This window comes from Candidatus Thiodiazotropha sp. AKIB8, from assembly GCF_058244675.1.
The window spans coordinates 115,343-173,013 of the sequence record NZ_JBSYOO010000051.1 but is presented as its reverse complement, the minus strand read 5'-3'; the positions used below and the strand labels follow the sequence as shown (position 1 = coordinate 173,013).

Annotated in this window: 46 protein-coding genes (2 of these 46 running past the window's edge); 20 read left to right on the top strand and 26 right to left on the bottom strand. The window is 46.3% G+C overall.

Annotated features, from left to right (window positions below):
* Both AC4IFB_RS19080 and AC4IFB_RS19075 read left to right on the top strand, forming a co-directional pair.
* Positions 1 to 494, top strand: the final stretch of a protein-coding gene (locus AC4IFB_RS19080) for a YgiQ family radical SAM protein (RefSeq protein WP_490778911.1). 1,633 nt of this gene lie to the left of the window's left edge; only the last 494 of its 2,127 coding nucleotides appear in the window; its start codon lies off the left edge, out of view; it ends in the stop codon at positions 492 to 494.
* A gap of 183 nt (positions 495 to 677) precedes the next feature.
* Positions 678 to 1,121 (top strand): Hsp20/alpha crystallin family protein, encoded by a 444-nt coding sequence (locus tag AC4IFB_RS19075; RefSeq protein ID WP_490778763.1) that lies wholly within the window; start codon positions 678 to 680, stop codon positions 1,119 to 1,121.
* Between the two features lie 58 nt (positions 1,122 to 1,179).
* Here AC4IFB_RS19075 and AC4IFB_RS19070 read toward each other — a convergent pair whose 3' ends face one another.
* Together AC4IFB_RS19070 and rsmI are read right to left on the bottom strand one after the other, a co-directional pair.
* The gene (locus AC4IFB_RS19070; RefSeq protein WP_490778764.1) at positions 1,180 to 1,749 is read right to left on the bottom strand and encodes an outer membrane protein; all 570 of its coding nucleotides are present in this window, start codon (positions 1,747 to 1,749) and stop codon (positions 1,180 to 1,182) included.
* A 114-nt stretch (positions 1,750 to 1,863) separates the two neighbouring features.
* Positions 1,864 to 2,706 carry a 16S rRNA (cytidine(1402)-2'-O)-methyltransferase gene (gene rsmI, locus AC4IFB_RS19065; protein WP_490781007.1) on the bottom strand — a complete coding sequence of 281 codons (843 nt, stop codon included), beginning with the start codon at positions 2,704 to 2,706 and terminating at the stop codon, positions 1,864 to 1,866.
* A gap of 200 nt (positions 2,707 to 2,906) precedes the next feature.
* On the opposite strand from rsmI, the gene AC4IFB_RS19060 reads away from it, so the two are divergent.
* The 5 genes from AC4IFB_RS19060 (at position 2,907) to AC4IFB_RS19040 (ending at position 8,032) form a co-directional block, all read left to right on the top strand.
* The gene (locus AC4IFB_RS19060) at positions 2,907 to 4,898 is read left to right on the top strand and encodes a penicillin-binding protein activator (RefSeq protein ID WP_490781006.1); all 1,992 of its coding nucleotides are present in this window, start codon (positions 2,907 to 2,909) and stop codon (positions 4,896 to 4,898) included.
* Entirely contained in the window at positions 4,895 to 5,257 is a 363-nt protein-coding gene (locus AC4IFB_RS19055) for a YraN family protein (RefSeq protein WP_490778767.1), read from the top strand. The genes AC4IFB_RS19060 and AC4IFB_RS19055 overlap by 4 nt, the downstream gene beginning before the upstream one ends.
* A gap of 97 nt (positions 5,258 to 5,354) precedes the next feature.
* Positions 5,355 to 5,942 carry a phosphoheptose isomerase gene (locus AC4IFB_RS19050; RefSeq protein WP_490778768.1) on the top strand — a complete coding sequence of 196 codons (588 nt, stop codon included), beginning with the start codon at positions 5,355 to 5,357 and terminating at the stop codon, positions 5,940 to 5,942.
* A gap of 109 nt (positions 5,943 to 6,051) precedes the next feature.
* Positions 6,052 to 6,633 (top strand): BON domain-containing protein, encoded by a 582-nt coding sequence (locus tag AC4IFB_RS19045; RefSeq protein ID WP_490778769.1) that lies wholly within the window; start codon positions 6,052 to 6,054, stop codon positions 6,631 to 6,633.
* Positions 6,614 to 8,032, top strand: coding sequence for an FAD-binding oxidoreductase (locus AC4IFB_RS19040; protein ID WP_490778770.1), 1,419 nt, complete (start codon positions 6,614 to 6,616; stop codon positions 8,030 to 8,032). The genes AC4IFB_RS19045 and AC4IFB_RS19040 overlap by 20 nt, the downstream gene beginning before the upstream one ends.
* A 707-nt stretch (positions 8,033 to 8,739) precedes the next feature.
* On the opposite strand, the gene AC4IFB_RS19035 is transcribed toward AC4IFB_RS19040, so the two are convergent.
* A complete protein-coding gene (locus tag AC4IFB_RS19035) occupies positions 8,740 to 9,498 on the bottom strand; it encodes a Crp/Fnr family transcriptional regulator (protein WP_490778771.1) in 759 nt (252 codons plus the stop codon).
* A gap of 308 nt (positions 9,499 to 9,806) precedes the next feature.
* On the opposite strand from AC4IFB_RS19035, the gene AC4IFB_RS19030 reads away from it, so the two are divergent.
* The 3 genes from AC4IFB_RS19030 (at position 9,807) to AC4IFB_RS19020 (ending at position 15,889) form a co-directional block, all read left to right on the top strand.
* Positions 9,807 to 11,897, top strand: a complete 2,091-nt coding sequence (locus AC4IFB_RS19030) for a CHASE2 domain-containing protein (protein ID WP_490781005.1) — start codon at positions 9,807 to 9,809, stop codon at positions 11,895 to 11,897.
* A gap of 170 nt (positions 11,898 to 12,067) precedes the next feature.
* A complete protein-coding gene (locus tag AC4IFB_RS19025; RefSeq protein WP_490781004.1) occupies positions 12,068 to 15,412 on the top strand; it encodes a tetratricopeptide repeat protein in 3,345 nt (1,114 codons plus the stop codon).
* A gap of 93 nt (positions 15,413 to 15,505) precedes the next feature.
* Complete coding sequence (locus tag AC4IFB_RS19020) at positions 15,506 to 15,889, top strand: hypothetical protein (RefSeq protein WP_490778774.1); 384 nt, start codon at positions 15,506 to 15,508, stop codon at positions 15,887 to 15,889.
* 228 nt (positions 15,890 to 16,117) lie between these two features.
* Here AC4IFB_RS19020 and AC4IFB_RS19015 read toward each other — a convergent pair whose 3' ends face one another.
* The 3 genes from AC4IFB_RS19015 to AC4IFB_RS19005 all read right to left on the bottom strand — a co-directional run bounded on the left by AC4IFB_RS19015 (position 16,118) and on the right by AC4IFB_RS19005 (position 18,837).
* Positions 16,118 to 16,558: a rhodanese-like domain-containing protein gene (locus AC4IFB_RS19015; protein WP_490778775.1), complete on the bottom strand. Its 441-nt coding sequence runs from the start codon at positions 16,556 to 16,558 to the stop codon at positions 16,118 to 16,120.
* A gap of 573 nt (positions 16,559 to 17,131) precedes the next feature.
* Positions 17,132 to 17,884, bottom strand: a complete 753-nt coding sequence (locus tag AC4IFB_RS19010) for an exopolysaccharide biosynthesis polyprenyl glycosylphosphotransferase (RefSeq protein ID WP_490781003.1) — start codon at positions 17,882 to 17,884, stop codon at positions 17,132 to 17,134.
* 314 nt (positions 17,885 to 18,198) lie between these two features.
* Positions 18,199 to 18,837 carry a hypothetical protein gene (locus tag AC4IFB_RS19005; protein WP_490781002.1) on the bottom strand — a complete coding sequence of 213 codons (639 nt, stop codon included), beginning with the start codon at positions 18,835 to 18,837 and terminating at the stop codon, positions 18,199 to 18,201.
* 359 nt (positions 18,838 to 19,196) lie between these two features.
* Between AC4IFB_RS19005 and nhaD (AC4IFB_RS19000) the strand changes: the two genes are divergently transcribed.
* The 4 genes from nhaD (AC4IFB_RS19000) (at position 19,197) to AC4IFB_RS18985 (ending at position 24,640) form a co-directional block, all read left to right on the top strand.
* Positions 19,197 to 20,678 (top strand): sodium:proton antiporter NhaD, encoded by a 1,482-nt coding sequence (gene nhaD, locus AC4IFB_RS19000; RefSeq protein WP_490778779.1) that lies wholly within the window; start codon positions 19,197 to 19,199, stop codon positions 20,676 to 20,678.
* Between the two features lie 148 nt (positions 20,679 to 20,826).
* Positions 20,827 to 22,272: a sodium:proton antiporter NhaD gene (nhaD, locus tag AC4IFB_RS18995; RefSeq protein WP_490781001.1), complete on the top strand. Its 1,446-nt coding sequence runs from the start codon at positions 20,827 to 20,829 to the stop codon at positions 22,270 to 22,272.
* Positions 22,273 to 22,527: 255 nt separating this feature from the next.
* Positions 22,528 to 23,400, top strand: coding sequence for a phosphoribulokinase (locus AC4IFB_RS18990; RefSeq protein WP_490778781.1), 873 nt, complete (start codon positions 22,528 to 22,530; stop codon positions 23,398 to 23,400).
* Between the two features lie 280 nt (positions 23,401 to 23,680).
* Positions 23,681 to 24,640 (top strand): SLAC1 anion channel family protein, encoded by a 960-nt coding sequence (locus AC4IFB_RS18985; protein ID WP_490781000.1) that lies wholly within the window; start codon positions 23,681 to 23,683, stop codon positions 24,638 to 24,640.
* 370 nt (positions 24,641 to 25,010) lie between these two features.
* Here AC4IFB_RS18985 and AC4IFB_RS18980 read toward each other — a convergent pair whose 3' ends face one another.
* The 4 genes from AC4IFB_RS18980 to AC4IFB_RS18965 form a co-directional block, all read right to left on the bottom strand.
* Positions 25,011 to 26,423, bottom strand: coding sequence for a rhomboid family intramembrane serine protease (locus tag AC4IFB_RS18980; protein WP_490778783.1), 1,413 nt, complete (start codon positions 26,421 to 26,423; stop codon positions 25,011 to 25,013).
* A 145-nt stretch (positions 26,424 to 26,568) separates the two neighbouring features.
* Positions 26,569 to 27,348 (bottom strand): hydroxyacylglutathione hydrolase, encoded by a 780-nt coding sequence (gloB, locus tag AC4IFB_RS18975; RefSeq protein ID WP_490778784.1) that lies wholly within the window; start codon positions 27,346 to 27,348, stop codon positions 26,569 to 26,571.
* 6 nt (positions 27,349 to 27,354) lie between these two features.
* Entirely contained in the window at positions 27,355 to 29,265 is a 1,911-nt protein-coding gene (dxs, locus tag AC4IFB_RS18970) for a 1-deoxy-D-xylulose-5-phosphate synthase (RefSeq protein ID WP_490778785.1), read from the bottom strand.
* Between the two features lie 67 nt (positions 29,266 to 29,332).
* Complete coding sequence (locus AC4IFB_RS18965; protein WP_490780999.1) at positions 29,333 to 30,241, bottom strand: LysR family transcriptional regulator; 909 nt, start codon at positions 30,239 to 30,241, stop codon at positions 29,333 to 29,335.
* A gap of 248 nt (positions 30,242 to 30,489) precedes the next feature.
* On the opposite strand from AC4IFB_RS18965, the gene AC4IFB_RS18960 reads away from it, so the two are divergent.
* From AC4IFB_RS18960 to AC4IFB_RS18945, 4 genes are all read left to right on the top strand, one after another.
* Positions 30,490 to 31,908, top strand: a complete 1,419-nt coding sequence (locus AC4IFB_RS18960) for a form I ribulose bisphosphate carboxylase large subunit (protein WP_490778787.1) — start codon at positions 30,490 to 30,492, stop codon at positions 31,906 to 31,908.
* Between the two features lie 124 nt (positions 31,909 to 32,032).
* Positions 32,033 to 32,389, top strand: coding sequence for a ribulose bisphosphate carboxylase small subunit (locus tag AC4IFB_RS18955; RefSeq protein ID WP_490781038.1), 357 nt, complete (start codon positions 32,033 to 32,035; stop codon positions 32,387 to 32,389).
* A 186-nt stretch (positions 32,390 to 32,575) separates the two neighbouring features.
* Positions 32,576 to 33,382 (top strand): CbbQ/NirQ/NorQ/GpvN family protein, encoded by an 807-nt coding sequence (locus tag AC4IFB_RS18950; RefSeq protein ID WP_490780998.1) that lies wholly within the window; start codon positions 32,576 to 32,578, stop codon positions 33,380 to 33,382.
* A 214-nt stretch (positions 33,383 to 33,596) separates the two neighbouring features.
* The gene (locus tag AC4IFB_RS18945) at positions 33,597 to 35,978 is read left to right on the top strand and encodes a nitric oxide reductase activation protein NorD (protein WP_490778789.1); all 2,382 of its coding nucleotides are present in this window, start codon (positions 33,597 to 33,599) and stop codon (positions 35,976 to 35,978) included.
* A 60-nt stretch (positions 35,979 to 36,038) separates the two neighbouring features.
* Here the strand turns inward: AC4IFB_RS18945 and AC4IFB_RS18940 are convergent, their stop codons facing one another.
* The gene (locus AC4IFB_RS18940; protein ID WP_490778790.1) at positions 36,039 to 36,509 is read right to left on the bottom strand and encodes a hypothetical protein; all 471 of its coding nucleotides are present in this window, start codon (positions 36,507 to 36,509) and stop codon (positions 36,039 to 36,041) included.
* The gene (locus tag AC4IFB_RS18935; RefSeq protein ID WP_490778791.1) at positions 36,502 to 36,804 is read right to left on the bottom strand and encodes a hypothetical protein; all 303 of its coding nucleotides are present in this window, start codon (positions 36,802 to 36,804) and stop codon (positions 36,502 to 36,504) included. Before AC4IFB_RS18935 ends, AC4IFB_RS18940 begins: the two co-directional genes overlap by 8 nt.
* Positions 36,805 to 37,228: 424 nt before the next feature.
* On the opposite strand from AC4IFB_RS18935, the gene AC4IFB_RS18930 reads away from it, so the two are divergent.
* On the top strand, positions 37,229 to 38,299 hold the full coding sequence (locus AC4IFB_RS18930) for a GGDEF domain-containing protein (RefSeq protein ID WP_490778792.1): 1,071 nt from the start codon (positions 37,229 to 37,231) through the stop codon (positions 38,297 to 38,299).
* A gap of 409 nt (positions 38,300 to 38,708) precedes the next feature.
* Here AC4IFB_RS18930 and AC4IFB_RS18925 read toward each other — a convergent pair whose 3' ends face one another.
* Complete coding sequence (locus tag AC4IFB_RS18925; protein WP_490780997.1) at positions 38,709 to 41,198, bottom strand: EAL domain-containing protein; 2,490 nt, start codon at positions 41,196 to 41,198, stop codon at positions 38,709 to 38,711.
* Between the two features lie 89 nt (positions 41,199 to 41,287).
* Entirely contained in the window at positions 41,288 to 42,166 is an 879-nt protein-coding gene (phnD, locus tag AC4IFB_RS18920) for a phosphate/phosphite/phosphonate ABC transporter substrate-binding protein (protein WP_490780996.1), read from the bottom strand.
* Between the two features lie 446 nt (positions 42,167 to 42,612).
* Between phnD and AC4IFB_RS18915 the strand changes: the two genes are divergently transcribed.
* Entirely contained in the window at positions 42,613 to 43,998 is a 1,386-nt protein-coding gene (locus AC4IFB_RS18915) for a ribulose-bisphosphate carboxylase (RefSeq protein WP_490778795.1), read from the top strand.
* Positions 43,999 to 44,088: 90 nt separating this feature from the next.
* Here the strand turns inward: AC4IFB_RS18915 and AC4IFB_RS18910 are convergent, their stop codons facing one another.
* The 12 genes from AC4IFB_RS18910 to AC4IFB_RS18855 all read right to left on the bottom strand — a co-directional run.
* Entirely contained in the window at positions 44,089 to 45,210 is a 1,122-nt protein-coding gene (locus AC4IFB_RS18910) for a glycosyltransferase family 4 protein (protein ID WP_490780995.1), read from the bottom strand.
* 435 nt (positions 45,211 to 45,645) lie between these two features.
* Entirely contained in the window at positions 45,646 to 46,455 is an 810-nt protein-coding gene (locus AC4IFB_RS18905; protein WP_490778797.1) for a hypothetical protein, read from the bottom strand.
* Positions 46,456 to 46,889: 434 nt separating this feature from the next.
* Positions 46,890 to 47,855 (bottom strand): alpha/beta hydrolase family protein, encoded by a 966-nt coding sequence (locus AC4IFB_RS18900; protein ID WP_490778798.1) that lies wholly within the window; start codon positions 47,853 to 47,855, stop codon positions 46,890 to 46,892.
* 2 nt (positions 47,856 to 47,857) lie between these two features.
* Positions 47,858 to 48,673, bottom strand: coding sequence for a serine aminopeptidase domain-containing protein (locus AC4IFB_RS18895; protein ID WP_490778799.1), 816 nt, complete (start codon positions 48,671 to 48,673; stop codon positions 47,858 to 47,860).
* 30 nt (positions 48,674 to 48,703) lie between these two features.
* Positions 48,704 to 50,125 carry an MBOAT family O-acyltransferase gene (locus AC4IFB_RS18890; RefSeq protein WP_490780994.1) on the bottom strand — a complete coding sequence of 474 codons (1,422 nt, stop codon included), beginning with the start codon at positions 50,123 to 50,125 and terminating at the stop codon, positions 48,704 to 48,706.
* Between the two features lie 14 nt (positions 50,126 to 50,139).
* Complete coding sequence (locus AC4IFB_RS18885; RefSeq protein ID WP_490780993.1) at positions 50,140 to 51,048, bottom strand: hypothetical protein; 909 nt, start codon at positions 51,046 to 51,048, stop codon at positions 50,140 to 50,142.
* Positions 51,045 to 51,656 (bottom strand): arsenate reductase/protein-tyrosine-phosphatase family protein, encoded by a 612-nt coding sequence (locus AC4IFB_RS18880; RefSeq protein ID WP_490778802.1) that lies wholly within the window; start codon positions 51,654 to 51,656, stop codon positions 51,045 to 51,047. Before AC4IFB_RS18880 ends, AC4IFB_RS18885 begins: the two co-directional genes overlap by 4 nt.
* Before the next feature lie 16 nt (positions 51,657 to 51,672).
* Entirely contained in the window at positions 51,673 to 52,563 is an 891-nt protein-coding gene (locus AC4IFB_RS18875) for an XrtA system polysaccharide deacetylase (RefSeq protein WP_490778803.1), read from the bottom strand.
* 53 nt (positions 52,564 to 52,616) lie between these two features.
* A complete protein-coding gene (locus tag AC4IFB_RS18870; RefSeq protein WP_490780992.1) occupies positions 52,617 to 54,152 on the bottom strand; it encodes an exosortase C-terminal domain/associated protein EpsI in 1,536 nt (511 codons plus the stop codon).
* 62 nt (positions 54,153 to 54,214) lie between these two features.
* Positions 54,215 to 55,234: a hypothetical protein gene (locus AC4IFB_RS18865; RefSeq protein WP_490780991.1), complete on the bottom strand. Its 1,020-nt coding sequence runs from the start codon at positions 55,232 to 55,234 to the stop codon at positions 54,215 to 54,217.
* 43 nt (positions 55,235 to 55,277) lie between these two features.
* Positions 55,278 to 56,420 carry a threonine synthase gene (gene thrC, locus AC4IFB_RS18860; protein ID WP_490778806.1) on the bottom strand — a complete coding sequence of 381 codons (1,143 nt, stop codon included), beginning with the start codon at positions 56,418 to 56,420 and terminating at the stop codon, positions 55,278 to 55,280.
* A gap of 146 nt (positions 56,421 to 56,566) precedes the next feature.
* Positions 56,567 to 57,671 carry the 3' portion of a homoserine dehydrogenase gene (locus AC4IFB_RS18855; RefSeq protein WP_490778807.1) on the bottom strand. The gene runs 209 nt beyond the window's last position, so 1,105 of the gene's 1,314 nt are visible here — the last part of the coding sequence; its start codon lies off the right edge, out of view; the stop codon is at positions 56,567 to 56,569.

Below are 57,671 nucleotides of genomic sequence, written 5' to 3'. Positions count from 1 at the left end.
AGCAATATCTGATCCCCTATTTCATTGCAGCTCATCCAGGAACCAGTGATCAGGATATGCTTAACCTGGCCCTGTGGCTGAAACAAAATAATTTTCGTCCAGATCAGGTTCAGGCCTTCTTACCTACACCGCTGGCAATCGCGTCTGCGATGTACCATACCGGCAGAAACCCGTTACAGAAGATTGCACCCAACAAGGGCAAAGTGAGTGTTGTCAAAGGCTTGAAGCAACGACGCTTGCATAAAGCCTTTTTGCGTTACCACGACCCTAAAAACTGGCCACTGCTGCGTGATGCTCTGGCCAGCATGGGGCGTAGTGACCTGATCGGAAATGGCAAAAAACATCTGGTTCCCAGCTGGCAACCCTCCCCTGAAGGAAGGGGTGGGAAACAGGCAAAACCGAGTCGTAACCGCGCTGCTGACAGACCATCCAGGCCGATCCAAAAAAAGCGCAAATCAGCACATGGAAGAGGCCGTAAAAGCCCCCTGAAATAGCTCATTTTTTTACATACAATACAGATAGTTACAAAACACCTAAACCGATCGAAAATAAGCCTCTTCCAGGCTTGAAAATCCCCCTCAAAAGAACCATATTCAAATTAGGAGATGGCTAAAATTCTCATCATATTTATGAGATGCCAGCTCCTATGTGAAGCGCGTTTGGAAAGGAGGTAAATCATGAATATCACACGATATGACCCCTGGCGTTCACTTGATGATTGGCGTCAGGATATGGACCGGATGTTCCATCCACTGCATCAACGAGATGAAGAGACCTCCCATGTGGTAGGTGGCGATTGGGCGCCTGCTGTCGATATCAAAGAAGAGACGGATCGCTATCTCATCCGCGCAGATATTCCTGGTGTAAAACCGGAAGATATCGAAATTACCATGGACAATGGTGTGCTGAGCATTCGTGGAGAACGTAAGTTCGAAGAGACTGAAGAGAGGGATGATTTCAGGCGTGTAGAACGTTCACACGGTATCTTCTATCGGCGGTTTTCACTTCCGGAAAATACCGATGCAGAAGCCATTGAGGCAAGCGGGAATGACGGCGTGATCGAGATAACCATTCCGAAGACAGAGGACAAACATCCTAAACGGATCGAAGTCAGGCATTAAACCTCTCTACCGGGGCCTTTCGGCCCCGGTTATTTACGTTGCTGGGTAAACGAGAGGTTCAGAAACGAAAGATCAGACCCAGATTGGTTTCAAACTGAGGAAAGGCATCACCACTGATCTGTAGCTCACACCCCCCGTCACAGAATAGGCTGCTATTGGAATTAACCAGGGTGCTGTAACCACGCAGTTCAAAACGAATACCCAGACGCTCTGTGGGATACCACTTCAAACCACCGCCGACACTCAGGGAAAAGCGGGTCTTGTTCTCGAATCCTGCCTGGTCCGGTTGCATATAGGTCATACCAAGACCTCCGGAGAAATAGGGGGTAAAGCGATTCTGGTAGACATCCACAGTACCCCCCATGTGGAGGTAGTGTACGTCCAGATCGAAGGCGTTGTCCGGATCGGTGCTGTCGGCCAGCGAAGTGCCCTGATGACTGTAGAGAAATTCGTAGCGGGTTGTTTTTGAGGCCGGCTGGCTCAGAGTAAAGCCCCAATCTGACGACTCATCAAAATCCCATGCACGACCTGTTTGGTTATCATCCAAAGTGCCGCCGAAGCGATATCCGACAAATGGCGTGAACTCAACCTCACTCTCTGCTGCCAGGCAGTAAGGACTCAGAACCAAGAGGAGCAAGATTGTGAAATAGTGTGGTGAGCGCATCATGTCAGATAAAAGTAACAGTTATTTAGTCCAATTATCGTCCAAAATCTCACTTTTGACCTGGTAACATTTCACATCTTAGGCATGAGACAACTTAAGCGCTTGATTATATAGTTTATTTTTTTTCTCGCCGGTAATCGCCACTGCCAAGGAAACGGCTTGTTTGAGCGGTAGTTCCGCTAATAATGTGATCAGCATTTGTTCTACATCCACTTCGACCCGTGTCTGGGATGCAACACTCTCTCCAGCAATCAGAATGACAAACTCACCCTTTCTTTGATCCTCATCCTGTTGCAAAGTCTGTAAAATTGAATTCAGACTCCCCCTGATAAAAGTCTCATAAGTCTTCGTCAATTCCCGAGCAATCACAGCTTCCCTCTCTGAACCAAAAACAGACACCATGTCCGCCAGAGAATCAACCACTCGATGACTCGATTCATAAAACACCAGGGTCGATCTTTCACGAACCAGATCCTGAAACCAGTTTTTTCGATGCGACTGGGTTCTAGGGGGAAAACCGGCGAATAGAAAACGATCTGTTGGCAGACCGGCTGCGGAGAGGGCCGATATCATGGCGCTCGCACCCGGTATCGGTACAATAGTGCCCCCTTCAGCAGCATAGGCCCTGACCAGAGGAAAGCCAGGATCACTGATCAACGGCGTACCCGCATCAGAGACCAGAGCAACTGACTCTCCCTCGGACAGTGCATCCAGCAGCGAGGTCAATTTTGCCTGTTCATTGAACTGGTGCAAGGACCGCATCGGGGTATCGATGGCATAGTGACGTAACAGGGGACGAGTATGTCTGGTATCCTCTGCAGCAATGAAATCAACCTGCTTGAGGGTTTCGACCGCCCTTGGGGTCAGGTCATCAAGATTGCCGATTGGTGTTGCGACAACGTAAAGTACGCCCTTTGACACAGATCTTCCCGAGTGTGAGAAACTAGAATATAACCCAGCGAACCATATAGATTAGATTCAAAGGTAACAAGGCAGATGAGCAGGGGGTTACCCTTGCCAATTAGCCAGGTCTTTAGATTTGAGACCGTTCTTGAAGCCCTGAAAGCAATCTATTATGTTGCCGGGTTGATTATACCGAATCCTGCCACAGATACTGAGCTATGCATATCATCCGTCACATTGCCCTTTTACTGATCTTAACCCTACTGTTTCAGATGGGCTGTACCACGGTCACCAAACAGACGATACCTGAATCCCAGCAACTATCTTCTGAGCTGAGGCTGCAAATTGACTCATTTGTAGAATTTGGGGACTACACTGCTGCTGCAATGGCTTTGGAGGCTTATGCTGTTGAAAGTGACTCCCCACTGCGTGAACAGCTGATGCTGGAGGCTGCAGAGTATTGGTTGAGGGCTGGCGAGCAGGAGCGCAGTCTACTGCTTGTAAAGCAGCTTCTCCCATCTGACAGTGATCCGGATTTCAACTTAAAACTGAGAATGGTTCGTACTGAACTGGCGGTTTTACAGGGTGACATCGAACAAGCGCTGGATCTGATGCAACCAGAACCCAGCCCCGATGCACCACTTGCATTACGGCAACACTACCATCGCAATATGGCCGAGATCTTTCGTCTATCCGGTAATCTACTGGAGAGTGCCCGTGAGCTTGATGTGCTCGATAAACTCTTCGAAGATGACCTGGAGCAGCGTCAGGCAGTACAGGAGTTACTGGTTCAGACCCTGTCTACCATGACCGATACCGCACTGACCCTGCTGCAACCTCAACCACCAGCCACCCTGATAGGCTGGATGGAACTGGCAAAAGTCATCAAAGAGCAGACGCCAGATCCGGAAGTACTGAGCAATAGTCTGGCCGGTTGGCGTGAGCGCTTTCCCGAACATCCGGCTCTGCAGACCCTGCTTGCAGGTTACCTGGAGCTACAGGGACTCAGCCCAGACGACCATATCGCCATCATACTGCCGCACAGTGGCCCCTACGCCAAAGTCGCTGCTGCTGTACGGGATGGCTTAATGGCGGCTTGGTATCAGCAGCCATCGGAATATCGCCCGAAGCTGCAATTCTATGACAGCAGTGAACTGCAAAGCACACTCAATATCTATCAACAAGCCATCCTGGGTGGTGCTCAGATGATTGTCGGCCCGCTGAATAAAGATGCGGTGAAGATGCTCTCCAATCTCGAGTTACTGGACATCCCCATACTGGCCCTCAATCAGATTGAGGAGAGCAGCTACGAGATCAACCCCAATCTATTTCAATTCGGCCTCGCACCAGAGGATGAAGCCGATCAGATTGCTGAGAGGGCCTGGCTCGAAGGACATAGGACAGCGCTCATTCTGACCCCGTCAAACAATTGGGGCAGCCGCCTCGAGAACAGCTTCCGTCTGCGCTGGGAAACCCTGGGGGGAGAGATAGTCGAAAGCCAGAGATACGACCCACAGGAAAACGATTTCTCTATACCGATTCGTATGCTGCTCAACATCAATGAAAGCCAAGCCCGTATACGTGCTGTGTCCAATATGCTTGCCAGAAAACTGGAGACAGAACCCCGTACACGAGAGGATGCAGACTTTATCTTTTTAGCCGCTCGTCCGCAGAAAGCCAGACAGATAAGACCACAGCTTAAGTTTTTTCGCGCCGGTAACCTGCCCATTATGGCCACCTCTCATATCTACACCGGCGTTGAACAGCCCGATCTCGATCGCGACCTGGGCAAGATCAGTTTTGTCGATACCCCCTGGCTGCTCGAAGAGAGTCATGGAGGCGCCCTCTCCCGCAAACGTCTTGAACAGTTGATTCCCGGTGTCAGAGGTCGCTATGCCAGACTCTATGCGATGGGTATCGACAGTTACAATCTGCTTTCACAGCTGCAATCCATGCAGCAGCAACCCGGCAAGTTGTTCAATGGTCAAAGCGGCACAATCTATCTGGATAAGAATAACCGTCTTCACCGGCTCTTGGCATGGGCCGATATGGAACAGGGAAAAGCTCGCATCAGTGGCTATGCACCCCGTATTCAGATGCCGATGAATACCATATCATTGGATGATGATATGGACGACCCTGAGCCGATCAACCCTGAACTGCCACCAGTATCAGATCATGATCTGTCTCAACCAGCCCAGGTCAGATGAAAGCTGATCATCTCCAGCAAGGTGACAGGGCTGAACAGCAAGCACTTGACTACTTGAGCCGTCATGGACTCAAGCTGGTAACGCGCAACTTTCGCTGTAAGTCAGGAGAGATTGACCTCATCATGCAGGAACGGGAGACGCTGGTATTTGTAGAAGTACGTTATCGCCAATCGAAAGATTTTGGTTCAGCTTTGGAAAGTGTTACCACAAGCAAGCAACGCAAACTTCTGGCTGCAGCCAACCTCTATTTACAAAAGATGCAAAACGATCAACCCTGCCGATTTGATGTGGTCGCCCTGCACGGTTCCGGCAAACCCCGTTTGACCTGGATTAAAGATGCCATCCAAAGTAGTTGGTGATCTACATTAAAGTTATTCTATATTAGGGCCTGTTAACACTAAATGAAACACGATCAAATCAACTCTTACCAGAACCATCACAAGGCGATGTAATACGATGCAAGACCAAGAACGCATCCAGACCCTTTTTAATCAGAGCATTCAGACTAAGATCGAGGCACTGCCTCTTTTGACTCAACCTATCTCAGATGGAGCAAGGCTGATATTCGACCGACTGCTTGAAGGCAATAAGGTCTTGAGTTGTGGTAATGGCGGCTCAGCCGGAGACGCCCAACACTTCTCATCGGAAATGCTCAACCGCTATGAACGCGAAAGACCTGGATTGCCAGCCATCGCCTTGACCACCGATAGCTCAACTGTGACCTCAATCAGTAATGACTACGATTTTTCTTTGATCTTTTCCCGACAGATCGAAGCGCTGGGACAACCCAATGACCTGCTATTGGCGATCTCTACCAGTGGCAATTCGAGTAATGTCAATCATGCTGTACAATCAGCACACGAACGCGAAATGGCGGTAGTGGCCCTGACCGGTAAAGATGGCGGCGAACTGGCGAAACTCCTGGCACCCGGGGATGTCGAAATTCGGGTTCCAGCGAATGTTACGGCTCGTATTCAGGAGACACACCTGTTGATTATTCACTGTTTGTGCGACCTGGTAGACCAACAACTGCTGGGTAGTTAAACCTAAAAAAATCAGTTGCACACAACTGTCTCGACATTTGATTTAAAAAAAACAGTAATCTTTGGACATATGCCTCACCACACGATCTCGATAACCATCAGAGGAAGCTATGCAGATTAAAATTTCCACCGTTTTCTATCTTTTACTCACCGCAATAACCCTGCAAGGTTGCGCTGCTGTCATTGTTGGAGGCGCTGCGGCCACCGCATCTATCGTGCACGACAGACGCACCACTGGGGCCATTGTTGAAGATCAGAGCATTGAGCTGAAAACCTATGATCTGCTGAAGAAAGACCCTCAGTTCGAAAAGCAGAGCAATATCTCAGTCACCAGCTACAACATGGTAGTGCTACTGACCGGACAGGCAGCAAATGACAACTTGCGCCGCAAGGCCGAACAGATGGCAATGGGTGTGGAAAAAGTGCGCCGAGTGGTCAATGAAATAGAGATTGGCAGTACTTCATCCATTGGCGAAGACAGTCGTGATGTTGCCATTACCTCTGAGGTCAAATTAAAGCTGACTGGCATCGACATTCCGGACTTTGACCCACTCAGAGTCAAGGTGGTGACTGAACGGGGCACAGTATTTTTGCTTGGATTAATCACTAAAAAAGAGGGTGATGCGGTTACCAATGTAGTACGTCATATCAGTGGTGTACGTCGCGTAGTACGTGTCTTCGAGTACATCTGAATTGGCAGGCCATCTTAATCAGGATCTGATCCGCCAGTTCAGGAAGATTGCCGGCAACGAAGGTGTCTTTACCGATCCTGCGGATTGTCTGCCTTATGGTTATGACAACAGCAGACTCCAGGCGACACCTGCTGGTGTGGTGTTTGCGGAACGACATGACCAGGTAGAGGCTGTGGTGCGGCTCTGCTATGAACATAACATCCCGCTGATCAGTCGAGGCAAAGGCACAGGCACAACCGGGGCCACTGTCCCTCAACAGGGAGGCGTGGTGCTCTCCTTGGAGCGTATGAACAAGATCCTCGAGATCGACACAGACAACCGCTTAGTCAGAGTTGAGCCTGGGGTAACAAACAAAGCACTGCAAACAGCAATTAAAGATAAGGGTTTTTTCTGGCCGCCTGACCCTACCAGTGCCGCAGTCTGTACCATTGGTGGAAATCTTGCCTACAACTCTGCTGGCCCCCGCGCCGTCAAATATGGCACTCCCAGAGACAGCACTTTGGGGCTGAAGGCAGTTACCGGTAGTGGTGAGACAATCTATACCGGGGTTAATACAACCAAGGGAGTCGTCGGTTACGACCTCACAAGGTTGCTGATTGGATCAGAAGGCACCCTGGCCGTCATAACCGAAGCTCGACTAAAACTAACGCCACTGGCAGAGACAAAACGTACCCTGCAGGCCAGCTATCGTGACATCCATGCCGCAGCAAGAGCAGTTTCGGCCATCATGGGACAATCGGTGACCCCTTGCGCCCTGGAATTTATGGACAAAGCTGCCTTGGAGATGGTTAGAGAGTTCTCTGATCTGCAACTCGACCCCTCGGTTGGGGCACTGTTGATGATTGAAGTGGATGGTGCAGAACACTGTATTGGTGAAGAGACTGCAGTGGTGGCCAAGGCTGCAAATGTCCCGGGACTGCTCGATATACATACTGCAGAGACCCAGGAGGAGGTCACCCGTCTGTGGAAAACCCGTAAGGCGCTCTCTCCTGCACTACGCAACATTGCCCCTAAAAAGATAAACGAAGATGTCGTGGTGCCTGTCTCCCGCATGCCAGAGTTAATCGAATCCCTGGAAAAGCTATCTCAGGAGACAGGGATTACGATCGTCAATTTCGGCCACGCCGGAAATGGCAACATCCATGTCAACCTGTTACTCGACCCGGATGATCCACAACAGCTGGCAGCTGGTGAGCGCTGTCTGGCAGCACTATTTGAGCTGGTATTGAAACTCGGCGGAACACTATCGGGTGAACATGGTATCGGTGTCGTGAAGCGGCAATTCGTGGATCAAGAGATCAATCCAGTCGAACTCAATCTGATGAGAGCAATCAAGCGTCAGTTTGATCCCCATCAAATCCTCAATCCAGGCATTCTCTTTCCAGACGAATCGAACTGACAGGCCTTCTATTCAACTTCAAGAATCAGCAAAAGCCTGACCTCTCTGTCAAAAAAAAACACCCTCCATCATGGATGGAGAGTGCTACCCAAATGAGAGGTTGAGCAGTAGAAGAAACTGATCGCCTCACAATCTTTTAACTGAAAACAGTGTGGTCTATTGATCACCTAACCAATGATTTCCAACACCACACTAGCCACGCTCGAACCTTATACTTTGATCGACTTGCACCCATGATAGGACCGTCTTAGCCCCTGGCCCATGTGAGAACCGAGTGGTATCCAGGCATAGAGGGGCTGAAAAGATACCGATTAATAAGCCGATTGTGATGACGAAACCTTTTTGCCACATCCTCTGCTCTCCCTTACTGGTATAAGAGGCCGTAAGTTGATGGTTATTAGAATAAGGATTACCGGCTGGCAGCGCAGTGAAATATTCACTATTCAGATATGACTTTTTTCCAAATCCTTTCAAAGCTGGACATGGATTGGAGGGAAATCCCGGTGTGCCGGGCAAGGCATTGTTCGCAGTGAATGGCTATTGCCTGAACAAGAACGACAACGCAGTATGATATGACGAGAACTCGCCTTACTAATAATCGGCAAATGCGGATCTAACGCTTATATGCCCCATTCCCCTATTGCTCATTCGAAGCACAAGTAACGCTCAATAGGCAGGATTGAAAAGAGCATGGTTATAGCAACTATTCAATAACGGGCAGGTAGCTGCTTATTTATCACATATTGATTGTGGCTGGAGCTGATATAGCCGCCTTTGACCAGGTCTTTAAAAATACGACAAACCATTTCTCGAGAAGCACCAATTCGATTCGCCAACTCCTGCTGAGTGACATGCCCTTCTATCACCAACTGGCCATCCCGCTCCTCAGCAAGACTCAACAAGGTTTTACTGAGTCGCCCATATACATCAGAGAGAGCAAGGCTCTTCACCTCATCGGTCAGTGCCCTCACCCTGCCCACCATATCCTTCAGCAGGTGGATACAGATATTGGGATTGCTCTGCAATACCTGGTGAAAGGCCTGTTTAGACATAATGGCCATGGTTGATTTGACGGTTGTCATGATTGATGCAGATCTCTTATAGTCATCAATCAGCGATAATTCGCCGAAATATTCACCCTCATCCTGATAATTGATGATGGCCTCTTTGCCGTTTTCATCGTTGAGATAGACTTTGACCTTGCCACTCAGAATTACATACAAGGAATCGCTGTTATCACCTTCGGAGAGAATAATTGTATTTCGGGGATAGGTTCTTCGGACCATGCGCTGCTCAATTAGCGCAAGATCACTGGGATTCATGCCGGCGAATATGGAGACGTTTTCAATCATGGTGTTAATTACCCTATAAGCGTTAGCCTGTTGCAGAGGATTAATCTCCATAAACCCTCGCCATAAAATCACACAACCTGAATAGGCGGTATCATTCTCCCTTCCCGCCTTCATGTTGTACACTGTGAACAATCAAATTGAAGGAGCGCTAACAACCCGGCACCTTAATAGACCAAGTTCAGGCACTCAAGCCTGTCCTTGATCAACCACTTACCTAAAAACCACCATGTTCATAAACTATATGAGTCTGGTCTTATTTTCAGGCACTTGTTTTAAAACTGTAACAGAAAAATTCACATTCTACAGTGGTGATATTTAACTGTTATGAACAGTAGTGATCCTTTTCTCACTTATCTCGCACGGTCATTGTGGAAAAATATCAGTTCAGATCAGCGCTAATACTGGGATTATCGATTGGAATTTTGGGTGCACTAATCAGTTTGCTACCGATTGGCGCCACTTGGGAGGAAGATTTCGGTCTGGGCTTGCTTTTCAAGTTACGCGGCCAGCGTCCAGCCCCCCAGAATACTGAAATCATCTCCATCAACGGCGAGACAGCCGCACAACTTGGTCTGGGTGAAGAGATACCGGAGTGGCCCCGCACTCTGCATGCAGAGCTGATTAACAAGCTTAATCAGGCAGGGGTAAATCTCATCGTATATGACATCTTCTTCAAGAGACCCAGAGACGCCAAAGCTGATAATCTGCTGGCACGCACGATTCGAGAGAGTGGCAATGTGATGCTCGTCTCCTATATGCAGCAGGAGCAGTTGAAAACCGGTGATGATATTCTCTATGTTGAACGGCTGATTCCCCCGGTAGGGATACTGGCAGATGCAGCCCTCGATCTCGCCCCATTCGTACTCCCCAAGGTACCAGTCAAAGTCAGTCGCTTCTGGATCTTCAGCGGCGAACAGCAATATTTCTCACTGCCAACTGCAGCACTCCTGCATTTAGCTGATCCAGATGGCAGAAGAGTGCAACAGTTGATCACGAACTCTGGTGCTGAATTCCCACCTGGATTGGATAGAGAGGGGATCTCTCAGCTCTTGCGTAATAACCAGGAACTGCTCGATTCAATGCTGGATACATTACAAAATCATTCCAAACAGCGGATGCAAGAAGATCAGTTCCAATACCTGGAGGCTGCCCTCGACTTACACCATGGCTCAATCTATCCCTATCTCAATTTTTATGGGCCTCCCGGTACTATCAAGACCCATCCAATCCAGGAGGTTCTCGCTGCATCTCTTGAATCATTATCCCAGTTTCAAGGTAAGACAATTTTCATCGGTTATGCCGGCGCCTACCAACCAAAACAGAAAGATGGATTCTATACCGTCTTTTCACAGCCCAACGGATTGGACATCAGTGGTGTTGAAATCGCAGCTACCGCTTTTTCCAACCTACTTTATCGGGAAACCCTCTCACCGCTTGCCTATGGATGGGTGATTGTTCTATTGACCGGTTTCGGCATCGCTATCACCCTGCTGTTTCGTCTGCTGCCTGGTCTCGCGGGCATTGTCAGCGGCTTGGTGATAGGTGCGGTTTATTTCACTTCCGTCTATCTGCTATTCAAACAGTTCAACCTGTGGTTACCCTGGTTTATACCTCTGCTACTGCAAATTCCATTTGCTTTGATTATCAGTTTGATTCTGCACTATCAACAGATGCGAACCAGCAGAGAGCAGCTTCGCCATCTGTTCGGTTACTACCTGCCAGGAGACGTCATAGATCGCCTGGCTCGTGACAACAGACAACCGGCAGGCCAGATTGAATCAGCCTATGGCGTCTGCCTTGCCTCTGATGCGCAAAACTACACAGCGATGGCAGAAAAGATGGAGCCGGAGGCGTTGCAAACGTATTTGAATCACTACTTCAAGATCCTCTTCTCGCCAGTCAGATCCCATAATGGAATCGTATCGGATGTGGTCGGTGATGCAATGTTGGCGATCTGGCCGTCAACCCAGGCAAAGCACAACATGCAGCAGATGGCCTGCGAAGCCGCACTTGAGATCGGCGAAGGCATTAAAAATTCCGATCTTGAACCGAAGCTTATTACACGTATCGGATTGCACTCTGGTGAACTTGTAATGAGCCATGTCGGCGCTATCGACCACTTCGAATACAGGGCTGTGGGGGATATGGTCAACACCACTTCACGCATCGAAAACCTCAACAAATTACTCGGTACCCAAGTCGCGGCATCAGAAGACTTTGTAAAAGAGTTACAGGGTATAGAGACCCGGGAGTTAGGCAAATTCACTGTTTCCGGCAAACAGCATCCAATCACACTCTACGAAATTGCAGCCAGATCAGAGGAAGCGAGTGATGAACTGCTCAGACTCCATGAAGAATTCACAGAAGCCCTGGTAGAGTGGCAAGATGGCAGCAGAACCATTGCCTATGAGAAATTTCAACAGCTCGCGAAAGAGTACCCCGATGATGGCCCAACGCACTACTACATAAAGCAGTTTCATGAGCGTCGGAGCACCCACAGGAGCTCACTCTAGACAAAAACAGCAGACAAGTTCAGCCCTCCTTATAAGCAATAACTACTTGTCGATAAAGGATAATTATGCTACTTAGGTGTAATCGAGTGAATAAAAAGCCTAAAATATAAATCACTGTATAAATTAAGGACAAATCATGGATGTTGTCACCACTACCAGGACTAAGGATCATGGTTACCAGATCTAAAATAAAAATCGAACTTGCACCACTTTTCTACATACTGCTTTTGGGATTGGGCTTTAGCAGCGCACTGATGGCCGATGAGTGCCAACCGGTTGTCGCTCGAATGGTTTCAACTCAAGGTCAGGTAGAAGTTCTTCGAACAGAGAGCAAGGAGTGGCAGCAGGTAGAACGTGACAGCAAGTTTTGTCCCGGTGATCAACTGCGCGTCAATGCCAGCAGCCGAGTGGGATTACACCTCAATAATGATACCTTTCTTCGACTTAGCGAAAACAGCAGCATCCGATTTTCTCCTCCCGCCGATCAGCAATCGAGCTGGCTTGATCTCATTCAAGGCATCGCCCATTTTATCAGCCGTATCACCCGCCCCGCACAGGTTGTAACCCCCTATGTCAACGCCTCCATTGAAGGTACGGAGTTTACTGTAGAGGTTAGTGACGAACTGAGCCTCATTTCAGTCTCTGAAGGTAAGGTTCGGGCTCACAATCAGCAAGGGGAATCCTTAATCAGCAGCGGCCAAATGGCTAAAGTTGTCAAAGGAGAAGCCCCAGTCGTCAGTCAAATAGTCAATCCATTGGATGCGGTTCAATGGACACTCTATTACCCACCGATTATCGACTTCAGTGATCAGGATACCTCATCCAATCAAGCACTCCTCCGCTCTTATGCAGCCTACCGTAGTGGCGATATTACTGAGGCCTTTAAAATATTGGATGAGGTACCAGTCACTGAGAATGCCTCTACCCTGGGTTATCGAGCATCACTCAACCTAGCAGTTGGCGATATCAAAACAGCAGAGAGGGAAATCAAGCATCTAATAGCAGTTGACCCTGAAAATGCTGATGCTCTGGCCCTAAGCTCAATCATTGCGACGATTCAGAATCGATCCGATGAGGCCATGAGCTCGGCAAATCAGGCGATAGAGAGCAATCCCGGGTCTGTATCGGCTCACCTGGCACTCTCCTATGCCAAACAGAGTCAATTCGAATTGATAGAAGCACTCGAAGCAGCAAAAGAGGCAACCCGCCTTGATCCTGAGAGTGCGATTGCCATGGCCAGGTTGTCACAACTCCATCTGATGTTCCGTCAGATGAGTGAAGCAACAGAAGCAGCAGAAAAGGCAGTTGCTATCGATCCACAGATCGCCCTAAGTCAAACAACTCTGGGATTTGCACACCTGATACAACTTAACCTGAAGAGTGCCAAACTCGCTTTTGAACAGGCGATAAAACTCGATCAGGCAGACCCAATGCCAAGGCTGGGCCTTGGTCTGGTAACCATTCGCGGAGGCAATCTCAGCCAGGGCCGGGAGCTGTTGGAAACTGCAGTTCACCTTGATCCCGGAAGCGCACTCCTGCGCAGCTACCTGGGCAAGGCATATTATGAAGAGAAACGCAGCGAAGAAGCTGCCACACAGTTTCAATTGGCCAAGCAGAGAGATCCACTAGATCCAACTGCCTGGTTCTATGATGCGATACTCAAGCAGAGTGAGAACAGTCCAGTTGATGCCTTGAATAACATACAACAGGCTAATCAGCTGAATAAGAACAGGGCGATTTACCGTTCACGACTTCTACTTGACGATGACCAAGCCTCAAGAAATATCAGCCAGGCAGAGATCTACACCGATTTGGGCTTCCAGCGACTGGCCCTTAAAGAGAGCTGGAAATCGATCAATTTAGATCCAGGAAATTCATCGGTACATCAGTTCCTATCTGATGCCTACGCTGGGGTTATTCGACACGAAATTGCACAAGTCAGCGAGTTGCTACAAGCACAACTACTACAACCCGAAATTACAACTCCCATCAGCCCAAGTGCTGGCGAAACAAACTTGTTAGCCTTTAATGACAACGGCCCTTCGTTAGCCGGCCTGAATGAGTACAACCCGCTATTCAACCGTCAACGCCTCTCTTTTCAAGCAAGTGGTGTGACAGGCAGTAATAATACCCGTGGCAGTGAAATCATAGCTGGAGCATTTGCAAATCGAGGCATGATCAGCGCAGGTCACTTCCGCGAGAGCAGTGATGGATTTCGTGAAAACAACGATAGCGATCAGACCATTACTAATTTATTCGGACAGTTTCGGATAACATCTGACTTGAGTATTCAGGGTGAAATAAAGCAAAAAGAAGGTGATTTTGGCGACCTGACACTCCGATTTGACCCGGAAAACTTTGATCAGTCATTGCAGAGAAGCATAGACTCCGATAGTTACAGAATTGGATTAAACTACTCTCCAGATATTAAACAGAACTTCATTTTTTCTGCCTCATCACAAAAACTGGAAGACTCCGACTCCCGCACTGGCAGCCTGGTCTCACTGGACAGTGATGGTCAGCAATACGAGGCAAAATATATATACTCTGGTGAACAGTTTGATATAGATGGAGGATTTGGCTTCTTATCTTCCGACAAAACGACCACACTTAATTTTGAGTTTTTCGGATTTATAACTACAGAGCAAGAGAGAGCCAAAGTAAATCAAAAATCGGCTTACCTTTATTTAAACTATCCTTTTACAGCAGGGAATCTTTTAGTTGGCTTTGACTATCTAGATATCGATGACGATCTCAACCTTGATAAACGCAAAATCAATCCTAAAATTGGGGCCCGCATTGATATCTCGAACGACACCAGTTTCAGGGTTGCAGCATTCAAGATAGTTAGCCCTGAAATTATTAATCTCCAAACATCAGCACCCACCTCAGTGATAGGATTTAATCAGTATTTTGATGATTATCTTGGTGCAGAATCCATACGATATGCACTAGCACTTGATCATAGTTTCACTGAGAATCTGCATAGTGGTTTCGAAATCACTCAGCGGGAGATCGAAAACGAGTTTGATGACACATTCCTGAATGATGAGACACATAAAGAGCAAGACCATCGACTCTATGCCTATTACTCGTTAAATCCAAACATTGGCATAACAGGTGAATACTCCTATGAGAAATTTGAGCGTGATTTTGTTGAAGGCATCATTGAAGCTGACAGACCCGCCTCCCTGCTCACCCAAACCACCGCCCTTGGTTTAACCTATGCTCATGCCTCTGGTTTATATTCAAAAATCACAGGTAACTACGTCGATCAGGAGATCGAAAACATACTCCCCATTGACACTAGTACGGATAGCGATCAGTTTTGGGTTGCAGATCTCACAATTGGATTCCGGCTACCCAAAAGAATGGGGAAAATTGAAATATTGACAAAAAATTTATTCGATAAGGAATTCAATTATCAAAGCACTAATCCTGGCACTGGCACACCTCAATCATCAGCATACTATCCTGAGCGGTCTTTTTTGATAAATGCCCAACTGTGGCTTTGATTACAGATAATCCACCCTATTCCATTTATCACAGGAATACCTTATGACCCTGAAAACAACTTACCTTTTCTAGTATATAAAAGGAGCACAAAGATGAATAAAATCATAACCACACTACTAATCCTTGTTCTAGTCTCACTACTAACCTCAGGATGTAATCGCACAAAATACAGTAATGCAAAAGTTCTTACACAAGATGAATCAAAAATTGTTCTGACTGTTAATAAAGACTTCTCTTCCACGATTTTGAATGCCAACACAGGTGAAAGAGTGGAACCCTGCATAGAAGATACATCCAAAGAAGATATGAGCAAAAAGGAAATCATCAAAAAATGCTACCCGGACGGTCATGGCATGAACGGCAAGATTCTCTCAGAATCGCACATGGTGGTAAGAGAAGGTTCAATCTGTGCGACGATAACAGTGGGCAGAAAACTATATGTAATTTGCCAACCACCTCATAACCTCGGTTTCTGATGTCCAATATGGACATCTAGAACCCTTTGGATCATTATTGAGAAACGAAACGGTTTTCAAGTGTTTAGTCGAGCCTCTCAGGACATAATCTAACACTTCATAACGGTATTGAAAATCAAGCTTATCCAGAGGGTTCTATCAACCAAACGCTTTGAAGGCCTCTTAGGTATAGGTGCCTTGACAGATTAGATATTCTATTATATTCACGCCAGCTCATTTCATTTAGCGTCAATGCACTAAGCTTTTAAACTCACTGACATCTGATACCACACCTGCCACCTCCCCTGCAGGGGATGCTTCTCCTTTTTCACCATCTTGGCCAACAGTCTCCTTACTATCCTCATAGCCACTAAATTCCTTTACGATCACTTTGCTATACCCCGCCACATTGAGAATACTTGAGGCTAATAACCCTTTACGTTTTGATCTGGCTACCAAAACAATTGCACTGTCCCGATAAAGATCAAATTCACAGAGCAGGTCAAAAATATCATTAATAAAGCTGTTATTGGCATAGGAACGGTAGCTTTGCAGAAAGACATTCCACTCATCTACCGGGCCACCCAAATAAGGAATGTGAGCATCAACTCCCTTTTTCGAACCATATAGCATCACCTCTGCACTACTGCGAATATCAATATATAGCGCTTTATCATTTGCAATAAACATAAGGGTAACTCCTTCCGGGTCGTTGATTGTTAATTAATGTATTAACTGCAGCATCCTTAACTTTAAGCTTTTTCCATCTGAAAAAGTTATGGTGTGTACTTCTGCCAAGTTCGGTGTGAAAAAGATTCGGTTTTTCCACACTGCCGAGCGAATTGAAACAAATTATTCGTAACTGCCACGATTAGACACTCCTGGCGCCTCAGGTCAGATTGCTAACAGCAAACATCAACAAGAAGCGGCTGCATCTCCGAGGGCAACAAGGATCTTCTCTGGCAACCCATAGCGCCTGGATAAATATAGAGTTACGTCCTTGAGTTCAAGGATGAAATGATGATCCTCTCGAATCGCCGAGTGCATATCCCTGAATTCTGTAAACAAGCTCAGTTCTGTTGTGGTGTACACAATGAGTGCAGCATGATGCAGACCTTCACTTTCTTTAGGGTCAACTGCCGACTCTGAACGATTTAGCAAGGAGAGTATGGGTCATTTCAGATCCTCAAGTTATTTAAATATTTATTCGCTATATATAGTCCAGCATCTACTAATAAACTGTCATCTCATGTCAGATACAAACTATCTGGCCCCATGTCCGGTCAATACCACCGGTATCGTACGAAGCAGTATCATCAGATCAAACACCACACTGTTTTTACGCACATAGGTCAGATCGTAATAGAGTTTGTGTGCTGCATCTTCTACTGATTCACCATAAGGATATTTGACTTGTGCCCATCCGGTGATTCCTGGCTTTACTTGATGTCTGAGAGCATATCCACGAATCTGGCGCTGAAATTTTGAGACGAATTCTGGTCTCTCTGGGCGGGGACCGACCAGACTCATCTCTCCTCTCAAGACATTTAAAATCTGCGGCAGCTCATCGATTCGTGTCTTACGAATGAAACGTCCGATTCGGGTAACTCTGGCATCGTTTTTAGCTGCCATCTGAGCGCCATTCTTTTCAGCATCTGTTCGCATGCTACGGAATTTCCAGACGTAAAACTCACGCCCTTTCCATCCAACTCTCAGCTGACGATATAAGACTGGATCCTTACCCATGGTACTGAGCCAGATCAAAGATGTAGTCAATACAATAATCGGACTGGCCAAAACCAGTATCAGCAGGCCAAAAACAACATCCAGCTGACGCTTACCCAACCCTTCAACACGCTCTTTCCTCGATAAGAGAAGCTGATTGAAGGCAAACGCCCCTGTTAGGGTGCCTGTTGGATTGATTACACCCATTGAATCGGTGGTATCGATTTGATCAAATCCATAAGCTGATTCATTTTGATTGATGAACATCTCGTGATCAGTGTGAACAGTCATCTTCCTATCTCCGGTCTGTTATTTGGTTTGGGCTTCCTTTGCCCGAGTCCGCTATCTTTGTCGGCTTCACCAGACTTGATCTCCCTGGGAAACGTTTTGCTTGCTGCCGTTTCCATCTGGTATGGCTATATGATTTCAAATCTCAGGCCTTGAGGCGTATCGAATGGAACACAGATGAGTTGTGACATATTCACTTGCCAATGAAGATTGACTTGTTACTGCCGATAGAAGGAAGGGAGGTTTTTTACTGCATGAACAGCTTCTGCTACTTCACCCACTGTTCAGTCCTTCATCCAGATTAATGAGTTACCGGATTAGCAACCGTTGGACAGCTCAGTCGATGAATCAAACAGATCACTTCCATCCGGTATATTGAAATTCAGCATTAACTCTTTTTCTGAATCGACTCGTATCTGGGAATCGATTCGGTTGCCAAACACCGGTATAAACTCTGTATCCAGTTCTGGCACCTGATTCCAAGAGAGAACTGCTCGCACTTTAGGAAGGAATCCCTGCATCAATGCATCCCAATACCGCTCAGCATCAAAGCCAAGTGAGACCAGGTGAAAAATTGGATAACCATCCTTCTCCTTGTCCTGCCCGACATCACAGACTTTAAAATGGCTCAAACCCAGCGGGTGGTAGCCTTTCTGATCTCCCCAGTCGACGAAAAACCGTACATACTGAACCGATCCGTGGCGACGAAGTATGCCGCTATAGCCCTCAGCCTGATGCCTGCCGACAATAGCAATCAACTTGCCAGCCTTGGGATTTATGGCAACACACATCAGCTCTTCCCAGAAAGTCACCTCAGAATATCTGCGTACGCAACGTAAAATATCCCCAGGGGGGACCTTACTCGCATACATATGCGCCAGGAGCACACTCCTTGCCAGGATTAGCTCGTGATGCCTCCCCTCCCCTTTTTCTGGAATAATCCTATTATTTTTCATTAGCTTATCCACAAGCCACAAATCTTTACGATCTGCAGTCAGCTTGCATTAAGAAGCCTGTTCCCACCAATGACATGACTCATAACTGATGTGTGACTTATTCACTTGACCCAACCATTTATTTGCAAAACATCTCAACCATCAGACTTTTTCATAGCCAGAAAATGATTCGAACACAGCTACCCTCAAGGGGATCAATGACCGCTGCACCCTATTGCCGCCCATCGCTTCGGATTTTAATAGTGAGTATTGAATACGAGACCCGTCACAAGGGTTCAGTTAAAAAAGTTGACCCGCTTGCTGCCTTCATTGAGAATTGTGCGTTTAAGTGCCGAAGATCTATAAAAAATTGAATTGGGGTGACCTTAGTGAAACATATCGCAAGTCTGCTTTTATTGTTATTTGTGCCTGCAATTGCCTTAGCAAGCAGCGGCAATGGTGATCATCTTGATTTAACGGGGCATTGGGTTGGATTTACCGCCATCGCTATCTTTGCAGTGGCTTATTTGCTGGTGATGGCTGAGGAGTTCACTCATCTGAGAAAATCTAAGCCAGTAATCCTCGCCGCTGGCCTGATATGGGGTCTGATCGCCTGGTATTATCAGACCCACGATATGCCCCATGCAGCGGAAGAGATGGTGCGCCATAATCTGCTCGAATATGCCGAACTGATGCTGTTCCTGCTGGTGGCGATGACCTATATCAACGCCATGGATGAGCGTAACGTATTCGAAAAACTTCGCTCATGGTTAGTCAGTAAGGGTTTTAGCTTCCGTCAACTCTTCTGGATCACCGGCGTACTCGCCTTCTTTATCTCTCCCGTAGCCGACAACCTCACCACTGCCCTGCTGATGTGTGCAGTGGTGCTCGCTGTAGGGGGCACTAACACCAAATTCATTCTACTTGCCTGTATCAATATAGTGGTGGCCGCCAATGCGGGAGGCGCCTTCAGCCCATTTGGTGATATCACCACACTCATGGTCTGGCAGAAAAACATCTCAACCGTTCAGGGTCCTGTTGATTTCTGGGCCTTTTTTGCACTATTTGTCCCCTCACTTGTCAACTGGCTGGTGCCTGCAGCAATCATGATGTTTGCTGTACCCAATGAGAATCCTGATGCTGGGGGTGAAAGTGTTGAGATGAAGCGTGGTGCCAAGCGTATCATTGTCTTCTTTCTTGCCACCATTGTTACTGCAGTGAGTTTCCACAACTTCCTGGGTATGCCTCCAGTTATTGGCATGTTAACCGGCTTGGCTTATCTGCAATTTTTCGGTTTTTACCTCAAGAAGACCTACCATCGTGACCACCCTCAATTGACCAATGGTGACGTTACCGAAATTGAACATGACGGTCAGATGGGCGACATTGTCTCCTTCGACGTGTTCAACAAGGTGGCCCGAGCCGAGTGGGATACCCTACTCTTCTTCTACGGTGTCGTGCTATGTGTCGGAGGCCTGGGTTTTATCGGCTATCTGGCAATGGCGTCTGAAGTGATGTACAACCAGTGGGGTAGCGCCTTAGAGCTAACAGCGGCAATGAATGCAACCCCGGCAAATGTCATGGTTGGGGTTCTTTCCGCGATCGTCGATAACATTCCGGTAATGTTCGCGGTTCTGACCATGATGCCCGACATGTCCATGGGGCAGTGGCTGCTGGTTACCCTGACCGCCGGTGTCGGTGGCTCCATGCTCTCTATCGGTTCCGCTGCTGGTGTAGCATTGATGGGACAAGCACGAGGTAAATATACCTTTTTCGGCCACCTTAAGTGGGCACCAGTAATTGCACTGGGATATCTCGCCAGTATTGCAACCCATATCTGGATCAATGCAGGTGCATTCTAGAACTCGGGCAGTAGCTGCGTCGTGCTTTAACGGCGCAGCTGTTAACCTACCAAAACCTCATCGCCACAACTGTTCAGAAATTCATCAAACAGGCCATGTAGAATGATATGCTTGGATAACTGACACAACACCGAAGTACGATGTAATCATGAACCTCACTAAACGTCTGGCAATCCTCATTTTACTCTGCTTCGCTCCGGATATTCTGCTGGCTGAACACATGTCGGCCGGCGGTTATAGTATGAGTAATCATTGGGTTGGTCTGGTCGGCCTGTCAGTATTTATTCTCGCCCTGGTGGCAGTGAGTGTGGAAGAGTTCATAGAACTCAGAAAATCCAAGCCAATGCTGCTTGCCGCAGGTATCATTTGGGGACTTATAGGCTGGTATTCCCACCAAATCGTGGGAGGACACCACGCTGAACAGGCATTAAGACACAGCCTCTTGCAATATGCAGAACTGATGCTCTTTATCCTGGTGGTGATGACCTATATCAACGCTCTGACAGAGCGTCGGGTATTCCTCTCTCTGCGCACCTGGGTGGCTCATCAGCGCTACAGTTACCGTCGTATGTTCTGGATCACAGGTTTAGCGGCCTTCTTTCTTTCACCATTTCTGGATAATCTCTCAACAGCCCTGCTAATGGGGGCGGTTGTGCTGAATCTGGAACGGGATAACCACCGCTTCGTTGCTTTAGCCTGTGTTAATGTCGTATTAGCCTGCAACGCTGGCGGCGCCTATAGCCCCTTCGGTGACATCACCACTCTGATGGTGTGGCAACAGAACATAGTCAGTACTACCGGTCGTGTTGATTTTTTCTCCTTTTTCAACCTGTTCCTGCCGGCATTGATCAGCTACCTGATACCGGCAGTGATGATGCATTTTGCACTACCCTCGGGCAAACTCAGCCTCCCCCAGGAGCAGGTCAGAATGAGTCGGGGTGCAAAACGAATCATGGGGCTGTTTCTGCTCACCATAGCCACCGCAGTGGTTTTCCAGGGCCAGCTGGGGCTGCCAGCAACCATTGGCATGATGACCGGACTATCCTATCTGCAATTCTTCGGTTACTACCTGAAAAAAACCCATGAACCCAGTAACGAAAGGGTCATCACATCTGAAACAGCCGATTTTTCAGTGGTGGTTGAGAGCCGCCAGCCCTTCGACGTCTTTCTGAGAGTGGCCCGCTCCGAGTGGGATACCTTGCTGTTTCTTGGTGGTGTCATCCTTTGTGTCAGTGGTCTGGGTTATTTGGGTTATCTGACAATAGCTTCCGAGATCCTCTATATTCAGCTTGGCGCGACTGCCGCCAATGTTACTATCGGCATGGCCTCTGCAGTGCTGGAGAACATACCCACCATGTCGGTGGTATTGAATATGGCCCCGCAGATGTCCCTCGGCCAATGGCTGCTGATCACCCTCACCGCTGGAATTGGTGGTAGCCTGCTCTCTATCGGGTCCGCAGCGGGTGTAGCCCTGATGGGACAGTCCAATGGTAAATACACCTTCTTCTCTCACCTGCGCTGGACACCTGCGATCATGTTGGGCTTTTTTATCGGCATACAGACCCATCTGTGGCTCAACAACACACTTTTTTAACGTTTTTATACCTATCAGAGGGCGTCTGATATTGCATCGCAACATCAACGCTATCCATATTGAAATACCTGATTAATTTCTGAAAAGGGTCAATCGTATAAGCTGCCCCTATACCCTAATACGCTGGAAATGGAGAAATGCCGTGTTATAGTTGGCAACCATTTTTTTCTCAAAACCTGGTCCGGAGATAAAAAAACAGCTCCTATCGAGGGCGCCGGACATAACCATTACAATGATTAAATTAGGGAGAAGCACATGTCAAAAAAGCATCCAGTGGTGGCCGTAACTGGCTCATCAGGCGCCGGCACTACTACTGTCAAGCGAGCTTTCGAACACATTTTCTATCGTGATGGCATTAAACCCGCAGTTGTCGAAGGCGACAGTTTCCATCGCTTCACCCGGGTTGAAATGCGCGAAAAAATGTCTGAAGGACTCAGCCATTTCGGCCCCGATGCCAACCATTTCGATAAGATAGCGAGCCTCTTCAAGAACTATGGCGAGACAGGCAGTGGTGACAAGCGCTACTACCTGCACAGCCCTGAAGAAGCTGCTGAACACAACAGTCGCCTGGGCTGTGACCAGAAGCCAGGGGAATTCACCCCTTGGGAGAAGATTGAGGAAGGTACAGACCTGCTGTTCTATGAGGGTCTGCACGGCATGGTGGTCGATGGTGATGTTGACGTCGCCAAAAATGTAGATCTGGGTGTTGGCGTAGTGCCAATTGTCAATCTGGAGTGGATCCAGAAAATTTTCCGCGACAATGCAGAGCGGGGCTACAGTGAAGAAGCGATCGTCGACACCATCATGCGACGTATGCCCGACTACATCAACCATGTCACACCTCAGTTTTCACGGACTGACATTAACTTCCAGCGGGTACCAACAGTGGATACCTCAAACCCTTTCATAGCGCGTGACATTCCTACGCCCGATGAGAGCTTTGTGGTAATTCGTTTCAGCGACCCTAAGAAATTTGATATGGACTTCCCCTATCTGTTGTCGATGATCGATGGCTCATTCATGTCTCGACGTAACTCGATCGTCGTACCTGGCGGCAAGATGGGCTTCTCAATGGAGATCATTCTGCAACCCATCATCGAACGTATGATGGACGCACGCAACGTCTGATTCCTTCCTACGGTAAGGAATATGAAGCCGCCGCGCCTTCAGCGCGGCGGCTTTTTTATACCCGTGGAAACCATCAAGATAAATTTCAGACGGAATAGCGTGCTCACTCCTTTCCCACACACTTCATGAGGCATTTGATATTTTTCAATGTCCACCCAGGCACTTTAACATACTCTTTTAGTCAACATTGAAGGAACCTCTGATTAATTCAGGACGAAGATGCGAGTTCACGAATTGATCAGAGGTTCCTTAAACTGGCAATTGCGCGGATAATTTCAATATGAAAGAAGACTCTCGTCTGGCTCATTTCCCAATCTCATTTTTCGCTATGGTTATGGGATTGGCTGGCCTATGCATTGCCTGGGAAAAGGCCCAAGCAGTCTTTCAACTTCCATTCAGGATTGAAATGGCATTGATTCCATTCACAGTGGCTGTTTTTATAATTCTACTTGTGCTTTACAGCATGAAATTAATGCGCCATCCCGAGCAAGTGGTTAAAGAGTTGAACCATCCAGTCAAACTCAATTTTTTTCCAGCTGTCTCTATCAGCCTTATTCTTCTCTCGATTACACTACTGCAGACACAGCCGGCCATCTCCTATCTGCTTTGGTCAATCGGTAGCGCACTTCATCTTGGCTTTACCTTATATGTCATGAATATCTGGATTCATCATGACAAGTTTGAAATCCACCACATCAATCCTGCCTGGTTCATTCCAGTGGTTGGAAATGTGCTGGTACCCGTCGCAGGAACAACTCATGGGCACTATGAAATTTCCTGGTTCTTTTTCAGTATAGGTATCGTTTTTTGGATGGTGCTTTTCACTATCATCATTTATCGCGTGCTATTCCATAATCCACTACCAGATAAGTTGATGCCCACCTTCTTCATACTTATCGCGCCACCAGCAGTTGGCTTTATCTCTTATGTAAAATTGAATGGCGGTGTGGACAACTTTGCCCACGTCTTATACTACAGCGGTCTCTTTCTGACACTGCTATTGGCAAGTATGGCAATTCGTTTTAGCCGATTGCAATTTTTCCTCTCCTGGTGGGCCTACTCTTTTCCATTGGCTGCGATCACCATCGCATCTCTGCTGATGTATGAGACAACCAATGAGAGAGGCTTTGCAATCATTGGGTGGCTGTTGCTTTCAGTACTTACCCTGGTGGTTACTTTTCTCTTCTATCGAACACTTAAGGCGGTTGGTGAGAACAAAATCTGTATACCTGAAGATTAACTGGAAAGCACATTAACTCACTTCTATTTTGTAGAGTGGGACCATGCCCCAGCTGGAAATCGAAATGAAGTTGTCGCTGTATTTGTAAATAAAGATCTTTGCTGATCATTCTTAAACAGTGGACGCCTGATACCTTTTGGTGGGGCATGGCCCCACCCTACCGTGGATACTCATGACCTCTGCTAGTTTTGTAGGGTGGGGCCATGCCCCACCAGAGAAGCTGGAATTCGAAATGAAGTTGTTGCTGTATTTTAAATAAAGATCTATGCTGATCATTTATATATAGTGGACGTCTGACGGCTTTTGGTGGGGCATGGCCCCACCCTACTTGATACTCATGATCTATGCTGATCAACCACACCTGTAGCAGTTAAACAATACTTTTAAGATACTCAGTACCGTCAACAGTCCGCCCCTGCTCATCAAGTAATTTCGCATATCTATAGGGTAGATTACTCGCAAAGAGACATGCAGCCCTTTTCTTATGCATCAGTGACATGATCCCATCGACTTCATCACACCATTTCCGATCGACAAACAGCTCTGCCAATCTATAGAGTATATTTTCAGTAAATCTCGGTCCAGGCTGGGCAAGCCTGACATAATCGATGTAGGTCGCTCGAATCAAATCAACTGATTTGCTGTCTCTGTCATCCAGACTGAAAATGGCACGGGCAGCCCGATGGAAGTCTTCGCTTTCAGGCAAGGCTCGACTGCACTGATAGTAGAGGGACAAAAATTCGCTGTTGCTAGTCGCTTCCCGATAGAGTCGACGAAGTAGACGTAACGCCTCTTTGTGATTTTCAGACTGGCAAAGATCCTTAGCAGATGCCAATCTGGGTGTTACATCAGATGCCCCCTCAGCCTCATCAGATAACTCAATACCGAAAACCCATTTAGTATGTTTTAACAGTAGTGTTACTGTTGCTGTAATAAGAAAGCAACCAATATGAGTCAAATATTGGATTTGACTCTCGGAATATAGGGCAAGCTGTATTAATTCAATGGCTAACCAGAACGGCAGTATCACAAATAGAGGCAGAGCCAACTGATTGGCATTAATACCGAAAAGTTCGAAGAGTGCTATTTTTCTGCGTCCCAAAATAACAGTCGCCATACCCAAGACTCCGGAAATAGCACCGCCAGCGCCCACCATATGAAGCAAGCCGGCTGGATTGATAGACAATGCGAGAATAGCCGCAACCAATCCCGAAGTAAGATAAATCCCGAGAAATAGAACCCTACCCAGCAGTCTCTCAACCATCAGACCCAATAAACCCAAGACAATAAGATTGCTTAACAGATGTATTACGCCTGCGTGCAGAAACATATGACCGAAGAGTGACAGCCCATTCATCTTTCCAGCAACCAGACCATACTCAATATAAGTAACGTCACTAAAGCGTTTGATCAGCTGTGAATGCTTCTCTTTCCATTGCAAATGGTCTTGATTCTGAGCGCCATCAAAGTTGCCATTCCACAACCAGAATTGAAATGTTGTATCTGACTGAATTCTTACAAACTGTTCCCATTGTGTTGTGTCGTCCAGCTTCGACAGTGCCGCACTTGGAACTGTCATGTACTTTTCCAGGTAGGCCTCATACTGTCTCTTTTCATATTCGTGAAGTCCGGAACTCTGATAGTCGGACAATATCTCAGACAAAGCCGAGTTATCATCCAACTGCCAGATGATGAAAATAGAAAGCGTAGTCAGAATAAGCAGGATGGTTGCAAGAGGTAGATCCTTGCGACCAGATATTTTGGTTATCGTTGTAAAGGACATCTCATCATCCCTGTGTTCACGGTTTGTTGATCCTTAATAAACCAATCGGCAAATTTCCCATCTTGGGCGACCTCTGAAAAAATCCAGGAAGGGTAGATTTTGGCGGTAAAAGCCTCTCCACAACCTGTTCAGAGATTCCTTAATTCTAATCGTATTTACTATCCTTCCATTGGCGTATCACTTTAAAAACCTCAGCTTGGGAGGTTAGTGATTTACCCGATATCTTTTCCGCAGTGGCTATCACACTCTTTATTGTTGTGCGCAAAAATGGATTTGTCTCCAACTCCACTTCCAGACTGGAAGGCAGGGTTGGCTCTCCGTCTTGGCGTTTTCGCTGCTCAGACTCAATACGTTCTATAATGGCCTGACGCTCAGGTTCCACCCAACGGGCGAAGCCTAAATTATCCATAGTATATTCATGGGCACAATATATTTTTGTTTGCTCGGGCAGTTGTGCAATCCGTTGCAGAGAGCCCGCCAGTTGCTCCGCAGTACCATCGAAAACGCGGCCACAACCTGCAGCAAACAGTGTATCACCACAAAACAGCCCACCTTCTCCGAAATAGGCAATATGTCCAGCTGTGTGGCCAGGCACTTCAAGCACCTGAAAATCAGCCTCTAGACCGGGAATTACTGGCCGGTCACCCTCTCTCAAGGTTTCAGTAACCCCCTTGATCGATTCCCCAGCTGGCCCAAATACTTTCAGCTCGGGAAAGGCCTGTTTGAGTTCTGGCACGCCACCAACATGATCATAGTGGTGGTGTGTAATCAAAACAGCACTAAGCGTCATGCCATTCTCATGTAACCAGTTCAATACTGGCGTCTCATCACCGGGATCCACTGCCACAGCCTGTGAGGCCCCTGGATTTCTGAGCATCCAGATATAGTTGTCATCAAAAGCAGAGAGTGGTGTGATCTGTAACATTACGCATCAAGCCAGACGTAATTTACTCTCACGACTGGCACGCTCAATCGCTGCAAGAATTCCGGCATAATCCAAACCAGCTTCTGCAAGCTGTTGCTGATGGCTGGCGTGATCCAGATAGCGATCCGGCAATCCAAGATTAACCATTTTGGTCTGTATACCCTCTGAGACCAGAAACTCATTGACTGCAGAACCGGCACCACCCTGAATTACATTCTCTTCGATTGTCACTAGAATCTCATGCGTTTTGGCAAGATCCCGAACCATGTTCTCATCCAGAGGTTTGATGAATCGCATATTGACCAAAGTCGCGTCGACATGATCTGCCACCTGATGCGCCACTGAAAGCGGACTTCCAAATACCAACAGTGCGGTATGCTTACCACGCCTTCTGACCTCACTCTCCCCAATGGGTATAGGGATGGACTCTGATTCAACATCCACACCTGGTCCTGCACCGCGAGGGTATCTGACTAAAGCTGGACCAGTGTAGTTAAAGCCTGTTTGCAGTAATCGAGCACACTCATTTTCATCCCCAGGCGCCATAATCACCATGTTGGGAATAGCCCGGGCATAACTGAGATCAAAAGAACCGGCGTGAGTGGCCCCATCCGCACCCACCTGCCCTGCCCGATCCACTGCCAGGGTGACATCCAGGTTTTGCAGAGCAACATCATGGATTAATTGATCATAAGCCCGCTGCAGAAAAGTTGAATAGATGGCAACCACCGGCTTCAGACCTTCACAGGCCAGACCTGCAGCGAAGGTCAGAGCATGTTGCTCCGCAATTCCTACATCGAAGTAACGTTGGGAAAAACGCTTTGCATATTCGACCATGCCAGAGCCTTCGCTCATTGCCGGAGTAATCGCAACCAATCTTTCGTCCTGCTCAGCTGCCTGACATAACCAGTCACCAAAGACTTGTGTGTAGCTCTTCTGCCCAGCTCCTTTTTCCATTTTTCCTGTCGCTGGATCAAAGGGGGTAACACCATGATAGACACAGGGGTCCTGCTCAGCAGGCACATAACCTCTGCCCTTCTGGGTCACAACATGCAGCAGGCGTGGGCCCCGCATATGTCGCATGTTGTGCAGTGTGGCGACCAAGGTGTCAAAGTCGTGTCCCTCAATTGGACCGATATAGTTGAATCCCATCTCTTCGAAGAGGGTACCGGGCATCACCATACCCTTCATATGCTCTTCCCATTTACCGACTATGTCGCTGAACTGGTGAGGCAGATGGCTCAAGGCCGATTTTCCACCTTCACGCATACTGGTGTAGACCTTGCCGGAAAGGAGCCTCGCCAAATGGTTGCTAAAGCCACCCACAGGTTTGGAGATCGACATATCATTGTCGTTGAGGATCACCAACAGATCCTGATCCAGTGCGCCGGCCTGATTCAGGGCCTCGAAGGCCATTCCGGCTCCCATTGCCCCATCACCTATGACAGCAACGACTTTTCGGTTTTCCCCCTTCTGCTTTGAGGCAACAGCCATACCCAAAGCTGCACCTATCGAGGTACTGGAGTGTCCTGTACCGAAGGTGTCATATTCACTTTCACTGCGTTTGGGAAAGCCCGAAAGCCCCCCTTTCTTACGTAGTGTCCCCATACGTTCACGCCGTTCGGTGAGAATCTTATGCGGATAGGCCTGATGCCCCACATCCCAGACCAGGCGATCATAGGGGGTATTGAAAACATAGTGCAGGGCAATAGTCAGCTCCACCACACCCAATCCAGCCGCCAAATGGCCACCTGTCTGGGAGACGCTGTCGATCAGAAATCTACGCATTTCTGCAGCCAGAGGTCGGAGTTTGATTGGATCGAGTTGACGTAACTCACCCGGAGAATTGATTTGATTCAGGATTGGATAGTCACCCCTGTTGTGAGAGATGTTATCCGTTGTGCCCTGATCTGACATGATTTGGACGACTCCATGGTGATACTGGCTGAAAAAGGATTATAACCCCTCAGCCGGTTTACTGCATTCAAACTGGCTCATCTTTGATGTGCTGTGCCTCAGACATCACGAAATCGTGAAAGGCCCTAGCGGCAGGTGCCAGACGCTTATTTCTGCGGTAAACAAGATACCAGTGCCTTTTTAGAGGGAAACCTTCAATATCAAGCACCACCAAACGCCCGGTCTCAAGCTCCAGTTCAATGGTGTGGGTCGAGACGACGCCTAACCCCATGCCCGCACGCACCGCCTGCTTTATCGCTTCATTACGTGTCATCCGCATACCGGTTCTGATCTCAATCTGCTGCTCAGCAAAATAGCGCTCCATTGCGAGTCGGGTTCCAGAACCCGCCTCGCGCATGATAAAAACCTCTTCACTCAAACGGCTGGCAGGAACACGCTGCTCACTCTCCAGTGGATGGCCAGGTGGTGCGATTACCACCAGAGGATTATCCATAAATGGTTCAAACTCCAGATCGCTATCTTCTGGGGGGCGGCCCATTAATACCAAATCTGTCTCATTGCTCTGTAATTGAGCCATCAGACGCTGACGATTGGTCACATCCAAGCGTAGATCGATACCAGGAAACTGGCGACTGAACGCAGCCAGAAGACGAGGTGCGAAATAGTTAACTGTACTTGCAACTGAGATATCCAGGTGTCCAGTGTCCAGTCCCTTAAGCGAGGCAATCACCTCCTCCATCTCTTCGATGGTCTGAAATATTGTGCGGCAATACTGAAAGACCTCCCGACCAGCCTCAGTCAATTGAATTTTTTTCCCCGTCTGCTCAAACAGGGGTAACTCGACTGACTCTTCCAACTGCTTGACCTGCATAGAGACTGCAGGCTGACTCAGATGCAGCGTCCGCGCTGCTTGCGTGTAGTTGAGGTGCTCTGCGACGGTCTTGAAAACACGCAGCTGACGTAGTGTGAAATGCATGATTAATCCCTCTTTCCCCATTTGAACAGCTATCAGCTAATCTACCACAAATCGAAAGTGGTATAAGTATTTATTTATACTCTCAATCAAAAGAACTGACTTCCCTTAATCGGCTTCTGCCCTAATAATTCATCCACCTTGAGTAGTGTTATGCACAAAGAGACTGATTATTAGCAACCGCGTGGAATAGAACCTTCCATCGCTGATTTTCAAGGCAACGCAATCCTAAATCTGGAGGAATCGCAAAAATGGCCAAGAAATATGATGCGGGCGTAAAAGAGTACCGCGAAACATACTGGATGCCCGATTACACACCTAAGGACACTGACATACTGGCGTGTTTTAAAGTTACCCCTCAGCCCGGTGTACCACGTGAAGAGGTTGCAGCTGCTGTTGCCGCTGAGTCTTCCACCGGTACCTGGACAACTGTATGGACCGATCTGCTGACCGACCTGGACTACTACAAAGGCCGCGCCTACGCCATCGAAGACGTACCAGGCGACGATACCTGTTTCTATGCTTTCGTTGCCTACCCGATCGATCTGTTCGAAGAGGGCTCAGTAGTTAACGTTATGACCTCACTGGTTGGTAACGTATTTGGCTTCAAAGCCCTGCGTGCTCTGCGTCTGGAAGACATTCGCTTCCCGATCGCTTATGTAATGACCTGTAATGGTCCCCCTCAGGGCATCCAGGTAGAGCGTGACCTGCTGAACAAGTATGGTCGTCCACTGCTGGGCTGTACCATCAAACCGAAGCTGGGTCTGTCTGCCAAGAACTACGGCCGTGCCTGCTATGAAGGTCTGCGTGGTGGTCTCGACTTCACCAAGGACGATGAGAACGTCAACTCTCAGCCATTCATGCGCTGGAGACACCGTTTTGACTTCGTTATGGAAGCGATCCACAAAGCTGAAGCTGAAACCGGTGAGCGAAAAGGTCACTACCTGAACGTTACCGCACCAACTTCTGACGAAATGATGAAGCGTGCCGAGTATGCGAAAGAGATCGGCGCGCCGATCATCATGCACGACTACATCACCGGTGGCTGGTCTGCGAACACCCAGCTGGCACAGTGGTGTCAGGACAACGGCATGCTGCTGCACATTCACCGCGCCATGCACGCTGTACTTGACCGTAACCCACACCACGGTATCCACTTCCGCGTACTGACCAAGATCCTGCGTCTCTCCGGTGGTGATCATCTACATTCAGGTACCGTTGTCGGTAAGCTGGAAGGCGACCGTGACGCGACTCTGGGTTGGATCGACATCATGCGCGACTCCTACGTTAAAGAAGACCGTTCACGAGGTATCTTCTTCGATCAGGACTGGGGCGCAATGCCTGGCGTTCTGCCGGTTGCTTCCGGTGGTATCCACGTATGGCATATGCCTGCACTGGTCAGCATCTTCGGTGACGACTCTGTACTGCAGTTTGGTGGCGGCACTCTGGGTCATCCCTGGGGCAATGCTGCTGGCGCAGCCGCGAACCGTGTTGCGGTTGAGGCTTGTGTTGAAGCGCGTAACCAGGGCCGTGAGCTGGAGAAGGAAGGTAAGGAGATTCTCACTGCTGCCGCCGGCCACAGCCCTGAGCTGAAAGCCGCTATGGAAACCTGGAAAGAGATCAAGTTCGAATTCGACACTGTCGACAAGTTGGACGTTTCTCACAAATAGTGGATCGAGTGGAGCTGCAGGAGTCCGCCAATATAGTGGCATGGAGAAGAGAGCCGGCGCTCTGCCGGCCCCACTCCTGAGCAAGCCAAAGCGAGTCCGAAACTAATTTTTGAGGTATATACAAATGAGTGAAATGCAGGATTATGCTTCCAGTCTGGAAGATACCGACAGCCGCAAGTTCGAGACTTTCTCCTACCTGCCGGCCATGAGCCCTGAACAGATCCGTACCCAGATCGACTTCATCGTTTCCAAGGGTTGGAATCCGTCCATAGAGCACACCGAGCCGCAGAACGCGTCCGGCAGCTACTGGTACATGTGGAAACTACCCATGTTCGGTGAGACCGATGTCGACGCCATCCTGGCCGAGTGTGAGGCCTGCCACCAGGCTCACCCTGACAACCATGTGCGTCTGCTGGGCCTGGACAACTACGCCCAGTGTGCCGGTGCTTCGATGGTTATCTACCGAGGTACACCTGCTTAAGTTCTGATTCACTTCCGACTTAAGCGCTCGTTCCCCGCCCGATCTACAGGGCGGGGAACGACTACCACTGGCCAATGATGCTTGGCTATGTGCACCAGGAATACTGTATATAGCCAAGCACCATTTTCAATCTATTTCTGAACCTGCAGAGCGGGCCTATGCAGATGCCCGACAAGGAATAAGACAATGAGTGATATCAACCGCGACCAGTACCTGATTAGTAATGAGCCCTACTACCGCCCGGTGAAGAACGAGGTGGATATGTACCAGGCAGCTTATGACGCCCGCATGCCGGTTATGCTGAAAGGCCCCACCGGTTGCGGTAAGTCCCGCTTCGTCGAATACATGGCGTGGAAGCTGCAAAAGCCACTGATTACAGTAGCCTGTAACGAAGACATGACCGCCTCCGACCTGGTTGGGCGCTTCCTGCTCGATATCAACGGCACCAAGTGGCAGGACGGCCCTTTGACCGTCGCCGCCCGTATAGGCGCCATCTGCTATCTCGACGAGGTGGTCGAAGCCCGTCAGGATACCACTGTAGTGATCCACCCATTGACCGACCATCGTCGCGAACTGCCATTGGAGAAGAAGGGTGAACTGGTCAAGGCCCACGAGGACTTCCAGATCGTCATCTCCTACAACCCGGGTTATCAATCCCTGATGAAGGACCTCAAACAGTCGACCAAACAGCGTTTTGGCGGTATGGACTTCGATTATCCGGATACCGAAGTCGAGACTGAAATTGTCATTCACGAGGGCAACGTTGACAGTGCAACCGCCGAGAAACTGGTGCAGATTGCACAACGTTCACGCAACCTGAAGGGGCATGGTCTGGACGAAGGTATGTCCACCCGCCTACTGGTCTATGCGGCACAACTGGTCGGCAAGGGCATTAGCCCCATGGATGCCTGTAAAATGGCACTGGTCACTCCGTTGACCGACGATCCGGATATGCGCGATACCCTTAGTGCCGCGGTAAATACCTATTTTTAGGATTTTGTCCGCTAATGAATGCGAATAAACGCAAATGTAGTTTTTCGCATAGTTAACCGCTCTGCATCAATTGCTTATGCATTTCGGAGTGGTTAATCGACAGCCCAGCCTCTTGATGTAGAGGGATCAGTAGGGTGCGGCCCTGCCGCACCAACCCCGGCAGTCGACTTGCAACACTACGGACGGTTATTAAGTAGCCAGCGAGTAATATGTTATGAGTGTCGATTTCACCGAATACGTCACCTGCCTCGATCAAGGTGATCATGAACATGCGGAAGCACTCGAATCTTCGTATCACGAAGCCCAGCGTGTGATGTCCCCGCGAGGCCTGCAAAACTATCTCGAAGGCATGCGCGCCTTCTGTACACTCGGTCGCGGCCAGGATCTGGTACTGACTTACGTGCAGGAGATGCCCGGCGTTGCCAAAGAGGTTGGTGAAGACATCATTCCTGACATCGTTGAAGCGATGATGAAACTGGCCTCCCACACTTCTGGCAGCGTCATTACCCTGATCGTCGCCAATCTGCCTTTGGCCGCAGCCAGGCTGGGTGATGCGGAAGTAATGCGTGGCTTCCTCAAGCTGCTGCACCAGATGACCGGCAAGGCACCACGCGGTTTGCGTCCGATGATGGAAAACCTGGACGAACTGCTCTCCAAACTGACCTTAGGTGGTCTACGTCGCTGGGTAATGTGGGGGGCACAGGCCCACCAACGTGATCTCGACGGTCAATTGGCCTACTTCGGCCTTCAGACCGAATCGTCCCGATCCATTCTGCAGTCCGAACGTCGTGGAACCCTGTTCATCGACAATCAGAGAAAACTTAACTTCTATCTACGTGCATTGTGGGCACGTGCCTTCTTCATGCGACCAACCGCTGGTGATTTCGAATCACGTCAGGGTATTCGTCCTTATATCGAAGATTTTCAGATTCACGTCCCCGATGCCTTCGACCCTTTCCGTGGTATCGATGGCATGGAAGTCTACCGGGCAACCACAGCCCACGCTGCAGCTCATATGGTCTACACCAGACAACCGATCTCTGCAGAGCAATTATCTCAAGCTCAGATGCGTATGATCGAACTCTTTGAGGATGCACGGGTTGAATATCTTGCTTACAACGAATTTCCAGGCCTGCGCAAATTATGGCTGAAATTCTTCACCGCTGAGCCGGGTGAGAACGACGACCAGAGTAAACCACATGAGACCATGGATCTGATGATGCGTACCACCCGCGCCATCATGGACCCAGATTACCGCGACGAGATGGAAACGATAAACCAGATTGCCGATGAGTTCGTTGTCAAACTGAAGCAAGACCCCTATGAGCCTCGTTTAGCCTGGATGGCAGGTATCGATTTCTACAACAAAATGGTTAATATCGCCAAGATCCCCAGTGTGCGTATTCTTTCCGAATGGCCGATACCCTACCGTGATGACAACCGCTATTTCTGGGACTTCTCTGAGAACATGTTCGAATCCAAGGGGATCGACTATCTGCCAACTTCACAAAAGACGGTGCGTCGGTACGTCAGTCTGATGGAGTTCGTCAATGACCTAGACTCTGAGATGACCCACGACAACCCGGATGAGATACTGGTACTCTCCTCGGAGCTGTTCCCCTACGAAGACATGGGGATCAGTTACAACCAGATGGAAGGCGTAGAGCCAGTCTCCGACCCCTACCACTACAACGAGTGGGACTACCATGTACAACTCGCACGCCCTGACTGGGCGACTGTGATCGAACGTAAGCAGGGCTCTGGCGATCCCGAGATCATGGACGAGATCCTGACCAAACATAAACCTATCGCCTCGCGTATCCGCCATCTGATCGATGCGCTGCAACCGCAGGGAATCGTACGTCGTCGTGGTTATGAAGAGGGCGAGGAGCTGGATCTGAACGCGGCTGTAAGGGCGATGATCGACATCCGCCGCGGCGTTATGCCGGATCCAAGAATCAACATCCGTATAACCCGCCATATTCGTGACCTGTCGATTGTTCTGCTGCTCGACCTTTCAGAGTCTACCAACGAAAAGATTGGTGATATAGCTGAAGGTGAAGAGGGTTACGAGAAGCAGGATAGCATTCTCGATCTGACCCGCGAATCAGCTGGCCTGCTCTCCTGGGCCATTGACTCCATAGGTGACAACTTTGCTGTACACGGCTTCGCATCAGACGGTCGGCACGATGTTCAATACTACCGCTTTAAAGATTTCGAACAATCTTATGACGATGTAGCCAAGGCACGGATGGCAGGCATGAAGGGCGGCCTCTCCACCCGTATGGGTGCAGCACTACGCCACGCAGGTTGGCACTTGAGCCAACAAAATGCACAAAAACGTCTTGTCATACTGGTCACTGATGGTGAACCTGCAGATATTGATGAGCGTGATCCACAATATCTTCGACACGATGCGAAGAAAGCAGTTGAGGATCTCGCCATGCAAGGTGTCTACACCTACTGCCTGACACTAGATCCTGATGCAGACCGTTATGTATCAAGAATATTTGGTGAAAATGGTTACTCCATTGTTGACGACGTAGCTCGTCTACCGGAAAGATTGCCCAGCGTATTCGCTGCTCTAACCGGGTAGATCATCACCGATCTCCTAGTGTGCTATCGAGCATCGAGAGTTACTCTCGATTAGCAGAACTTAGTTTTTTTGTCTGTCAAACGGCAAAACCCTTTTTTCTCTAGGTTGGCACCCATCCTCTTTAGCGCGTTGCAACATTAGGTCGAGTGCCTTTTTGAATTCACCTATCAATCTGACATGCAGTTCCCGAGCCGTCTCATCGTAGTAGATCAGGTCTATTTGCGCAGGTTCCGTTAAACTCTCTCTCTCCTTATCTCTGCGAAACTTCCAAGCCAAACGAATCAGCTTGCCACCCTCTCCGTCCCTGACTGCATAGGCAAGGTTGTCGACAAATATAACCTCCTCCATATCAATCACAGCTTGAATTTGCATTGATCGAATTGGTACAAAAATGTGCTCGTTCTGACAACGAGTCAGCATCAGCCTGCATTGGTTATAGAGTGGCGCAGGTATGGTGAGGCGCTCACAAGCCAACTCATCAGGACGAAAAAATATTTCACTAATACCTTCAGCCACAAGGACCTCAATCATCCTCACCCAATTCCGGGTCCCACCCCTTTTCCTTGGCATTTGAAATTGCCTGCTGATAGATACGGCCGTGCCGTTCTGCCAGATCAGGGGGCAGATTTGATACTAAGTGGCCATATTTTTCCCACTCAGTTGTGACCTTATCGTAGAGTGCTTCAATACCCTGCACCGTCCATCCTTCACAGGTCTCAGTTTCCGGGATCAGACCGAATACCCAGGCATCACGAATAATATTACCGGTAGGATTCATCGCTCCTTTTGGATCATTATGTATGCCTTCATATTTTCTAACTGCCATATCGTGTTATCCGCACATATTTGTTGAGACTCACTACATTATTAACCCGGCGACTAAGTATGTTGTCTTCAGCCGAAGTGTGTCTGCCTTTTAAAAATCATATTGTTAGGGATTTCAAGCCTGAAGACCACATACTTAGTCGCCGGGTTAATAGTTACCAAACTCAAAAATGATTCAGTAAACACCTAATAATAAAAGGGTAGCTTTTACAGTGTTAAAGTGTGATCTATTTGATCTATATTGGCAAGTTATTAACCCGGAACCTCAATAGCCATCTTCAGTCGGGTTAATAATACAATTAACCTGGCTAGTATTATATATCCATGATAGCTATATGTATGAATGGAATGGAAGGGAATGAAAGAGTGATTAATTTATCGAATATTCTATATCTTCTAATACTTAAGATAGCAGCGTGACAAACATGCGACGTACCGATACAACCTTGCTGGAACAAATGCATATTACAGATAGTGAAATTAACCAGCGTATGGGGCTATTGAATCTAAGCCCTGAAGCATTGAAACTTCTATCTGGTTATAGATATCTGATAGAAGAGAATATAGATGAAATAGTCAACGAATTTTACGAAAAACAGACAGAAATTGATGAAATTTCTCTTCTGATCGGAGACGCCGATACATTGATACGTCTGCGGAATGCCCAGCGTAAATATGTGATTGACATGTTCTCTGGCGAATATGGCGCCGAATATGTCAATAATAGATTGAGAATCGGCCTGGTTCACAAACACATAGGCGTAGAACCCAAACTCTATCTCTCTGCAGTAAAAAGTTTAAAAGAGTTAATAGAAAGGACTCTACAAAACAATATAGATAATAGTGAGACATTGAAGTCTACTTTAAATATTTTAGAGAGCCTGTTCTATTTTGATACAACACTGGTGTTTGATACTTATATTGCCAGCCTGGTAGAAGAGATTGAAATAGAAAAAAGAAAGACCGAACTATATGCAGAAAGCCTTGAAGGTAAAGTTGCAGAGAGAACAAAACAACTCGAAGAACTGGCAAAACTTGATGCCCTTACAGGCATACACAATCGAAGGGCAATGCAGGACATACTCAATAGAGAGCTATCCGTATCAAGAAGACGGGAATCAAAACTCTCTTTAGTCTATCTTGATATCGACGATTTTAAACAGATCAATGATAAGCAAGGGCATGTAAAAGGCGATGAAATTCTGAAATATACAAGCAAGGTACTCAAATGCTGCGTAAGAGATATTGATGTTGCATGTCGATACGGTGGTGACGAATTTTGTCTGGTTCTGCCAGATTGCAATATTGGTAATGCAAATAATATTTGCAAAAGGATAATCGAAAAGTTTTCCAGCAAATACCCAGAGCACTCATTAAGTATAGGAATAACTGAAATAGTGCCTGGTGAAACCATCGAAATCGACGAATTGATCAGAAGAGCAGACAGGAAGATGTATTTGGCTAAAAAACAGAAAGGTTCAATTATCTGCCTATAGGGCTTTATATTTTAAGAACCACCATATTAATCAATGTCTAATTGACATATATCAAAATAACTGACGACCATGTCAAATAATAACAACTTACTCTATTCATCTATGCAAATATAATGATAAGCTTCTGCACTCTACCTGTCAGCAGTAACTCAGGATCATTAAAATGGATACTTTAACTTGGCTAGGCATTGGTCTGGCAAGCATCGCAGCAATCCTTTCAGCTCTTAGCATCTCCTTCATCCTCTTTCTTGTGATTGGTCAAGCTAGTCGCCAGATGTACCATAAGCTGGTTAACTAAGATTTATTATGCAGTAGCCTGACAATCACAATGAATTTCATCGTGATTGTCTTCTACTTTCGTGGGAATTATTTCCCTTTGCCAGGGTTGGCCTAATATGTAGCCATATAGCTAAAGCCAGATAATATTGTTTTGGTCATGTAACTCTGCAAGATACTCTTCGATTGGTCTGGGCTTTGCGATACTGAATCCCTGACCTAAATCGATACCTATGCGCTGCAGCTCGACCAGAATTGCACTATCTTCAACAAATTCTGCGATTGTTGTCAGTTTCATAGTGTCAGCAACAGTCTTAATCGCTTCCACCATACCCCTGTCTACAGGGTTTGTATGCATATCCTTAACAAACATACCGTCAATTTTTAGATAATCTACCGGTAGGCTCTTAAGGTATGCAAACGATGAGAGGCCCGAGCCAAAGTCATCCAGCGCAAAACGACAACCGATCTCCCGCAAATCATGAATCATTGTCAAAGCACTCGATAAATTCTGAATTGCAGCTGTTTCTGTTACTTCAAAAATCAGTTTTCGTGGATTAATTTCATATTTTTTGAATAGACCCTTAAGAATAAAAGAGAGTTTTTTACGACTTAATGTCGCGCCAGATATATTTATAAAACAATCAGGATACTCTGCTTTTGATTTCATCAAGAGGCGCATAACTTGTTCGATAACCCAATAGTCAATACGATCTATCAAGTCGTAACGCTCAGCTGAAGGAAGGAATGCGCCAGGTGGTATCAATTCACCATCTTGCGATCTCATTCTGACCAGTATCTCTACAGCTTTTGTCTCTAAACCAACACTATGCAGGTCAACTATAGGTTGTACATAAAGCAACAACCTCTCCTCTTCCAATGCACTATTTATCTGCGAAACCCATTGCATTTGCCCTAATAACCGCTTCGAGGAGTCCCTATCTTGCTCATAAACATGGACGCAATTTCTGCCTTCATCTTTAGCGGAATAGCAAGCTGAATCAACTGAACTCATCAATATTGAGGCGCTCTCACTGTATTGATCTATCTGAACTACACCTATACTTATGCTAACTCTGAAACTGTGGCCTTCCCAGGTAAATGTATGCTCATGTACTTCATTACGAAGCCGATCTACACGTTCCAGCGCCATCGCAAGCGGACAATCACTCAGTATAGAACCAAACTCATCTCCACCAATCCTCGCCAACACATCACTTCCACGAAAATGTCTTCGCATAATTGTTGCAATCTGGCGCAATAACTCATCACCCGCCACATGCCCACAGGTATCATTCACAACCTTGAATTGGTCCAAATCCATGAAGCAAAGGATATGTTCATGCCCCCTGCCATGTGCTGACTCAAGCGCCAATTCGAGGTGTGTCTCAAATGCATTTCGATTCATCAGGGCTGTAAGGTTGTCGTGACTGGCTTGGCGATACAACTCCTCTTGTAGACGTTTTTCTCGAGTAACATCCCGTATGACGACCACTACACCTGAGCTTTGACTCTCCCGACTGATAATAGAGGTCGCAGTAACACTTACATTCAGCGTATCCCCATCTGTGAGCGCTAAAATAGCCTGTGTACTGAATACAGTATCTGACTTATTGAGTTGAGCCTGAAGAAGTGAATTAACTATTGGTGTTTTATTATCTTCATCCATTAATATAAATATATTCTCAAATCGCTTACCGATAATTTTATCTGAATCCTGCTTGATAATATTTTCTGCTGACTCATTGAGGTAAACTATTCGACCGCTGGTATCAGTCGTCACAACCGCATCAGCAATGGATGAGAGTGTAGTACGCGCCTGATTTCGCTCATCTATCAATGCCTGCTCTGCCAGTCTCAGGGCCGTAATATCCTGTATATAGACGTAGACCTCTTTCACCAGGTCTATCCATTGATAGTGGAGAAGTAGATGCTTATAGCCTGCATCTACTTCCGCATAGAGTTGATGCTCACCCTGCCCCATTCTTGCAAGTATCTCTCGATGATTCTCAGGTAAAACAACTCCACTGTCATCTGCGTGTAAAAGACCTATTAATCTGGTGAATGCAGGATTACAAAAGATCTCATTTCCATTTAGATCATAAGCAGCAATGGGGTTCGGGTTAGCTCGAGGATAGGCAGCCAAGCGTTTATTTCTGGACTCAGCATCCTGTAACTCATCCACCATATTGCTAAGCAGATCAGCTTCCTGCCTTCGAGAAGCGAATTGAAAAATAAGCAAACCAAAAACAGACGAGATGCTTAACCCTGCAATGACCATCTGAAATATCAAATCATTGGTCATTTTGTATGCGCCTTCAAGGCTGTAGGCCAGCAGCAGGTTTGCTCTTCCTCGATATGAATATGTGATTTCTCTATTCAGAATATAGCGTCGAACAGATGGCTTCAGTGGACCATAGCCCGCTATCATAAAACCGTTTTTCGATACCAGCTCAACTTCATCAATCTCTATATATTGAACAGCCCACTGTTTAAAAAGTAGCGCTAAAGAGTCGTAGTTACCTTTTTGTAACTCCTCTTTTGTGATAAAGGAGATAACTTCCATTTGCCCTTCAGCCAAAGCTTTTGTGATGCCAATATGATGATCATGTTGGTGGCTCACAAAAACACCAATCGCACCAATCAGTAAACACATAAATATTATTGTGGAAATAGTGACAGTGAAAAATGATGATCTACGTCTGGATTCATTTACCATTTAACACCTCGACTCCGAAGTGCATTCAAAATATCCCGTAATCCTTGATAATCTTTCGAGCTAGCATCAACCAGAGCAGTAGCCGTCTGTTTTATCGGTTTCAACACTGAAGATGTAGATGGATTATCTTGATTCAGGCTAAGCATTGCATACTTCAATTTCCTAAGAATCTGGGGATCCAATTTCGTAGATGCGATAAATAAGTGTTCAGATACTTCCGCGGTGTCTCCTATAGCAACAATTCCACGCTCTTTATACTTTTCATAGATAGCCTCTTTTACAGCCCCTGCATCAGCATCACCTGCCAATACAGCCAACGCAACATTGTTGTGGTTGTTGTAAAAATGGTGTCCGGAAAAATCATCAATATCGATGCCTTCATCATGTAACATTTGTCTTGGCACCAAATGACTCATAGTTGACGAAGGGCTGCCAAAAGCGAAACGGTGCTTTTTTAGATCCTCGAGCTTATGAAATCCACTACTCTCCCTAACAATGATCTTTCCTATAAACGTTGGCTTGCCATTAACCTCTAATCTGGCCAACACCGGAATATCTACATGTTCATCGAACACACTAACAAACAGAGAGGGACCAATATAAGCAATATCAACGTCACCATTAATGATGGCATCGTGGTGGGATTGATATGAATCGCCAATACGGACTTCAATCTTCCGCTTGATCTGCTGACTCAGGAAATCAGCCATCGGCTGGAACATCAGTTCAAGTTCACTATGCGGGCGATATGGGTGTACGCCGAGCACCAATACTTCGGAAGTAACTGCAAACGCTGGAGCCAAGGCCGAGATGAGAAGACCCACTCTGGCAAAGCAAAAAAACAACGACACAAACTTATTGGTCTTACTCATGGCACAAACGCCTGCGATTTGCATTGAACCACTATGAAAGAATCAATATCCACCTGTAATATCTGATTCCCTGGAATATATCCGCCTTGAGATGAGATTTTTAATCGTGACAAGCTGAAGACAGTAGTTATTCTATTTATTTCTGCTTCAGGATAGAAACAGGTAACTTGCTTCACTCCTCCCACACATCTTCATCCTTACATAATGAAGACTAGGTTAATCCTGGCTGAAAACAAGCACTCTACCCGCATATCTTTCTTCGGATCTGATATTCAGATAAAAAAGAGATGACCATAAGTATTTACTTATGGTTTCAATCAGCTTATTTTTGTTTACTTATATACCTACAGACTGTAAGGTTTGCAGCCAATTCCCTATATTTAACTGGGATATAGAGTTTAAATCGGAAATATTTCGTTAATAATTCAATTATTTGGAGCAGATTAATGGCATTAGACCAATCATCGCGTTACTCAGACCTGAGTTTGAAGGAAGAGGATTTAATTGCAGGCGGTCAACACATCCTTTGTGCTTATAAAATGAAGCCTAAAAGCGGCTACGGCTTTTTAGAAGTTGCAGCTCACTTCGCAGCAGAATCTTCTACTGGTACTAATGTTGAAGTCTCCACCACTGATGACTTTACCAAAGGCGTCGATGCATTAGTCTATCTAATTGACGAAGCTTCCGAAGAGATGCGTATTGCATACCCCATTGATCTGTTCGATCGCAATATCACAGATGGACGCATGATGCTGGTCTCTTTCCTGACCCTGACCATTGGTAACAACCAAGGCATGGGTGATGTTGAACATGCAAAAATGTATGACTTCTTCATGCCACCTCGTGCCATTCAGCTGTTTGATGGTCCTGCAAAAGACATCTCAGACCTGTGGCGCATCCTGGGTCGCCCTGTTGTTGATGGCGGCTATATTTCCGGAACCATCATCAAACCAAAACTTGGCCTGCGTCCTGAACCATTTGCATCAGCAGCTTACCAGTTCTGGCTGGGTGGCGACTTTATTAAAAATGATGAGCCTCAGGGTAACCAGGTTTTCTGCCCAGCTCGCAAAGTCTACCCATTGGTCTATGACGCAATGAAACGCGCCATGGATGAAACTGGCGAAGCTAAGCTCTTCTCTGCCAACATTACTGCTGATGATCACGCCGAAATGATAGCTCGTGGTGAATTCATCCTCGAAGCATTCGGTGCTGATGCCGACAAAGTTGCCTTCCTCGTTGACGGTTATGTAGGCGGCCCAGGAATGGTTACCACTGCACGTCGTTATTTCCCCAACCAGTATCTCCACTATCATCGTGCTGGCCATGGTGCGGTTACCTCCCCTAGTGCCAAGCGTGGTTACACTGCTTATGTACTGGCTAAAATGTCAAGATTGCAGGGTGCGTCCGGTATCCATGTTGGAACCATGGGCTACGGAAAAATGGAAGGCGATAAGGATGACCGTGCAATTGCTTACATCATTGAGCGTGATGAGTATCAAGGTCCAGCTTATAACCAGAAATGGTATGGCATGAAACCTACCACTCCAATCATCTCCGGTGGCATGAATGCCCTTCGCCTTCCAGGTTTCTTTGAAAACCTCGGACATGGCAATGTAATCAACACTGCTGGCGGCGGCTCTTACGGTCACATTGATAGCCCTGCAGCTGGCGCCACTTCATTGCGTCAGGCGTATGAGTGCTGGAAGGCTGGTGCTGACCCAATCGAATGGGCGAAAGAGCACAAAGAATTTGCTCGTGCTTTCGAGTCCTTCCCTCTTGATGCAGATGCGATTTTCCCAGGCTGGCGCGAAAAGCTGGGCGTGCACAAATAAGCACACCCTAGTGAGTCAACTGGCATTTTCAAGCCCCCGCAAGGGGGCTTTTTTCTTTCTGCATGAATAGAGCAGATTCCTTAATAGATATCACACAAGCATGTCAGAGAACAGACGATCGTAATTCTCTGCCATTTTTTCAACGGTATAATTATCCCCAAACCGCTGCCTGGCGTTCGCACCCAATCTATCCCTTAGCGCCTTATCTTCAAGCACTCGCTCCATAGCATCAGCAAGCTGCCTGGGGTCATTGGGTGGGACAATTAAGGCTGACTTCTCATTTTCCAATACCACATGATTTTCACCCACGTTTGTTGCCACAATTGGTTTACTGGCAGACATCGCCTCTAGAATAACGACTGACATCGCTTCCCACTTTGAACTCTGTACGAATACATCAAAATCTGGAAGCATATTGATGTTTGCATCGCGCACCCAACCTGCGAAAGTGATTACATTATCAAGATTCTTTTCCTTAGAGAGCGCTTTTAATTTATCTTTCAGTTCACCATCTCCCACAATTACCATGGAAAACTTCTCAGGGTGCTTCTCATTAAGCATCTCAACAGCATCGATCAATATCTCTATGCCCTTTTGGGTGGTAAGTGTACTTAGTGAGCCAAATGTAATCTTGTCACCGCTTTCAACACCCTCCGTAGGCTGTTTCGTCTCCGAATAGTCGTGTACACCATTGTAAATAGTCTTGATTCTTTTCTCAGGAATGTTGTAAGTGCGTGATATTTGACTCGCTTGCCGGGTACCCACGGCAATGAGTTGGTCTGGTATTTTGGTGAAGACTTTCTCGAAATAGTACTTATTCTTATCGATATTTGGATAATTTCCAAAGTGAAAAGTGTAGAGCAGCTTAATACTGGGCATGGTCAACTTCATTAATGCGCCATTAACCATAGCATGTATATCGTGAGCATGAACCAGCTCTATATTATGTTCTTTACAATACTTTCTCATCTTGAGAAAACTGAAATAGTCTGTTTTTGACTCGTCACTATCAGTCAGGCGAACAACGTTTACACCATTTGCTGCCAAGGCATCACCACGCTCTCCTCTCTCCTTAAAGTAGCCGCAGTGGATATCAAATTTACTACTATCCAATGTATTGCATAGATGCTCTACGACGTGCTCAGCCCCACCTCCCGTAATTGCTGAAATGGTAATCAGTATGCTTTTTTTTCGGTTTTCTGCACTACACATATCTTCTACACGCTCCACAGACTCAATGAAGCTAAAACCCCGATAAAAATAATATCGACATACTATTAACCCGCTGATGAAACAGTTCGCTTTCAGCCGGGTTAATAAATTATGTTTATAGAGGCTGTAGCCACGACACTATATAACACTCCATTATTACCCCATTCTGGCGAATAGCCAAGAAGCTCCTCTCGAATAGTGATTTGGAGCCTATGCAGAATGGTGTAAAAAACGCTGTGGTGGTTGTATCTAACGACCAAAGATGGGCCTAAAAATTGCGCAAAAGTCTTAAGTTGCGGTTTGTCGTTTAGTTTTGATGAATAGGTTGATATGAGTCGAAGGGTGCTACAGCTGACCCATAATAGAAACAGGTATTTGAAGTGAACTCATGACCGCCAAGCTTAGCCTGGCGATCATGAGAAAGATAAGAAGCAGTTACTGATTGAGAAGCACAGGAGGGGACGGTGGTGCATTTACCGGTGTGCCGGCATCAGGGTCTACCTCACCAAGATAGTAGTCATCCTGATAAAGCGTGCCATTTTCACTCGTCATATCCACATTATTCCAGCTGGACATTATCAGCTTGTTGGGATTGAAATTGGTAGACTCTCTGAGATTTACATTGGTATGCTCTAGCTTAAGTTCACCATTGATCCACATTCTGACGATGCCATCTGAGGCGCCTGGCGTATTGTTCCTGAAATAGACTTTGAGGGTATCCCATTGGCCGGGCCTGACAGGGCTCGCAGCGCCACCAACGTTCTGCGGAAGCAAGAAAAAACGCCAACTGTCAATATAGCTATGCTCAATACCGTACTCACCGAGATAACTGTAGATAATAACCTGATAGCGTCGTTGGTTATCCTGGCCGTTGGTAAAGTTTACCAGTGCTAATTTCTGCTTATTGCTGGGCGTTCCCTGAGCCGCGTATTTAACGCTGAATTTCAACCACAGTTCATTTGCCGCCTCACCCTGAGTATGTGATGAAATGGTTACATGGTCACCAAAATAGTAGTCCATGTAATTATCCCAATTCTCAGTCGCACTATAGTCCATCTGTGCACAGTAGTTTCCATCAAATGCATCGGGGGTATTGATTACAGTGGTGTTCGAGTGATTTCCCCAAAACCAATCACTTAGATCACCACTCTCAAATGAGGTAGTAAAAGGAAGTCCTTGTGCGGAATAGACCGAACTGGAAAGGAGTAGTAACAGAGAAGTTAATATAATGTTTGAGGTTTTCATCTTACGATCTCAATAATCCAATTGTATCGATTAACAGAATCTAAGATTACATAGTCCAGCAGAATTATTATGAGAATTGATCGTCAATTAATAATTGCCGGCGGATATTATAGGAATATTATTCCTACACCGATTCACTCACCCTAAAAACCTACCTTTAAGGATAGGCCGAAAAAACACCCTGAATCCTAAATATACTTAGACCTAATTCAAACATAATTTTAGTTGATTTGGTGAGTATTGTGTGTGAACCAAGTCAGATATCCCGGGGGCAAAACGGACAATAACCCCTATCCCTTTGTTTTATATGATTATTTCAAAGTATAGCGAGAAAATGAAACTGCGACTAAAGAGACACTTTTCGTGGTAAGACCACCTTCATCTGCCACTCACCACTTTAAAGTTACAGTAGTGTTGAAATACCATTTCACAGTTTACGATTTGAGCGGATAGTATTGTTTCATCCAGATCTCGACATGAGCATGCATCTCGTCTTCCCACTCCTTGAGGCCCAGAATATGGTTAGCCTGAGGAATGGTTATGACTTCATATTGCGATGTGTAGGGTTTTAGCTTTTTTGTATAGTGGGATTCGAACTTTTCCTCAAACTCCCACAGTAATCTGTCAGCACCACTGAAAATCAGCAACATTTTTTTTGAAGTTGTCAGCATCTTAAAAAATGCAGGTGCAAACTTTGGATTAACATTACTACCTTCCAGCTCTTTTGGTATTGTCAGCACGGAAGTATCGTCTTTTTCTACACTTTTTTTGATGCTATTGACTATTTTTCTAAAAGGCTTAACTAATATTTTCAGGATTAACCGGTAATCACTTTTAAAGGAGAGTAATCTCTTCCAAGAATCAAAATCTGTCAGTTTTTTGATATACCCCTCTTTTAATGATGAAAGATGACCTTCTGTAACGAATTTACTGAAATTATCTTCACCACCTTCAAATACATTGATCAGGCCAAGTGCAAGCAGTCCTGTGACTCTATCATCGTCGCAGCCAGTAAGAAGCCCTGTTATAGCACCACCGCAGAGGCCGCCGAGTATGAACTGAGACTGGGCCTGCTCTTTTTCCAACCAGTCAATTGCATCGACAGTATCGTTTACAAATCTTCCATCCTGGATACTATTGTAAACATTGACCAAAACAGACTCATCTATATCACCTTCAGAATCACCCAGACCGTAAAAATCAAACCTGAATACATTAACACCAAGATCAACAAGTTTTTTGGAAAGTTTATTATATAGACGGTGCGGCCCGACACGCATCTTTATACCTGGTGACAATAGAAGGACTGTTACGCTGCTTTCTACCGTATCAGGCTTCTCCAGCACTCCAAATAATTTATAACCATCTCGATTTTCAAATATAACTGGCGTCGTTTGCATCTTTATTCTAACCATTCTAATGATCGATTTACGAGATTATCAGCCTTGTTATAAAAGGTTTTGATCTCTTTCCAGAACTGCTCTTCATGTGCTTTATCGATGATTGAATTACCGGAAAATTTTTCAATGTAGGCTTGATACTGTTTATTAAATGGCTGCTTTGGGTTTCTAACAATTTGAAGCAAACAACAGCGCATACGATCAGGATAGTCCAGTTTTACAAGATCAATTGATGAGAGTTCTTCAAAATAGGGGTATCTAAGATAGTAGCCTTCAATGTTAATTGGCTGACCTGACTTCATCTGCTCAATCAGGTCGTCGCGAGTTATCTCGACTTTACCTTTCACAGCCATTTGAGCAGCAAGATTACTTCTTAATATTTCTTGCATATACCTATCGCCACTAAGGACTGGATCCCAAAGGATCAACTCATCAATATCATCTCTTGATTCTGCAGTAATGACAGCGATTGTTCCGCCTAGCCTTAAACCGAGTAAACCGATAGTAGTGGCGGATGGACATATTGATTTAACATGATCTATGACACTATTGAGGTCTGAGATATGCCCCTCTAATGATGAGTCAAGAAATTCGCCATCACTATCTCCATGCCCCCTAAAATCGAAACGCGCTACAAACACCCCCTTATCACAGAAGGCTCTTGCAGTTGAGACATAAACTCTGTGGCTCCAAAGCTTCTCTTCAGCAAATGGGTGTACAAAAATATATGCTCTCTCAGGTTTACTCTCTTGCGGATGGTGTTCTACAGTAAAAATACGTTCTCCATCCTTTTCAAGTAGTGTTAGTTTTTCATTCATAAGGTTGTTCTGGAATCCAGGATAAAGAGATCAAAATTGGAAGTATATGAATACCTGTTTTTGAAGTGGTACAAAAAACAGCAACATAATAGCCATATAGAGATAAGAGATATATTTTATAGCAGGACGTGCTGACACCAGGTAAAGAAGGTCATTTTTTCGTTCTGTTATATATTCAAAGAGCATCAGGGGTGTAGCGAAAAAGAGGATATTGACCAATGCATAAATTGAAAAATCAGTGATGCGATAGTCAGATACCATAAGGTATAGCATATCAGTAACCTGTTGCATTGACTCCGCTCTGAACAGCAGCCAACTGATACAGGTTAAATGGAACATCACAACCACAAAAAATATGTGCTTTGCAAGGCTAGTCTGCTCTGTAAAGTAGCCTTTACCTTTACTTGCCTCAATTGCATGGTAAGCGACTAGAATCGCACCATGAAACAGTCCCCAGAATACAAAAGTCCAGCCTGCACCATGCCAAAGACCACCTAAAAACATGGTCAATACCAGATTTCGAAAAGTCAGAAAATTTCCCAGTCTGCCACCACCTAATGGAATATAGATGTAGTCTCTTATCCATGTAGAGAGGCTGATATGCCAGCGTGACCAGAAATCACTTGGTGAAGTTGAAAAATAGGGATTTCTAAAATTCCACATCAACTCGAAACCCATCCACCTGGCGATACCTTTAGCAATTGATGAATATCCGGAAAAATCCCCATATATCTGAAATGCAAAGGCATAGAGTCCGATCAAGACTTCAAATCCAGTCAATTCCGAGGTTGGCTTAGAGAAGATTGAGTTGACAATTGGCGCCATGTTGTCAGCGATAATAATCTTCTTAAACATACCAGAAGCAACAAGAAACAATCCCTCTGAAAAGGCATTACCCTGAACTTTTCGAACATTGATTACTTGCGGTAAAAGATGACTTGCTCTCTCAATGGGGCCAGCTACCAGTTGAGGAAAGAAAGAGACGTAGAGGGCAAAATCAAGAAATTTATCAGTCGGTTCTACTTTCTTTCTATAGGTATCTATGGTGTAACTAAGTGTCTGAAATGTATAAAAAGAGATACCAACAGGCAATATGATATTAAGGACAGGCAGACTTACATCCATTCCAAACGAGGACAACATGGTTGCGAACTCATTTGAAAAGAAATTGTAATATTTGAAGAAACCTAGAAATCCTAAATTAGTACAAATCGAAAGTAGTAAAAAATGTTTTCGATACTTCGCATCATTGCTACCCGCTATTTTTAAAGCAACAAAATAATCAACGACAGTAGAAATAAATATCAGTGACAAAAACCTGTAGTCCCAATAGCCGTAGAAAATATAACTAGCGACTAATAGCATGCGGTTTTGATATTTATGGGGCAGGCGAAAATATAGTGTGATAACTACTGCAAAAAATGCCCAGAATATATAGCTGTTAAATAACATTCTCTATAATCCGCTCATATATCCTGACTGAAGTATTGCTTAAGTTCAGCGGTAAACAACGCTCTACCCTTACCATTCAGATGCACTCCATCCTTATAGACCCCTTCTGTACCCCTAAAATATTTTCGATAGTCTATATATTTATATGCACGAGAGTTCAACAGATCTGTTAATTCCGATGGCACAGAATAGTCATCTTCAATAGGCATGGATAGTATGATCAGCTTAACACCATCTTCATCAAGACGATCGAGAAGGCTTTTTATAATCTGATACTGATCAGAACCATGCTGTTTTTGTTCAGCGCCATTCGCATCATCCGGTCTACCCGCTTGATTTTGTGCTCTGACAAATTGTTCGTAGTGGGGGACAAGATTGACAAGTACTTTATTTCTTACAGCTTCTCTATTTACAAAAAGTTTTGATAGTGAACCTAACAGGAATTCAGAAAATTGCGCAAAAGAATCCATACCGTACTTTTTAAGCAATATCCCATCACTCAACTCAGAAAAATAACCACCCAAGCGACTCGGGTTTGGTTGGTATTGATCCGATAACAGTCCCCATGCAAAGCCGATAACCAGATAGTCCAGCTTGACCTCAGAGGCGAAAACTTGATTCTTCATAATCATGTTCCAATCCCATAATGAGGTTGCGTCAGGTGTTATCTTATCCACCATATATTGATCAGATAAGCTTTTGCTGAGTTGATTCACGTCCACAGACTCATTTATCAGCGAGTTACCGAGAAAGAGAATTTTCGGTCGTTGATCTTCTTTGTACTGCCCAACTATGTCTGGAATTTCGTTTATATGGTTCAGATTGCCTGATAAATTGTTCTCAAAGATTCGAATGCCAACTTCCAGCAATAGCACGCTTGCAATTATTGCAATAAAGACAACGTGATTACTGTTAATCTTCATGCACTACCACCTACCCTGATGTGACTACTTAAGGATGAGCGCTTTTCAACAATCTTATTGGCTATGTCACCTGCACCTATTTCCAACTGTGAAATGACTTTTTCAGTTGCCTCCACCCCTAAGCCATACGGGTCTACGACCTCTACAGACATATTGTTGGTAAAACCACCCACCCAAATGATTTTTTGTATTGCTGATTGATCCATCTGTTTCATCAAATCCCAGTTTTTGCGGTCCATGATGACGATCACATCAGCCCATTCTATATCATCATGGGTTACTCTAGATGACCGGTGGGCAGTCAAGTCGTAACCTCGTTTAGAGAGCAAACCCAGATACTCTTCTACACAGCTCCTACCATCTTTTTCATGAAAACCGGCAGATTTTAACTCAACTTTTTCACCGGCTAACTGTCGTCTCAACAGGTATTCAACCAATGGACTTCTATAGATATTCCCGTAACAAAGCACAAGCACCCTATCCAGCTGCTTAACAGACGATATTGCGGCACTGCTGCTACGTCTTGCAAAAAACAGGATTCGCTGATGACGAATCCTTCTCTGAATAGCTTGCCATATCCGAATTATGATTGGCTTTGTTTCGCTCATATCAGCCAAATCTCATCTAGACAATAAAATCGAGACGTTGCAGAACATCTGAGACGGTTGAAAATTCAAAGTCATCAATTAATTTAAGCAGCCTCGTTTCAAACTTATCAATATTGTTATAGTGCCTGAACTCAGAAAGCATGCTGGATTTAATTTTTGGCTGCCCCTCATCTATCTCCCACGGATGCATATAGAAAATAAAGGGTACATTGTCATGTTTGTTGACCCGCCGCAGACCAGCCTTAGAGAGCCAATAGGGAAATAATCTGAAGTACCCCCCTCCGCTGACAGGAAACCTGCGATTGAGAACACCTACGGTTGACAATGGAAATTCTACAATTTTATTCCCTTTATCGGTTTGGCTGATGTGTGGCTTGGTATCAGCCCCTGGTATCCCATAACGGTCGTGCATGATCGGGAAAATACTCGAATCGTAGGTAAACCCACATTCAGCCAGTATATCCAAGGCCCATAGGGATTTTGATGTTATCGAGTAGCTCGCTGCTCGATAGCCATTTACGCTTGTACCAATAATATCTTCAAGAATCTTTTTTGATTTGCTGGTCTCTTCTAAAAACTGTTCCGGTGTTTGCTTGTAAACCAGATCGTGGCTGTATCCGTGACATGCAACTTCATGACCAAGATCATGAATCTCTCTAATCAGTTTCTGATTTCGCTCAGCAACCCAGCCAAGCACAAAAAAAGTCCCTTTGATTTTCTTATCATCAAAAATTTTCAGTATTCGGTGAGTATTGTTAAAAACGCGCGACTCAAAACTCTCCCACTGCTCTTTTTGAACTTGCTTATTAAATGCGGATACCTGGTAGTAGTCCTCTACATCCACGGTGATCGCATTAATCAATTTATCTCCTATAGCCATACTATTTTCTATAGCTTTTCGCGTCATTGTTTTTCATAATTCCCAACCGATGCTCTTATGTAAGAAAACCATCTTTACTTTCACTGCTCAGAATAGTGATTTTCTATCTCGTTAATAGTTTGATTGATAAATTCCTGCATAGCAGCCCGTTCTGCAACACCATCCCCTTCTCTCTTCGTCGACAGGACAATCACTGCGGCATTACTTTTACCTTTCAATCCTGCGAGAATACCATGCCACTTACTTTGCAGCTTACTTGAAGAGACATAGCCACCAATGTAATACCAGCTCCAGACTATCCTTTCATTACCTTTTATGTCGGTAATCACCTCTTCCAAGACTATCAGTTTGCGGTGATTATCAAAATTTATCTCTCTATCCAAGCGATGTTTCGCTTGCCATATCTCACTATTATAGGCCCGATTGAGATCATTAACCGCCTCTTTCCCTTGCTCTTGATAGGCGTAGTAGGCAGAGTAAAAATCGATACCTTTTCCCTGAATACTATAACTGGCGCGGGTTTCAGAATCGGCATTTACCCATGCTGGACTCCATTTACCAGTCTCATCAATCGGATTATGCGTCAATCCTTTGAAATTCAATATTACCTTATTCGTGAGCTGTGGCTGTAGGCTCTTTTCTGTAATAGCACTATATAGCGGACCGATACTCGCACATAGTAGCAATGCACTTGAAATCACTAAAATTTTACTGTAGGAAGCTGAGCCCGTTCGAACCCCCACGTCAGTCTGCTTGCCAGGCTCATCTTCAGTCTCAGGCAACACCCTTTTTTCAACTAAAACTGTGGCGTACATAAAACTGGCGTAGCAGATTACAAATACAACCCAACCCAGCCAAATATGGTCTTCCAGTAAACTGTGCGTCATATTGGTGTAGTGACCAGAGAGTACGACAATAAAAATTCTAATGCTATTCGATATAAAAGCAATCAGCGATGCCATCAAGACATACAGTAAACTGATAGCTAATGAATATTGGGAAAAGAATGCATATATAAGAGCCAGGGTTATTGCTGCAATCTGGTAACGCAATCCACTGCAGGTATCCCCTACTTCAAATATCCCCTCCGGGATAGTAATGAAGTACGATTCCTGAAATGAGGTATATCCCGTCAAATGTAGTAACTGATTGACCAATATGGCAGTGGGTTGTTGAAGCGGCTGCGAGAGAACCGACCACACCGATGTTGCACTTAGTAGTATGAGAATGGGAAATGCCAGTGTTTTCGATTCACGAATACCGAACAGGGCAAAAACAGTGATGCACAATACCAATATCAGTAGAATTTGAGATGCCACTTGTACCTGAGCAATCTCAGACATCAACCAAATCACAGAGAGAATCAGCAGCGCAATAAGAAAAAGGGGTCTGAAGCGAATTTCCAGAGTTTGACGTCGCGAATACCACTCACTAAACAGCAGGTAGGATGATAGTGGTAATAACAAAAGACCATGGGACTGCAGACTGTTTTCAGCTGTCCAGGTCAGGTAAAGACTGACTGCAGTCTGATGGTAAACCAGTGTCAATATAACCAGACAGGAAAACAGAACTATTCCTGTTAGAATATGATCACCGGCCATCTCTCGTGTCGTCATATTTTTTGACATCTCTAGTTAATACTTCAACATCCACTGTGAAGCTTGCAATTCATCGATGACTATTCATTCACTAACTGAAATAGACTCTTGTCCCTTTTAAACAGATCCATGAGTGGATATCTCTTCCGAACAGAATAGCTCTGCCCCTGACAACTGAATATCGTGACTCGATCTTTACCGATATCAACCATTTCAAAAAGCCTGGAAAGACGCGTATCAATTGTAGTCAATGCCTCTTCCCAGCCAAGTAAATCAGCATCAAGCTCCGCCTCAAGTAATTCTGATATCAAAATGGCGGTAGGCCCATCCTGACGCAGGATTTCTGAAAGATCCCCTGGTAAACCGTAGTTTGGTATCTGACCCAGCTTTGCAAAACCGGCTAGTAGTGAGTGTGAACCATACAAAGCTGTGTAGTTAGATACCACTGTTGGGCAACTTCCAATGCCAGAGACCCAGACTGCATTAACATAAGGTTCACCGGAGAGCATTTTTTGCTGGCTCATTTCATCTTGAAAAAAGAGCATCTGTGTCTCATTTAGAAACTTCCGCCAAACTGCAGCATCTCCACCGGCTGGCAGGTAAGCTTCGATATGGCGACCTGCCACTGATTCCATACTTGATGTCGATATATCCGGCGTTCTGGATAGTTTCATACACCACTGACTTGGTGTGACCTGGCTCAAGAGCATGCCATCACCCTTGAAATGGGCATTAAATTGGGCGATCAAATGCTCTGCATAATCATCTTGAATGGATTGCGAAGCCAGTCGAATCAATATCAACCTATCTCTATCCGCCAGCAGATGAACAGGGGTTGCCAGTGCCCAGCAACCATCATCAGACGCCGCCTGCCCTCCATGGAGGGTCACTGCTCCTGCCGGTAAATCATGGCCCTCTTCAGCTGTTATGCCAAACAGCTGAAAAAGGGTATCAGTCAGATCCAGGCCAGGAAAAGGTGATAACCCTGCCTTACTAAGTGCACGCTCAATATTTTTCGGCCGATAGTCCCGATCTTTGAGTTGCCTGATCGCTGTATCCCAGAACAAACCTGGTATCAACAGGTCTATTTGTCTGCCCATTTTATGGCATTCGCCCGGAGCTGGCACCTCGTTCTAACTAAGCTCAGACCATGTTATCAAATATCGAATGCTTGACTGCATCAAGATCAGCATCAATGGTTATGACAGGAGAGGTTGACTGCTCAATCGCAGTATCAGGATCCTTCAGACCATTGCCGGTAAGGGTACAGACAATACTGGAGCCTTCGGGTATCTTGCCCGATTTTACATCACGCATAGCACCTGCCAGGGATGTCGCAGACGCAGGTTCGCAAAAAACCCCTTCATTCTCTGCCAGCAGTTTTTGAGCTGCGAGTATCTCTTCATCAGAGCACTCATCAAACCATCCACCTGACTCATCCTGTACCTTCCAGGCCTGTTCCCACGACTGAGGATTACCGATACGAATTGCAGTGGCTACAGTCTCCGGATCCTTCACCGGCCCACCCCGCATAAATGGTGCAGAACCTGCTGCCTGATAGCCAACCATTTTAGGTCGCTTCCCGGTAATGGCACCGCCTGCAAATTTACATTGACCGCCACAATATGCACAGGCATCCGTGACCTTTTCCCCGCTGGTACAGCTATATTCGCAATAACCGATCCAGTGCGCTGTTATATTGCCGGCATTACCGACTGGAAGACAATGAAAGTCAGGCGCATGACCCAGCTCTTCAACAATTTCGAAAGCTGCTGTTTTCTGACCCTGCAGCCGGTAGGGATTGATCGAGTTGACGATAGTAACCGGCGCATGCTCTGCAACATCTTTAACAAGCTGCATTCCATCGTCGAAGTTACCCCTGATCTGAATTGTAATGGCGCCATACATCATAGCCTGGGCCATTTTACCCATGGCAATTTTGCCGTCGGGGATCAACACAAAGGCTGTGATGCCTGCCCTGGCGGCGTAAGCAGCTGCAGCTGCAGAGGTGTTTCCTGTTGAGGCACAGATAATCGCCTTACTGCCCTCTTCCACCGCTTTGGTGACCGCCATGGTCATCCCTCTATCCTTGAAGGAACCCGTTGGATTCAGTCCTTCATACTTAACATAGATCTCCACATCCTTACCCAACTGATCAGGAATATTATGCAGGCGTATGAGTGGTGTGTTGCCCTCACCCAGACTGATGATCCGAGTGTCATCATGCACAGGCAGTCGGTCACGGTAGCGGTCGATCAATCCAGTGTATCTGGGACGGAATGGCATGATATTTAACCTCAAAAATCTTTTTTCTAAATGTCACGGAGCCAGAATCTTTGAAATCCTGCTCCCCTGCTGGTCAGAAACTATAATTCTATGCTACGCCTGATTCTCAGAGCTCAGATTCGAGCATCCAATATCAGACAGGCTACTTAGCCATCAAGACGTTCGATCCTGATCCGCATGATCTGTCCCGATACGCTACCCAATTGCTCGATAGCCGCCAACGCTTCATTCAGTCGCTTTTCGACGACTCGCTGGGTCATCATCACCAAAGGCACAGTACTGTCACCTTCAGCAGGTTCTTTCTGATGAATCGCCTCGATGCTGATCTGGGAATCAGCCAGGATAGTTGCAATTCTGGCAACCACACCCGGTTTATCCTCTACCTGCATTCTCAGGTAGTAGGCCGACACAACCTCTTCTATGGGTAGGATTGGCAGATCAACAAGCTCACCCGGCTGGAATGCCAAGTGTGGCACTCTGTTTTCAGAATCTGTGGTCAAGGCTCGCACCACATCCACCACATCGGCAAGCACTGCAGAAGCAGTCGGCTCAGAACCTGCACCCGCACCATAATAGAGGGTCGGACCTACTGCATCGCCATTGACTAAGACCGCATTCATTACACCATCCACATTGGCAATCAGGCGGCGATGCGGAATCATGGTGGGATGGACGCGCATCTCTATACCACTCTCGGTCTTGCGGGTGATCCCAAGATGTTTGATGCGATAACCAAAATCATTCGCATATTCAACATCCTGGGGTTCAATCTTAGTAATACCTTCGGTGTAAGTCTTTTCGAACTGCAATGGAATACCGAAAGCGATTGAGCCCAGAATAGTCAATTTATGAGCCGCGTCGATACCCTCCACATCAAAAGTGGGATCGGCCTCAGCATAGCCCAGTGCCTGCGCTTCTTTGAGCACATCGGAAAACTCTCTGCCTTTATCCCGCATCTCAGTAAGAATAAAGTTGCCTGTGCCATTGATGATTCCGGCAATCCACTCTATGCGATTGGCTGCCAGACCTTCGCGAACCGCTTTGATAATCGGGATTCCACCAGCTACAGCAGCTTCAAACGCAACCATAACGCCATGCTTTTGGGCAGCTTCAAATATCTCATTACCATGCATGGCAATCAGAGCTTTATTGGCTGTGACAACATGCTTTCCGTTTTCTATTGCTTTCAATACCAGCTCACGTGCTGGTGAATAGCCACCGATCAACTCAATGATGATCTCCACCTCGGGG

Coding starts and splice junctions, on each gene's coding strand:
- AC4IFB_RS18940 (WP_490778790.1), bottom strand. CDS start 36,509: ATGATTGAGGTCCTTGTGGCTGAAGGTATTAGTGAAATATTTTTTCGT.
- AC4IFB_RS18880 (WP_490778802.1), bottom strand. CDS start 51,656: ATGAGCGAAACAAAGCCAATCATAATTCGGATATGGCAAGCTATTCAG.
- AC4IFB_RS18890 (WP_490780994.1), bottom strand. CDS start 50,125: ATGTTATTTAACAGCTATATATTCTGGGCATTTTTTGCAGTAGTTATC.
- AC4IFB_RS18985 (WP_490781000.1), top strand. CDS start 23,681: ATGAAAGAAGACTCTCGTCTGGCTCATTTCCCAATCTCATTTTTCGCT.
- AC4IFB_RS18910 (WP_490780995.1), bottom strand. CDS start 45,210: ATGTGTAGTGCAGAAAACCGAAAAAAAAGCATACTGATTACCATTTCA.
- nhaD (WP_490781001.1), top strand. CDS start 20,827: ATGAACCTCACTAAACGTCTGGCAATCCTCATTTTACTCTGCTTCGCT.
- AC4IFB_RS19045 (WP_490778769.1), top strand. CDS start 6,052: ATGCAGATTAAAATTTCCACCGTTTTCTATCTTTTACTCACCGCAATA.
- AC4IFB_RS18935 (WP_490778791.1), bottom strand. CDS start 36,804: ATGGCAGTTAGAAAATATGAAGGCATACATAATGATCCAAAAGGAGCG.
- AC4IFB_RS19005 (WP_490781002.1), bottom strand. CDS start 18,837: ATGAAAAATAATAGGATTATTCCAGAAAAAGGGGAGGGGAGGCATCAC.
- AC4IFB_RS19060 (WP_490781006.1), top strand. CDS start 2,907: ATGCATATCATCCGTCACATTGCCCTTTTACTGATCTTAACCCTACTG.
- AC4IFB_RS18945 (WP_490778789.1), top strand. CDS start 33,597: ATGAGTGTCGATTTCACCGAATACGTCACCTGCCTCGATCAAGGTGAT.
- AC4IFB_RS18900 (WP_490778798.1), bottom strand. CDS start 47,855: ATGCAAACGACGCCAGTTATATTTGAAAATCGAGATGGTTATAAATTA.
- AC4IFB_RS18930 (WP_490778792.1), top strand. CDS start 37,229: ATGCGACGTACCGATACAACCTTGCTGGAACAAATGCATATTACAGAT.
- AC4IFB_RS19050 (WP_490778768.1), top strand. CDS start 5,355: ATGCAAGACCAAGAACGCATCCAGACCCTTTTTAATCAGAGCATTCAG.
- AC4IFB_RS18895 (WP_490778799.1), bottom strand. CDS start 48,673: ATGAATGAAAAACTAACACTACTTGAAAAGGATGGAGAACGTATTTTT.
- AC4IFB_RS19020 (WP_490778774.1), top strand. CDS start 15,506: ATGAATAAAATCATAACCACACTACTAATCCTTGTTCTAGTCTCACTA.
- AC4IFB_RS19010 (WP_490781003.1), bottom strand. CDS start 17,884: ATGACTGTTCACACTGATCACGAGATGTTCATCAATCAAAATGAATCA.
- AC4IFB_RS18965 (WP_490780999.1), bottom strand. CDS start 30,241: ATGCATTTCACACTACGTCAGCTGCGTGTTTTCAAGACCGTCGCAGAG.
- AC4IFB_RS18955 (WP_490781038.1), top strand. CDS start 32,033: ATGAGTGAAATGCAGGATTATGCTTCCAGTCTGGAAGATACCGACAGC.
- AC4IFB_RS19055 (WP_490778767.1), top strand. CDS start 4,895: ATGAAAGCTGATCATCTCCAGCAAGGTGACAGGGCTGAACAGCAAGCA.
- AC4IFB_RS18960 (WP_490778787.1), top strand. CDS start 30,490: ATGGCCAAGAAATATGATGCGGGCGTAAAAGAGTACCGCGAAACATAC.
- AC4IFB_RS18915 (WP_490778795.1), top strand. CDS start 42,613: ATGGCATTAGACCAATCATCGCGTTACTCAGACCTGAGTTTGAAGGAA.
- AC4IFB_RS18870 (WP_490780992.1), bottom strand. CDS start 54,152: ATGACGACACGAGAGATGGCCGGTGATCATATTCTAACAGGAATAGTT.
- AC4IFB_RS18990 (WP_490778781.1), top strand. CDS start 22,528: ATGTCAAAAAAGCATCCAGTGGTGGCCGTAACTGGCTCATCAGGCGCC.
- AC4IFB_RS18885 (WP_490780993.1), bottom strand. CDS start 51,048: ATGAAGATTAACAGTAATCACGTTGTCTTTATTGCAATAATTGCAAGC.
- AC4IFB_RS18865 (WP_490780991.1), bottom strand. CDS start 55,234: ATGGGCAGACAAATAGACCTGTTGATACCAGGTTTGTTCTGGGATACA.
- phnD (WP_490780996.1), bottom strand. CDS start 42,166: ATGAGTAAGACCAATAAGTTTGTGTCGTTGTTTTTTTGCTTTGCCAGA.
- AC4IFB_RS19015 (WP_490778775.1), bottom strand. CDS start 16,558: ATGTTTATTGCAAATGATAAAGCGCTATATATTGATATTCGCAGTAGT.
- gloB (WP_490778784.1), bottom strand. CDS start 27,348: ATGTTACAGATCACACCACTCTCTGCTTTTGATGACAACTATATCTGG.
- AC4IFB_RS18875 (WP_490778803.1), bottom strand. CDS start 52,563: ATGACGCGAAAAGCTATAGAAAATAGTATGGCTATAGGAGATAAATTG.
- AC4IFB_RS19075 (WP_490778763.1), top strand. CDS start 678: ATGAATATCACACGATATGACCCCTGGCGTTCACTTGATGATTGGCGT.
- dxs (WP_490778785.1), bottom strand. CDS start 29,265: ATGTCAGATCAGGGCACAACGGATAACATCTCTCACAACAGGGGTGAC.
- thrC (WP_490778806.1), bottom strand. CDS start 56,420: ATGCCATTCCGTCCCAGATACACTGGATTGATCGACCGCTACCGTGAC.
- AC4IFB_RS18980 (WP_490778783.1), bottom strand. CDS start 26,423: ATGTCCTTTACAACGATAACCAAAATATCTGGTCGCAAGGATCTACCT.
- AC4IFB_RS18905 (WP_490778797.1), bottom strand. CDS start 46,455: ATGAAAACCTCAAACATTATATTAACTTCTCTGTTACTACTCCTTTCC.
- AC4IFB_RS19035 (WP_490778771.1), bottom strand. CDS start 9,498: ATGAAGGCGGGAAGGGAGAATGATACCGCCTATTCAGGTTGTGTGATT.
- AC4IFB_RS18950 (WP_490780998.1), top strand. CDS start 32,576: ATGAGTGATATCAACCGCGACCAGTACCTGATTAGTAATGAGCCCTAC.
- AC4IFB_RS19025 (WP_490781004.1), top strand. CDS start 12,068: ATGGTTACCAGATCTAAAATAAAAATCGAACTTGCACCACTTTTCTAC.